The 57,420-nt window shown below is 64.8% G+C and carries 54 protein-coding genes and 1 riboswitch (2 of these 55 only partly in view); of the genes, 27 read left to right on the top strand and 27 right to left on the bottom strand.

What is annotated here, in order from left to right; translation table 11 throughout:
- A protein-coding gene (locus tag MTX35_RS11470) for an NAD+ synthase (protein WP_243595054.1) crosses the window boundary here: on the bottom strand, positions 1–1,383 show its 5' portion. 348 nt of this gene lie to the left of the window's left edge; 1,383 of the gene's 1,731 nt are visible here — the first part of the coding sequence; it begins with the start codon at positions 1,381–1,383; its stop codon lies beyond the left edge, outside the window.
- An 82-nt stretch (positions 1,384–1,465) separates the two neighbouring features.
- Between MTX35_RS11470 and MTX35_RS11465 the strand changes: the two genes are divergently transcribed.
- From MTX35_RS11465 to MTX35_RS11455, 3 genes are all read left to right on the top strand, one after another.
- Positions 1,466–3,025: an alpha/beta hydrolase gene (locus MTX35_RS11465; protein WP_243595053.1), complete on the top strand. Its 1,560-nt coding sequence runs from the start codon at positions 1,466–1,468 to the stop codon at positions 3,023–3,025.
- Positions 3,026–3,127: 102 nt separating this feature from the next.
- Positions 3,128–4,468: a type I glutamate--ammonia ligase gene (gene glnA, locus MTX35_RS11460; RefSeq protein WP_243595052.1), complete on the top strand. Its 1,341-nt coding sequence runs from the start codon at positions 3,128–3,130 to the stop codon at positions 4,466–4,468.
- A gap of 129 nt (positions 4,469–4,597) precedes the next feature.
- Positions 4,598–7,645: a bifunctional [glutamine synthetase] adenylyltransferase/[glutamine synthetase]-adenylyl-L-tyrosine phosphorylase gene (locus MTX35_RS11455; RefSeq protein ID WP_243595051.1), complete on the top strand. Its 3,048-nt coding sequence runs from the start codon at positions 4,598–4,600 to the stop codon at positions 7,643–7,645.
- Here MTX35_RS11455 and MTX35_RS11450 read toward each other — a convergent pair.
- From MTX35_RS11450 to glnA (MTX35_RS11425), 6 genes are all read right to left on the bottom strand, one after another.
- On the bottom strand, positions 7,642–8,580 hold the full coding sequence (locus tag MTX35_RS11450) for a glycine betaine ABC transporter substrate-binding protein (protein WP_243595050.1): 939 nt from the start codon (positions 8,578–8,580) through the stop codon (positions 7,642–7,644). The two genes, MTX35_RS11455 and MTX35_RS11450, sit on opposite strands and share 4 nt — an antisense overlap.
- 79 nt (positions 8,581–8,659) lie before the next feature.
- Positions 8,660–9,643 (bottom strand): glycine betaine ABC transporter substrate-binding protein, encoded by a 984-nt coding sequence (locus tag MTX35_RS11445; RefSeq protein WP_243595049.1) that lies wholly within the window; start codon positions 9,641–9,643, stop codon positions 8,660–8,662.
- Positions 9,643–10,452 (bottom strand): ABC transporter permease, encoded by an 810-nt coding sequence (locus MTX35_RS11440; RefSeq protein ID WP_374230279.1) that lies wholly within the window; start codon positions 10,450–10,452, stop codon positions 9,643–9,645. The genes MTX35_RS11445 and MTX35_RS11440 overlap by 1 nt, the downstream gene beginning before the upstream one ends.
- On the bottom strand, positions 10,449–11,672 hold the full coding sequence (locus MTX35_RS11435) for an ABC transporter ATP-binding protein (protein WP_243595048.1): 1,224 nt from the start codon (positions 11,670–11,672) through the stop codon (positions 10,449–10,451). Before MTX35_RS11435 ends, MTX35_RS11440 begins: the two co-directional genes overlap by 4 nt.
- Positions 11,665–12,315 carry an ABC transporter permease gene (locus MTX35_RS11430; RefSeq protein ID WP_243595047.1) on the bottom strand — a complete coding sequence of 217 codons (651 nt, stop codon included), beginning with the start codon at positions 12,313–12,315 and terminating at the stop codon, positions 11,665–11,667. The genes MTX35_RS11435 and MTX35_RS11430 overlap by 8 nt, the downstream gene beginning before the upstream one ends.
- A 188-nt stretch (positions 12,316–12,503) precedes the next feature.
- Positions 12,504–13,940 carry a type I glutamate--ammonia ligase gene (gene glnA / locus MTX35_RS11425; RefSeq protein WP_032368128.1) on the bottom strand — a complete coding sequence of 479 codons (1,437 nt, stop codon included), beginning with the start codon at positions 13,938–13,940 and terminating at the stop codon, positions 12,504–12,506.
- A gap of 167 nt (positions 13,941–14,107) precedes the next feature.
- On the opposite strand from glnA (MTX35_RS11425), the gene MTX35_RS11420 reads away from it, so the two are divergent.
- Positions 14,108–14,572: an RDD family protein gene (locus MTX35_RS11420; protein ID WP_243595046.1), complete on the top strand. Its 465-nt coding sequence runs from the start codon at positions 14,108–14,110 to the stop codon at positions 14,570–14,572.
- 40 nt (positions 14,573–14,612) lie between these two features.
- Here MTX35_RS11420 and MTX35_RS11415 read toward each other — a convergent pair whose 3' ends face one another.
- The 5 genes from MTX35_RS11415 to sucB all read right to left on the bottom strand — a co-directional run bounded on the left by MTX35_RS11415 (position 14,613) and on the right by sucB (position 20,074).
- Complete coding sequence (locus MTX35_RS11415; protein WP_243595045.1) at positions 14,613–15,368, bottom strand: DUF4191 domain-containing protein; 756 nt, start codon at positions 15,366–15,368, stop codon at positions 14,613–14,615.
- 62 nt (positions 15,369–15,430) lie between these two features.
- On the bottom strand, positions 15,431–16,444 hold the full coding sequence (gene lipA, locus MTX35_RS11410) for a lipoyl synthase (protein ID WP_176459221.1): 1,014 nt from the start codon (positions 16,442–16,444) through the stop codon (positions 15,431–15,433).
- A 10-nt stretch (positions 16,445–16,454) separates the two neighbouring features.
- Entirely contained in the window at positions 16,455–17,234 is a 780-nt protein-coding gene (gene lipB, locus MTX35_RS11405; protein WP_243595044.1) for a lipoyl(octanoyl) transferase LipB, read from the bottom strand.
- A gap of 21 nt (positions 17,235–17,255) precedes the next feature.
- Positions 17,256–18,146 carry a TIGR01777 family oxidoreductase gene (locus tag MTX35_RS11400; protein WP_243595043.1) on the bottom strand — a complete coding sequence of 297 codons (891 nt, stop codon included), beginning with the start codon at positions 18,144–18,146 and terminating at the stop codon, positions 17,256–17,258.
- A gap of 149 nt (positions 18,147–18,295) precedes the next feature.
- Entirely contained in the window at positions 18,296–20,074 is a 1,779-nt protein-coding gene (gene sucB / locus MTX35_RS11395) for a 2-oxoglutarate dehydrogenase, E2 component, dihydrolipoamide succinyltransferase (RefSeq protein ID WP_243595042.1), read from the bottom strand.
- 378 nt (positions 20,075–20,452) lie between these two features.
- Here sucB and MTX35_RS11390 point away from each other — a divergent pair, with 378 nt between their 5' ends.
- Positions 20,453–20,794 (top strand): oxidoreductase, encoded by a 342-nt coding sequence (locus MTX35_RS11390; RefSeq protein ID WP_243595041.1) that lies wholly within the window; start codon positions 20,453–20,455, stop codon positions 20,792–20,794.
- 49 nt (positions 20,795–20,843) lie between these two features.
- On the opposite strand, the gene MTX35_RS11385 is transcribed toward MTX35_RS11390, so the two are convergent.
- The gene (locus MTX35_RS11385; protein ID WP_243595040.1) at positions 20,844–22,367 is read right to left on the bottom strand and encodes a leucyl aminopeptidase; all 1,524 of its coding nucleotides are present in this window, start codon (positions 22,365–22,367) and stop codon (positions 20,844–20,846) included.
- Positions 22,368–22,484: 117 nt separating this feature from the next.
- On the opposite strand from MTX35_RS11385, the gene gcvT reads away from it, so the two are divergent.
- Both gcvT and MTX35_RS11375 read left to right on the top strand, forming a co-directional pair.
- Entirely contained in the window at positions 22,485–23,585 is a 1,101-nt protein-coding gene (gene gcvT / locus MTX35_RS11380) for a glycine cleavage system aminomethyltransferase GcvT (RefSeq protein ID WP_243595039.1), read from the top strand.
- Between the two features lie 41 nt (positions 23,586–23,626).
- Positions 23,627–24,730 (top strand): branched-chain amino acid aminotransferase, encoded by a 1,104-nt coding sequence (locus MTX35_RS11375; RefSeq protein WP_243595038.1) that lies wholly within the window; start codon positions 23,627–23,629, stop codon positions 24,728–24,730.
- On the opposite strand, the gene MTX35_RS11370 is transcribed toward MTX35_RS11375, so the two are convergent.
- Genes MTX35_RS11370 through MTX35_RS11355 form a run of 4 tightly spaced genes read right to left on the bottom strand, consistent with a single transcriptional unit; the run spans position 24,727 to position 27,822 of the window.
- Positions 24,727–25,488, bottom strand: a complete 762-nt coding sequence (locus tag MTX35_RS11370) for an adenosylcobinamide-GDP ribazoletransferase (RefSeq protein ID WP_243595037.1) — start codon at positions 25,486–25,488, stop codon at positions 24,727–24,729. The genes MTX35_RS11375 and MTX35_RS11370 overlap by 4 nt on opposite strands.
- A gap of 2 nt (positions 25,489–25,490) precedes the next feature.
- On the bottom strand, positions 25,491–26,591 hold the full coding sequence (cobT, locus tag MTX35_RS11365) for a nicotinate-nucleotide--dimethylbenzimidazole phosphoribosyltransferase (protein WP_341441108.1): 1,101 nt from the start codon (positions 26,589–26,591) through the stop codon (positions 25,491–25,493).
- Positions 26,588–27,157, bottom strand: coding sequence for a bifunctional adenosylcobinamide kinase/adenosylcobinamide-phosphate guanylyltransferase (cobU, locus tag MTX35_RS11360; RefSeq protein WP_243595036.1), 570 nt, complete (start codon positions 27,155–27,157; stop codon positions 26,588–26,590). Before cobU ends, cobT begins: the two co-directional genes overlap by 4 nt.
- A gap of 5 nt (positions 27,158–27,162) precedes the next feature.
- A complete protein-coding gene (locus MTX35_RS11355) occupies positions 27,163–27,822 on the bottom strand; it encodes a DUF3043 domain-containing protein (RefSeq protein WP_243595035.1) in 660 nt (219 codons plus the stop codon).
- A 101-nt stretch (positions 27,823–27,923) separates the two neighbouring features.
- Between MTX35_RS11355 and MTX35_RS11350 the strand changes: the two genes are divergently transcribed.
- From MTX35_RS11350 to MTX35_RS11340, 3 genes are all read left to right on the top strand, one after another.
- The gene (locus tag MTX35_RS11350) at positions 27,924–29,003 is read left to right on the top strand and encodes a glycerate kinase (RefSeq protein ID WP_243595034.1); all 1,080 of its coding nucleotides are present in this window, start codon (positions 27,924–27,926) and stop codon (positions 29,001–29,003) included.
- A 57-nt stretch (positions 29,004–29,060) separates the two neighbouring features.
- Positions 29,061–29,426 carry an iron-sulfur cluster assembly accessory protein gene (locus MTX35_RS11345; RefSeq protein ID WP_068052114.1) on the top strand — a complete coding sequence of 122 codons (366 nt, stop codon included), beginning with the start codon at positions 29,061–29,063 and terminating at the stop codon, positions 29,424–29,426.
- Between the two features lie 104 nt (positions 29,427–29,530).
- Positions 29,531–30,505, top strand: a complete 975-nt coding sequence (locus tag MTX35_RS11340) for a carbohydrate kinase family protein (protein WP_243595033.1) — start codon at positions 29,531–29,533, stop codon at positions 30,503–30,505.
- Between the two features lie 63 nt (positions 30,506–30,568).
- Here the strand turns inward: MTX35_RS11340 and asnB are convergent, their stop codons facing one another.
- Positions 30,569–32,497 (bottom strand): asparagine synthase (glutamine-hydrolyzing), encoded by a 1,929-nt coding sequence (gene asnB / locus MTX35_RS11335; protein WP_243595032.1) that lies wholly within the window; start codon positions 32,495–32,497, stop codon positions 30,569–30,571.
- Positions 32,498–32,718: 221 nt separating this feature from the next.
- On the opposite strand from asnB, the gene MTX35_RS11330 reads away from it, so the two are divergent.
- Together MTX35_RS11330 and MTX35_RS11325 are read left to right on the top strand one after the other, a co-directional pair.
- Positions 32,719–33,801 carry a cytochrome c oxidase subunit II gene (locus MTX35_RS11330; protein ID WP_243595109.1) on the top strand — a complete coding sequence of 361 codons (1,083 nt, stop codon included), beginning with the start codon at positions 32,719–32,721 and terminating at the stop codon, positions 33,799–33,801.
- An 18-nt stretch (positions 33,802–33,819) separates the two neighbouring features.
- Positions 33,820–34,236, top strand: coding sequence for a cytochrome c oxidase subunit 4 (locus MTX35_RS11325; RefSeq protein ID WP_243595031.1), 417 nt, complete (start codon positions 33,820–33,822; stop codon positions 34,234–34,236).
- 120 nt (positions 34,237–34,356) lie between these two features.
- On the opposite strand, the gene MTX35_RS11320 is transcribed toward MTX35_RS11325, so the two are convergent.
- From MTX35_RS11320 to MTX35_RS11300, 5 genes are all read right to left on the bottom strand, one after another.
- Positions 34,357–34,632, bottom strand: a complete 276-nt coding sequence (locus MTX35_RS11320) for a helix-turn-helix domain-containing protein (RefSeq protein ID WP_243595030.1) — start codon at positions 34,630–34,632, stop codon at positions 34,357–34,359.
- 212 nt (positions 34,633–34,844) lie between these two features.
- On the bottom strand, positions 34,845–36,617 hold the full coding sequence (locus MTX35_RS11315) for a cytochrome bc complex cytochrome b subunit (RefSeq protein ID WP_243595029.1): 1,773 nt from the start codon (positions 36,615–36,617) through the stop codon (positions 34,845–34,847).
- Complete coding sequence (locus MTX35_RS11310; RefSeq protein WP_279393344.1) at positions 36,614–37,825, bottom strand: ubiquinol-cytochrome c reductase iron-sulfur subunit; 1,212 nt, start codon at positions 37,823–37,825, stop codon at positions 36,614–36,616. The genes MTX35_RS11315 and MTX35_RS11310 overlap by 4 nt, the downstream gene beginning before the upstream one ends.
- Positions 37,822–38,670 carry a c-type cytochrome gene (locus tag MTX35_RS11305; RefSeq protein WP_243595028.1) on the bottom strand — a complete coding sequence of 283 codons (849 nt, stop codon included), beginning with the start codon at positions 38,668–38,670 and terminating at the stop codon, positions 37,822–37,824. The genes MTX35_RS11310 and MTX35_RS11305 overlap by 4 nt, the downstream gene beginning before the upstream one ends.
- Before the next feature lie 83 nt (positions 38,671–38,753).
- Positions 38,754–39,365 carry a heme-copper oxidase subunit III gene (locus MTX35_RS11300; RefSeq protein WP_243595027.1) on the bottom strand — a complete coding sequence of 204 codons (612 nt, stop codon included), beginning with the start codon at positions 39,363–39,365 and terminating at the stop codon, positions 38,754–38,756.
- A gap of 151 nt (positions 39,366–39,516) precedes the next feature.
- Here MTX35_RS11300 and MTX35_RS11295 point away from each other — a divergent pair, with 151 nt between their 5' ends.
- On the top strand, positions 39,517–39,993 hold the full coding sequence (locus MTX35_RS11295; protein ID WP_243595026.1) for a hypothetical protein: 477 nt from the start codon (positions 39,517–39,519) through the stop codon (positions 39,991–39,993).
- A gap of 49 nt (positions 39,994–40,042) precedes the next feature.
- Positions 40,043–41,104, top strand: coding sequence for an anthranilate phosphoribosyltransferase (gene trpD, locus MTX35_RS11290; RefSeq protein WP_243595025.1), 1,062 nt, complete (start codon positions 40,043–40,045; stop codon positions 41,102–41,104).
- 13 nt (positions 41,105–41,117) lie between these two features.
- Here trpD and MTX35_RS11285 read toward each other — a convergent pair whose 3' ends face one another.
- Together MTX35_RS11285 and MTX35_RS11280 are read right to left on the bottom strand one after the other, a co-directional pair.
- Entirely contained in the window at positions 41,118–41,393 is a 276-nt protein-coding gene (locus tag MTX35_RS11285) for an Lrp/AsnC family transcriptional regulator (protein WP_027497377.1), read from the bottom strand.
- A gap of 101 nt (positions 41,394–41,494) precedes the next feature.
- Positions 41,495–43,246 (bottom strand): DEDD exonuclease domain-containing protein, encoded by a 1,752-nt coding sequence (locus MTX35_RS11280; protein ID WP_243595024.1) that lies wholly within the window; start codon positions 43,244–43,246, stop codon positions 41,495–41,497.
- A 203-nt stretch (positions 43,247–43,449) separates the two neighbouring features.
- Here MTX35_RS11280 and MTX35_RS11275 point away from each other — a divergent pair, with 203 nt between their 5' ends.
- From MTX35_RS11275 to MTX35_RS11255, 5 genes are all read left to right on the top strand, one after another.
- Entirely contained in the window at positions 43,450–43,674 is a 225-nt protein-coding gene (locus MTX35_RS11275) for a hypothetical protein (RefSeq protein WP_374230278.1), read from the top strand.
- A 115-nt stretch (positions 43,675–43,789) separates the two neighbouring features.
- A riboswitch (cyclic di-AMP (ydaO/yuaA leader) is annotated at positions 43,790–43,951 on the top strand.
- Between the two features lie 18 nt (positions 43,952–43,969).
- Complete coding sequence (locus tag MTX35_RS11270) at positions 43,970–44,524, top strand: C40 family peptidase (protein WP_243595022.1); 555 nt, start codon at positions 43,970–43,972, stop codon at positions 44,522–44,524.
- A gap of 308 nt (positions 44,525–44,832) precedes the next feature.
- Positions 44,833–45,894, top strand: a complete 1,062-nt coding sequence (locus MTX35_RS11265; RefSeq protein ID WP_341441120.1) for an NlpC/P60 family protein — start codon at positions 44,833–44,835, stop codon at positions 45,892–45,894.
- Between the two features lie 31 nt (positions 45,895–45,925).
- Positions 45,926–47,296, top strand: a complete 1,371-nt coding sequence (locus tag MTX35_RS11260) for a hypothetical protein (RefSeq protein WP_243595021.1) — start codon at positions 45,926–45,928, stop codon at positions 47,294–47,296.
- A 23-nt stretch (positions 47,297–47,319) separates the two neighbouring features.
- The gene (locus MTX35_RS11255; protein WP_243595020.1) at positions 47,320–48,444 is read left to right on the top strand and encodes a glycosyltransferase family 4 protein; all 1,125 of its coding nucleotides are present in this window, start codon (positions 47,320–47,322) and stop codon (positions 48,442–48,444) included.
- A gap of 25 nt (positions 48,445–48,469) precedes the next feature.
- On the opposite strand, the gene MTX35_RS11250 is transcribed toward MTX35_RS11255, so the two are convergent.
- Positions 48,470–50,275 carry a long-chain fatty acid--CoA ligase gene (locus MTX35_RS11250; RefSeq protein WP_243595019.1) on the bottom strand — a complete coding sequence of 602 codons (1,806 nt, stop codon included), beginning with the start codon at positions 50,273–50,275 and terminating at the stop codon, positions 48,470–48,472.
- A gap of 135 nt (positions 50,276–50,410) precedes the next feature.
- On the opposite strand from MTX35_RS11250, the gene MTX35_RS11245 reads away from it, so the two are divergent.
- From MTX35_RS11245 to MTX35_RS11220, 6 genes are all read left to right on the top strand, one after another.
- A complete protein-coding gene (locus tag MTX35_RS11245) occupies positions 50,411–50,803 on the top strand; it encodes a polyketide cyclase / dehydrase and lipid transport (protein ID WP_243595018.1) in 393 nt (130 codons plus the stop codon).
- A 135-nt stretch (positions 50,804–50,938) separates the two neighbouring features.
- Complete coding sequence (locus MTX35_RS11240) at positions 50,939–51,373, top strand: SRPBCC family protein (protein ID WP_243595017.1); 435 nt, start codon at positions 50,939–50,941, stop codon at positions 51,371–51,373.
- Between the two features lie 29 nt (positions 51,374–51,402).
- Positions 51,403–52,629 carry an ArsA family ATPase gene (locus MTX35_RS11235; protein WP_243595016.1) on the top strand — a complete coding sequence of 409 codons (1,227 nt, stop codon included), beginning with the start codon at positions 51,403–51,405 and terminating at the stop codon, positions 52,627–52,629.
- A gap of 31 nt (positions 52,630–52,660) precedes the next feature.
- Complete coding sequence (locus tag MTX35_RS11230) at positions 52,661–53,125, top strand: hypothetical protein (protein ID WP_243595015.1); 465 nt, start codon at positions 52,661–52,663, stop codon at positions 53,123–53,125.
- A gap of 58 nt (positions 53,126–53,183) precedes the next feature.
- The gene (locus MTX35_RS11225; protein WP_243595014.1) at positions 53,184–54,158 is read left to right on the top strand and encodes an ROK family protein; all 975 of its coding nucleotides are present in this window, start codon (positions 53,184–53,186) and stop codon (positions 54,156–54,158) included.
- Between the two features lie 178 nt (positions 54,159–54,336).
- Positions 54,337–55,065, top strand: coding sequence for a 1-acyl-sn-glycerol-3-phosphate acyltransferase (locus MTX35_RS11220; protein WP_243595013.1), 729 nt, complete (start codon positions 54,337–54,339; stop codon positions 55,063–55,065).
- Positions 55,066–55,084: 19 nt separating this feature from the next.
- Here MTX35_RS11220 and MTX35_RS11215 read toward each other — a convergent pair whose 3' ends face one another.
- Positions 55,085–56,377, bottom strand: a complete 1,293-nt coding sequence (locus tag MTX35_RS11215) for a glycosyltransferase 87 family protein (RefSeq protein ID WP_374230277.1) — start codon at positions 56,375–56,377, stop codon at positions 55,085–55,087.
- An 80-nt stretch (positions 56,378–56,457) separates the two neighbouring features.
- On the opposite strand from MTX35_RS11215, the gene MTX35_RS11210 reads away from it, so the two are divergent.
- Both MTX35_RS11210 and MTX35_RS11205 read left to right on the top strand, forming a co-directional pair.
- The gene (locus MTX35_RS11210) at positions 56,458–56,949 is read left to right on the top strand and encodes a polyadenylate-specific 3'-exoribonuclease AS (protein WP_027497365.1); all 492 of its coding nucleotides are present in this window, start codon (positions 56,458–56,460) and stop codon (positions 56,947–56,949) included.
- A 45-nt stretch (positions 56,950–56,994) separates the two neighbouring features.
- Positions 56,995–57,420: the beginning of a class II 3-deoxy-7-phosphoheptulonate synthase gene (locus MTX35_RS11205; RefSeq protein WP_094679112.1), read on the top strand. Its footprint extends 960 nt past the window's final position; 426 of the gene's 1,386 nt are visible here — the first part of the coding sequence; its start codon is at positions 56,995–56,997; the stop codon falls past the right edge of the window.

Here is a 57,420-nt window from a genome sequence, read left to right as displayed (position 1 = left end):
GGACTTGTTCCGCCAGCGCGCCAGATCCCATACGAGCGACTTCGGTACATCCTTGATCGGTGCGAAGCCGCCGACGGCATCACCGTAGATCGTCGAATAGCCAACGGCCAGTTCGGATTTGTTTCCGGTCGCCAGCACCAGATGGCCGGAGGTGTTCGACAGTGCCATCAACACCATGCCCCGGCACCGTGCCTGAATGTTCTCCTCGGCCAGGCCGGTCAGGTGCAGCTGGTCGACGTAGCAGGCGACCATGTCTGCAATCGGCTCGACGCTGAAATGGATGCCGGTGCGCGACGCGAATTCCTCTGCGTCGGTGCGGGAGTGATCCGACGAGTAGGTAGAGGGCATCGATACTGCGTGTACCGCATCGCTACCGAGTGCGTCGACGGCGATGGCCGCGACCACCGCCGAGTCGATGCCGCCGGACAATCCGAGGGCGACCGACCGAAAGCCGTTCTTGTGCAAGTAGTCTCGTAGACCGGTGACCAGCGCACCCCATACCTGTTCCTCGGTGCTCGCGATCTCTGCGAGATACGGTTCGGCTCGCTGCCAGCCGGTGACGGCCGCGTCGGGGAGCGTCACCCGGTCGATGGTCCAGCCGGGTACCTCGGCCGCGTCGGGATGTGGTGCAGCCGGGGCGTCGACGTCGACGATCAGGAGATGCTCGACGAATTGGGGGGAGCGGCCCCAGGTGGAACCGTCCGGCCCGACGACGAAGCTCGCCCCGTCGAACACCAGCTCGTCCTGTCCGCCGACGACGTTGACGTAGGCGATCGGCGCTCCGGTCTCTGTTGCTCGGCGCCGGGCGATGGAGCGCCGCACCTCGTCCTTGCCCTGTTCGAAGTGGCTGGCATTGAGGCAGAGCAGCATGTCCACCCCGGCCGCGGCATAGGCAGGCACGGAGCCGCCCGGTTGCCAGATGTCTTCGCAGACAACGACACCCAGTCTCACTCCGTTGACCGCGACGATGCTCAAGCACGATCCGGGAGCGAAGTAGCGGGCCTCGTCGAACACTCGGTAGGTGGGGAGCGAATGCTTGTCGTATCGAGTCGTCACCCGCCCGTCGACGATCACCGCCGCGCTGTTCCGCGAGCCCTCGGCGTCGCGATCGAGGTAGCCGACCACCACGATGCGGTCGCCGCATCCGGCCTTGTCCAGGGCTGTCGCCAACTCGGTGAGGGCACGAACCGATGCGGCGGCGAACGACGGTCGCAGGGCCAGATCCTCGACGGGGTATCCCGTGAGCGCCATTTCGGGAAACACCACCACGTTGGCTCCGTCGTGGGCCGCGCGGACCGTCCACTCGACGATCGCCGCGGAGTTCGCGGCGAGATCACCGACGACGGAATTGATCTGGGCGAGGGCGAGTCGGAGTGCCTGCACGGCGTCCACGCTAGTGCTCCGACGGCGTCCTCGCCGGGCAGCGAGAACGAGGCGCGCTCGCAGGACCTGGCACGATCGTGGCATGAGAACGCGCACCAGGAGCACGGTCGTGGCGCTGTCCGCGGTCGCCGTGGTCCTCGCGGGCTGCTCCGGCCCCGAGCCCACAGCCACACCGGAGAACTCCGAGGCGTCGTCGCCGGCATCCGTCGCCGGTCCCATCCCTGCGGGGCTCGAGAATTTCTACACCCAGACCCTGCAGTGGGAATCCTGCGACCGGTACAACACCGACGGCAGCGAACTGGGCGGCTCCGTCGAGTGCGCGATGGTGACCGTGCCGCTCGACTACGCCGATCCCACCGGCACGACCATCGAGGTCGCCATCTCGCGGACGAAGGCGACCGGCGAGAAGATCGGCTCGATATTGATGAATCCAGGCGGGCCCGGCTCCTCGGGGCTCTACCTGGCCGAGCAGGCCGCGGGCACCACCGTGACCGATCGCTTCGACCGGATCGGCTTCGACCCACGCGGAATCGGCGCATCCGAGCCGGAAGTGCGGTGCCTGACGTCCGAGGAGGTCGACCAGGAACGTCGCGAACCGGATGTGGACGTCAGCCCCGAAGGCATCGCAGCGACCGAGGCCGAACACCGTGACTACGCCGAGAACTGCGTCGAGCGGACGGGGACGGATGTGCTCGAGCACGTCGGTACCCGGGAAGTGGTGCGCGACATGGACGTCATTCGAGCGGTTCTGGGCGACGAGAAGCTGACCTACATCGGCTACTCCTACGGGACCCGGATCGGGACCGCGTACGCGGAGGAGTTCCCGTCGAACGTGCGCGCGATGGTGCTCGACGGCGCGCTCGATCCCGACCAGTCACCCGTCGACGAGGCCGTCGCCCAGGGTGCGGCGTTCCAGACCGCGTTCGACGAGTTCGCCACGGACTGCGCACAGACCGAGACCTGCCCGCTCGGCACCGACCCGGCGCAGGCCGTCGAGCAGTTCCGATCGCTGGTCGACCCCCTGATCGACCGGCCGGCCGAGACGACCGACCCCCGCGGGCTCAGCTACGACGATGCGATCACCGGTGCTCAGCAGGCGCTGTACTCGCAGCAGCTGTGGCGTCTGCTGCGGGCCGGCTTGAACGAATTGGGCGACGGTCGGGGCGACACCCTGCTCCGACTCGCCGACACCTACTCCGGACGGCTGGAGGACGGCAGCTACACCAACATCGACGACGCGTTCAACGCCGTTCGATGCGTCGACGGCCCGCCGACCACCGATCGCGCAGAGGCCGACGAGGCGGACGCCAGGTTCCGTGCGGCCGCGCCGTATCTCGACGACGGCCGGGCGACGGGCAACGCGCCGCTCGACCTGTGTGCCTTCTGGCCGGTGCCGAACACGAGTAATCCGCATATCGTCGACGTGGAGGGACTGCCGACGCTGGTGGTCGTCTCGACGACCAACGATCCGGCCACGCCCTATCAGGCGGGGGTGGAGTTGGCTGCGCAGCTGCGCGCAGATCTGGTGACCTACGAGGGCACCCAGCACACGGTCGCCTTCTCGGGCGTCGAGTGCGTCGACGATCCGTTGGTGAACTATCTCGTCGATCTGGTTCCGCCGGAGGACGGATTACGGTGCTGACGTGCTACCTCACGCCCTGAAAAGTAGGCAGAGAGTTTCACGAAGTGAGACCGAATTCACGATGTAACACAGATTTAACTCCGTTTGCTTACTCTCGCGTTCATGGATCGTCAAAAGGAATTCGTGCTCCGGACCCTCGAAGAGCGCGACATTCGTTTCGTCCGCCTCTGGTTCACCGACGTTCTCGGGTACCTCAAGTCGGTGGCCATCGCCCCCGCCGAGCTCGAAGGGGCATTCGACGAGGGAATCGGTTTCGACGGTAGCGCCATCGAAGGATTCGCCCGTGTCTCCGAGGCCGACACCGTGGCCAAGCCCGATCCGTCGACGTTCCAGATTCTGCCCTGGTCCACCAGCAAGGGTCACCAGCACTCCGCGCGGATGTTCTGCGACATCGCCATGCCCGACGGCTCGCCGTCCTGGGCCGACTCGCGCCACGTGCTGCGGCGCCAGTTGAGTAAGGCCGCAGACCTCGGGTTCAGCTGCTACGTGCACCCCGAGATCGAATTCTTCCTGCTCAAGGACGTCCCGCAGGACGGCTCACCGCCGACCCCCGCAGACAACGGCGGCTACTTCGATCAGGCCGTGCACGACTCGGCCCCGAACTTCCGCAGGCACGCCATCGACGCGCTGGAGTCGATGGGAATCTCGGTCGAGTTCAGCCACCACGAGGCCGCACCGGGCCAGCAGGAGATCGATCTCCGCTACGCCGATGCACTGTCGATGGCCGACAACATCATGACCTTCCGCTACGTGGTCAAGGAAGTTGCCATCGAGGAGGGTGTGCGCGCGACGTTCATGCCCAAGCCGTTCAGCGACCAGGCCGGCTCGGCGATGCACACCCACATGAGCTTGTTCGAGGGCGACGCCAACGCCTTCCACAACCCGGACGATCCGATGCAGCTGTCCGAGACCGGCAAGTCCTTCATCGCCGGCATCCTCGAGCACGCCAACGAGATCAGCGCCGTGACCAACCAGTGGGTCAACTCCTACAAGCGGCTGGTGCGTGGCGGCGAGGCACCGACCGCCGCGTCGTGGGGACCGGCGAATCGCTCGGCCCTGATCCGCGTGCCGATGTACACCCCGAACAAGGCATCCTCGCGTCGCGTCGAGATCCGGAGCCCCGACTCCGCCTGCAACCCGTACCTGGCGTTCGCGGTGCTGCTCGCGGCCGGCCTTCGCGGAATCGAGAAGGGCTACACCCTTCCGCCCGAGGCCGAGGAAGACGTCTGGGCGTTGACCTCCGCCGAGCGTCGCGCCATGGGCTACAAGGAGCTGCCGGGCAACCTCGATCAGGCACTGAACGCGATGGAAGGCTCCGAACTGGTCGCCGAAGCATTGGGCGAGCACGTCTTCGACTTCTTCCTCCGCAACAAGCGTCGCGAGTGGGAGGAATACCGCAGCCACGTCACGCCGTACGAGCTGAAGGCCTACCTGGGTCTTTAACGGCACGGCGTCGTCATGGGCTACGTTCTAGTCGATCCTTCAATGGTAGTTCCGATGCCGACGCGAGCGCCTTCGCGTTGCTGTGCACTGACGACGAGGTAAACCTGTGGCACCCCGAGGTGGATTCTGATGGTGCGTCCTCCGACCTCCAGATCCGTCGTTCCCGGACCGGGCCGTCTCGGCCTCGTCGAAGAAACTGCGCCGTCCGACCTGCGCACCCTCGGCTGGACGGGGGAAGAAAGCCTCGAGCTGCTGTGGTCGCTCTCGCGCGCGCCGAACGCGGACCTCGCTCTACGCACCCTGGTGCGGATGTACGAGTTGCTCGGTGCCGCGTGGACGGAATTCGATACTGCACTGCGCACCGACAAGGGATTCCGTGGCCGCATCCTCGGTCTCGTCGGCGCTTCGAGTGCGCTCGCCGATCATCTCGTGGCCGACGACAGCACCTGGCGTCTGCTGTTGACCAAGGAAGGTCAGAGCAGCGGGGTGTCGGCGAAGATCGAGCTCCCCACCAAGGCCACCCTGGTCGCGGAACTGCTCGAGGCAGTGGGGGCCGAGCCCGAGACCGGGCCCAATGCCGCACCGGACCTGTACCGCGCGTCGCTCACCGGACCGCCCGCCGTGATCGCGCTGCGCAAGAAGTACCGCGACCAGATCATGGTGTTGGCCGCCTACGACCTCGCCGCGACGGTAGAGAACGAGCCCGTCCTGCCGTACACGGTGGTCGGGTCGCAGCTGTCCGATATGGCCGACGCCGCGCTCACCGCAGCACTGGCAGTCGCCGTGGCCACCGTGTGCCCGGACGCCCCGTGTCCGACGCGTCTGGCCGTTGTCGCGATGGGCAAATGCGGTGCGCGCGAACTCAATTACGTCTCCGACGTCGATGTCGTGTTCGTCGCCGAGCCCGCCGACGCGCAGGCCAGCCGCATCGCCGGTGAGATGATGCGCATCGGATCCTCGGCATTCTTCGAAGTGGACGCGGCACTGCGTCCCGAGGGCAAGCGCGGCGAACTGGTCCGCACCCTGGATTCGCACGTCGCGTACTACAAGCGCTGGGCCAAGACCTGGGAGTTCCAGGCATTGCTGAAGGCCCGTCCCATGACGGGCGACATCGCGCTGGGCGACGACTACGTCGCTGCGGTCAACCCGATGGTGTGGTTGGCCAGCCAGCGCGAGGACTTCGTGCCCGAAGTGCGAGCGATGCGGCGTCGCGTCGAGGAGATGGTGCCGCCCGAACTCCGCGAGCGCGAGATCAAACTCGGACGCGGCAGCCTGCGGGACGTGGAATTCGCCGTTCAGCTCCTGCAATTGGTGCACGGTCGAACCGACGAGTCGCTGCGCGTTCTCGGCACCGTCGACGCGTTGTCGGCACTGACCGACGGTGGTTACATCGGCCGCGACGACGCTGCGAATCTGACGGCGTCCTACGAGTTTCTTCGGCTGATCGAGCACCGGCTGCAGATGCAGCGGATGCGTCGCACACACACCCTGCCTCCGCAGGACGACGAGGAAGCGCTGCGGTGGCTGGCTCGTTCGGCGCACATGCGACCGGACGGCAACCGCGATGCGCTCGGTGTGCTGAACGCCGAGATCAAGCGGAATGCGCAACGCATCAGACGGTTGCACGCGAAGCTCTTCTACCGGCCTCTGCTGGACTCGGTGGTCAAGTTCGACTCGGAGACAGTGCGATTGACCCCGGATGCCGCGACGCGTCAGCTCGCCGCACTCGGCTACGCGACCCCGCAGAACGCGTTGGGCCACCTTCGTGCGCTCGTCGGCTCGGGCACCCGTCGCGGTCAGATTCAAGCCGTGTTGCTTCCGACGCTGCTGGAATGGCTCGCCGACACACCCGATCCCGACGCCGGGCTGCTCAACTACCGCCGATTGTCGGAATCGGCGGGGGAGCAGACGTGGTTTCTGCGAGTGCTGCGCGACGAAGGAGCTGTGGCCCAGCGACTGATGATCGTGCTCGGCTCCTCGGCCTACGTACCGGACCTACTGATCAAGGCCCCCGAGGTCATTCGGTTGTTCGCCGACGGCCCCACCGGCCCGCGTCTGCTCGACGTCGAGCCGGAAGAGACCTACCGCGCCATCCTGTCGTCCTCGGCCCGCTACGAGGATCCGGTACGAGCGATCAATGCTGCCAGGGCGCTGCGGCGTCACGAACTGGCACGGGTGGCCTCGGCAGACATCCTGGGCATGCTGGACGTACCTCAGGTGTGCCGTGCGTTGTCCTCGGTATGGGCAGCGGTCATCAACGCCGCGCTTGCGGCTGCCGTCCGCGCCAGCGAGAAGGAGCGCGGTGAACCTGCTCCCGCAACTCTCGCCGTCATCGGCATGGGTCGCCTCGGCGGCGGGGAGCTCGGCTACGGCAGCGACGCGGACGTGCTGTTCGTCTGCGAACCGGTGGACGGCGTCGACGAGACCGTTGCGGTCAAGTGGGCCAACACCATTGCCGACCGCATCCGGAAGTTGCTCGGCGCGCCCAGCACCGACCCACCCCTCGAGGTCGACACCGGCCTTCGGCCCGAAGGCCGCAACGGGCCGGTGGTGCGCACCCTCGCGTCGTACGCCGCGTACTACGCGCAGTGGGCGCAGGCCTGGGAAGTCCAGGCTCTACTGCGGGCACACCAGGTGGCCGGCGATCAGGATCTCGGCATTCGGTTCCTGCTGATGGCCGACAAGGTGCGATACCCCGAGGGCGGAGTGTCCGCCGACGCGGTCCGCGAAATCAGACGCATCAAGGCGCGCATCGATTCCGAACGGCTGCCCAAGGGAGCCGACCCTGCCACCCACACCAAGCTGGGACGCGGGGGACTGGCCGATATCGAGTGGACCGTCCAGCTCATTCAGCTCAGGTACGCACACAAGGTTCTGACGCTGCACAACACGTCGACCCTGCAGTCACTCGACGCCATCGGCGCAGCCGAGCTCATGAGCGAAACCGACGTCGAATTGCTCAGGGAAGCATGGATTCTCGCGACGAAGGCACGCAACGCGCTGGTGCTGGTGCGCGGCAAGCCCACCGATCAGCTGCCGCGGCCGGGAGCTGTGCTCTCCGCAGTCGCGCAGGTGGCGGGCTGGGAGAACGGCGACGCCGGAGCGTTCCTCGACAACTACCTGCGTGTGACGCGTCGGGCAAAGGCAGTGGTGGAGAGGACCTTCGGCGGGAACTAGTCGGTCCCGACGGTGACGAATCCCTGCTGGACCATCCAGTCTCGTGCGACGTCTGCCGGCTCGCGGCCATCGATGTCCACCTGCCGGTTGAGCTCGGTGATCTCGGCGTTGGTCAACGCCGCGGAGATCGGAGCGGTGACCTCGGCGATCTCCGGGTACTGCTCGGCAATGGGCGTGCGCAGCACGACCGTGGCGTTGTAGCGGGGAAAGAAGCTCTTGTCGTCTTCGATCACTACCAGATCGAGACCTTTGATCCGGCCGTCGGTGGTGAACACCTCACCGAATGTGCACTGCGAGCCGTCGGCGGTCGCTTGATAGATGATGCCGCCCTGCAACACCTGCCGCGGAACGACATCGGGGTCGAAGCCGTAGGCAGCGGCCATGCCCGGAAACCCGTCCTGTCGTGAATTGAACTCCGTCTCCACGCAGGTCTGTGCCGCGGCGGGATCGGTCTCGGCGAGCGCGGCGTAATCCGAGAGCGTCTCGATGCCCGTCGCGTCCGCTGTTGCCCGATTCATGGCGAGCGCGTACGTGTTGTCCATAGGTGCAGGGTTGACCCACGTGAGGCCGTTGCCTGCGTCCTGGTCGCGCAAGGCCTCGAACTGCCCGGTGGCATCCGGGATAGCGGTCTCGTTCCCCAAGAAGTTGATCCACGCTGTACCCGTGTATTCGTAGGTGACGTCCACCTGCCCGGAGACCATGGCTTGGCGGGTGCTGTTGGACCCCGAAATGTTGGTGAGGTCTCGGACGTCGGCTCCGGCCGCCACCAGCCCGAATTCGAGTATGTAACCCAGGATCACCTGCTCGGTGAATTCCTTCGAGCCGACTATCAATTTTGCGCCGTCGAGCCCCGGCACGGGTTGGATACTGCCGGGTTCGACGGGCAGCGGCACTGCACTACCCGACTGCAGACCGCAACTCGTCAGTACCGTCATCACAACGCTGCACAGGGCTATCGAACCGCGTGTCGATTGCCGCGTCAGAGGATTCCTCACGGGTCGGTGCACGTAACGGCTAGTCCGCGCCGGCGGTGACGAAACCTTTGTCGACCATCCAATCCCGCGCGACATCGGCCGGTTCACGGCCGTCGACGTCTACCTGCTTGTTCAGCTCGGTTATCTCGGCATTGGTCAGTGCGGCGGAGATCGGAGCGGTGATCTCGGCGATCTGCGGGTACTGCTCGGCGATCGACGAACGAATGACGACGGTGGCGTTGTACCGCGGGAAAAAGCTCTTGTCGTCTTCGAGGACAACAAGATTCAAGCCCTTGATGCGGCCGTCGGTGGTGAACACTTCACCGAACTTGCACTGCGAACCGTCGGCAGTTGCCTGGTAGATGATTCCGGTCTGCAGAATCTGACGGGGTACGGCATCGGGATCGAAACCGTACGTTGCGGCCAGGCCGGGAAATCCGTCCTGTCGGGAGTTGAACTCCGTCTCCACACACAACGACGACGCGGCCGGATCACTCGCGACGAGTGCTGCGTAATCCGAGAGTGTCTTCACCCCGGTCTGTTCGGCAGTCGTCTGGTTCATCGCGAGCGCGTACGTGTTGTCCATCGGCGCAGGATTGACCCACGTCAATCCGTTGGCGACGTCCGCGTCGCGTACCGCGTCGAACTGCTCGGCTGCGTCCGTGATGGGACTTTCGTTGCCCAGATAGTTGATCCAGCCGGTTCCGGTGTACTCGTAGGTGACGTCGACCTGCCCGGCGACCATGGCTTGGCGGGTGCTGTTCGAACCCGAGATATTCGTCAGGTCGCGAACGTCGGCACCGGCAGCGGAGAGCGCGAACTCGAGGATGTAGCCCAACACGATCTGCTCGGTGAAGTCTTTGGATCCGACGGTCAGTTCGGCACCCTCGAGACCCGGCATTACTTCGATGCTCCCGGGTTCGACGGACAGTGGCACGGCACCACCCGACTGCAGACCGCAGCCCGTCAATGCGATCGTGGTGATCGCGCAGAGTGCCACGAGTTGTCTTGTCGAGCGCCGCATCAGCGGAGTCCTTTCGGTCCGAGATAGGCCTCGGCGAGTGCTCCGAGCCAGTCGACGAACAACGCGAGAGCGACGGCGAGAACGCCTCCCACGACGAGAATCAGTGGCTGATAGAGCTTGTAGCCGGTGTCGATCAGAACCCCGAGGCCGCCCGCTCCCACGAGGAAGCTCAGTGTGGCCGTACCGACCGCGAGCACGAGCGACGTGCGCAGACCGGCCAACATGTACGGCACCGCCAGCGGAAACTCGATGCGCCACAGGATGCCGCTGCTGGACATGCCCTGTCCGCGTGCAGCATCGATGTAACTCGGATCGACCTGTTGGAAGCCGAGCATCGTGTTTCGGAGAACGGGAAGGAGTGAGTAGAACGCGATGGGCAGTACGCCGATCCAGAAACCGGTTTTGCCCGTTGCGAGGAAGAGCAACACCAACAGGCCGACCGCCGGGGCAGCTTGACCGATGTTGGCGATACCGATGAATACCGGTGCCAATCTTCGGTAGCCGTTACGGGTCAACAGTATTCCGAGAGGAACAGCGATCGCGAGCACGAGCGCGGTGACGACGATCGTGATGACGACGTGCTCGGACAGCCGCTGGAACAGAGTGCTCGCGTTCAGCGTCTCCTTCTGCGTGGCACTCAAGTCGCGGGTGAACGTGTAGGCAAGAAGAACGACAACGACCACCACGATGATCGCGGGTTGCACCAGCAAGCGAATACGCTCCGCGCGCTTGGCCGCCTGCTGTGCCGTCCGCGCCGTACCGTCGTCCGCTGAGGCGTCGACGGCGGAGGTCTCCGCGGCGGAAGTCACGACGCGCTTCCCGTGGCCACGTCGTCGCGAACAACGTTCGAGTCATGACCTTCAGCACTGTCGTCGTCATGGTCGTGAGCATGCTGCGAACGAATGGTTTTGATGGTGTCGATCAGTTGCTCGATGGTGATGGTTCCGGCGTACTCGCCACGTTTACCGGTGACCGTGGCGGTCGCGTTGCCCTCCGCGAGCAGCGCTTCCAGAGCATCTTGCAGAGTCGACTGAGTGGAGACCATTTCGCCCATCGGCACGCCGACGTCGCGCAAGCTCTTCGCGTCGGTGAGGTGGCGACGATCGGTCCACCGAATCGGTCGCCGACGAGCGTCGAGAATGATTCCCCACGCTTCTGGGTCTCTTCCGAGCGCCGTGTTCATCGACTCGACCGACTCGTCCTCGCCCATGACCGGTACATCCGACAATTCGATGTCTCGTACACGCATCAGCGTCAACTGCTTCAACGCTGCACCTGAGCCGACGAATCCGGCGACGGTCTCGTCGGCCGGATTTGCCAGAACTGCTTCGGGTGTATCGAACTGCAGAATCCGAGATTGGTTGCCCAGCACGGCAATCCGATCACCGAGCTTGACGGCTTCGTCGAAGTCGTGCGTGACGAATACGATCGTCTTGCCCAATTCGGCTTGTAGGCGCATCAATTCGTCCTGGAGCAAACCGCGGGTGATCGGATCGACGGCACCGAAAGGCTCGTCCATGAGCAGTACCGGGGGGTCGGCAGCGAGCGCGCGTGCGACACCGACGCGTTGCTGCTGGCCACCGGACAGCTGGCGCGGATAGCGCTCGCGGTACAACGATGGATCGAGACCAACGAGGTCCAGCATTTCGTCGATGCGATCCGATATCCTCGGCTTCTTCCAGCCGATCAGACCCGGAACCATGCCGACGTTCTCGGCAATCGTCATGTGTGGGAACAGACCTGCCTGCTGGATCGAGTAGCCGATAGTGCGGCGCAGCTCGTTCGGGTTGATCGACAGTGCATCCTCACCGCCGATGGTGATGCGGCCCGACGTCGGCTCTATCAGCCGGTTGATCATGCGCATGGTTGTCGTTTTGCCGCAACCTGAAGGCCCGACCAGCACGACGACTTCGCCCGCGGGGATGGTCATGGACACGTTGTCCACGGCGGCGTCCTTTTGGCCCGGGTAGCTCTTGGTCACGTTCTCCAAGACGATTTCTACGCCGGATACGGTGGTTTTCTCACTCACGGATACCCCTCGAGGTGGTCAGTTTGCCGATCACGACGTAGATCCCATCGAGGATCAACGCCAGCAGGACGATGAGGATGGTGCCGGTCAGTGCCTGTGGGACGGCGGTCGGGCTGCCCACTCGGGCCAGCCCGGAGAACAGCAGGTTGCCCAGGCCAGGGCCTTTGGCGTACGCAGCGATGGCCAGGATGCCCATGGCCAACTGCGTGCTGACGCGCATCCCGGTCAGAATCGAGGGCCATGCGAGAGGAATCTCGATGCGCCGCAACACAAGAATGCGGCTCATCCCGATTCCGCGGGCGGCATCGGTGACCGCCGGATTCACGGCATCGAGGCCGACCACCGTGTTTCGGATGATCGGGAGCAGTGAGTACAGGACCAGGGCGGTCACCGTCGGTCGAACGCCCAGTCCCAGTATGGGAATGAGCAGACCCAACAGAGCGAACGACGGAATCGTCAGCACGGTACTCGCCAGGGCTGTCGCGACGGCAGATCCGGCGGGACTGCGGTAGACGAGGATTCCGATGGCGACGCCGATAACGGTCGCGATGATCACGCATTGCACGACGGCCGAGACATGTAGATAAGAGTCGATCGCCAACTGCCTTCGTCGTCCGACGATGAATTCCCACAGTGCGTCCATGAAGTTCGTTGTCCTCTGTTCGCCCTCAGCAGATACAGGTCTTTACCCCACGTACCGACTATCAAACGCCGACCGGGTCGAATTCTGTTGCAATTTGCCGGAATCGGCACGGAACAGAAACAATCCAGAACACGAAAACGCCCGGCCGAAAGAATCGGCCGGGCGTTCTCAGTGCGAAGTCAGGTCGATCACACGTCGTAGTACAGGGAGAACTCGTACGGGTGCGGACGCAGGTTGACGGGAGCGATTTCCTGCTCACGCTTGAGCGAGATCCAGGTCTCGATCAGGTCGGTCGTGAACACGCCACCCTCGGTGAGGTAGTCGTGGTCGGCCTCGAGCCGGTCGATGACCGCGTTCAGCGAGGTCGGTGCCTGAGGAATGTTCTTGGCCTCCTCGGGCGGCAACTCGTAGAGATCCTTGTCGACCGGAGCCATCGGCTCGATCTTGTTCTTGATTCCGTCCAGGCCGGCCATCATCTGAGCAGCGAAGTTCAGGTACGGGTTGCCCGAGGAGTCCGGCGCACGGAACTCGAGGCGCTTTGCCTTCGGGTTGTTGCCGGTGATCGGGATACGGACCGCAGCGGAGCGGTTGCGCTGGCTGTAGACCAAGTTGATGGGGGCTTCGTAGCCCGGCACCAGACGGTGGTACGAGTTGATCGTGGGGTTGGTGAATGCCAACAGCGACGGCGCATGGTGCAGGATGCCGCCGATGTAGTGACGGGCGAGATCCGACAGCCCGGCGTATCCGGCCTCGTCGTGGAAGAGGGGCTTGCCGTCCTTCCACAGCGACTGGTGCACGTGCATGCCCGAGCCGTTGTCTCCGAACAGCGGCTTCGGCATGAATGTCGCCGACTTGCCGTTCTGCCATGCGGTGTTCTTGACGATGTACTTGAACAGCTGCAGATCGTCTGCCGCGCGGAGCAGCGTGTTGAACTTGTAGTTGATCTCCTGCTGTCCACCGGTGCCGACCTCGTGGTGCGCACGCTCGAGTTCGAAGCCTGCGTTCTGCAGGTTCGTCGAGATCTGATCGCGCAGGTCCACGTAGTGGTCGTACGGAGCGACGGGGAAGTAGCCACCCTTGAAGCGAACCTTGTAACCGAGGTTCGGGCTGCCGTCGGCCTCGGTCTCGGCCCCGGTGTTCCACCAACCCGAGGACGAATCGACCTCGTAGAAAGCGCCGTTCGCCTGCGAATCGAAGCGCACGGAATCGAAGATGTAGAACTCGGCCTCGGCACCGAAGTACGCGGTGTCGGCGATGCCGGTGCTGGCCAAGTACTCCTCGGCCTTGCGTGCGACGTTGCGCGGGTCGCGGCTGTAGGCCTCACGCGTGAACGGATCGTGGACGAAGAAGTCGATGTTCAGCGTCTTCGCGTTGCGGAAGGGATCGACCTGAGCGGTGGCGTAGTCCGGAAGCAGAATCATGTCGGACTCGTGGATGGACTGGAATCCGCGGACGGACGAACCGTCGAACGCGAGGCCGTCTTCCAGGGTGTCCGCCGTGAACGCCTTCGCGGCGATAGAGAAGTGCTGCTGTGCGCCCGGCAGATCCGTGAACCGGATGTCGACGTATTCGATTCCTTCATCCGCGATGAACTTGATGACCTCTTGGGCCGTGGAAAACGCCACGCTTTTGCTCCTTTGTTGAGTCCGTCAACCTGACGTTATGGACATGGTGTTGCCCGCCCGTCAAGCTCGTGTTTCGCCCGTGTTACGCGTCCTGGTTCACGAGTGGCACGAACAACAGTACGTCCGTGTGTTTTCCCGTGTACCCGACCGCGCCTATCCTGGAAATCATGGCACGAATGACAGGGTCCTGGTTGTCCGGACCGGCGGCTGCGAACCCGCGAGAACCCCAGAACTTCCGTGGTGAGGAGTTGGGCCTACCGAAGCAGGGGGTCGGCTCTCTGGCCGGTACCGGGCGCCGAGTTCTCGCGCTGGTGCTCGACTGGACGATGGCGACCGGCGTTGCGTCGTTGATTCTCGGTGGCTACACCACGAGCGGACTGATCTCGACGATCGTGTTGGCCGTGTGGTTCGGCGTCGGTCTGGTGACCGTCTCGCTGTTCTCGTTCACCCCGGGGCAGTTCATCGTCGGTATTCAGGTGGGCCGCATCGACGCACACGCACGAGTCGGCTTCGTCCGTGCACTGGTTCGGCAGTTGATCCTGCTGTTCGTCGTTCCGGCCGTGATCACCGACATGGATGGCCGCGGCATGCACGACCGGGCAACGGGAACAGCCCTGCTGCGGACCCGCTGAGGGGTCTTCGCACCAGGGCTGTCGGAGTGGTCGTGAGTGGCTAGCGGCGCTTCATGGTTCGCTGGACGCCCTTCATCTTGGCTCCGCCGGGAACGGGGCCCTTCGGCATGGCCGGGCCACCCTTGGTGCCCAGAGCGGAGAGCCGCGATTCGATGGTGTCCATGCGCTTGCCGTCGATGTTCTTCGGCAACTTCGCAAGATATTTCTGCAGACCCGAGAGCGGGATCTGGTTCTCTTCGTTTCCGACGATGATGTCGTAGATCGGGGTGTCGCCCACCAGGCGGGCGGTCTTCTTCTTCTCCTGGGCCAGCAGTGACTTCACGCGGTGAGGTGCACCCTCGGCCACGAGAATGACACCCGGCTTACCGATGACGCGATGCACGGCGTCGAGATGGGTGGTTCCGGCGATCGCATTGGTCACCCGCCACGAGCCCTGCAGATTGTCGAGCGCCCAGGCGGCTGCGCCGGCCTGGCCGTCGGCCTTCTTGTACACAGATTTCTGTACCCGGCGGCCGAAGATGATGAAGGCGACGAGCACACCGAGAAGCAAGCCGATGGGGAGCAGGAACCACTGGAATCCGAACGCGAGACCGATCAGAAATCCGACGAGTCCCAGCCCGACGACCGCTCCGATCATCAGCGGAAGGAGAACCTTGTCGTCCTTGCGCTGCATCTGAAACGCCTGCCAGAGCTGCTTGCGTCGTTCCCTCGATGCCTGCTTGCGCGCCGCCTTGGCAGCTGCTTTTACTTCCTTGCTGGGCTTCGCTGCTTTGCCAGCCTTACTGCCGTTCGCCATGCTTCACAGGATACGTCCTGTGCCGGCGCTCACGTGCACCGCGCCGGGTTGGCCGACGACGATCAGCGAGCCGCCAGACGTGCCATCAGCGAACTGGCCTCCTGAGAAGCTTCGCCACCATCGGTGAGGTGACTCATGCTCTCGGGCAGTTCTCGTCCGTGATGGGCCATGGCCTGTGCGTACAGGCGACCCGCGCGGTACGAGGAGCGGACCAACGGTCCGGCCAGCACACCGGCGAACCCGATCTCGGTGGCGTAATCGGAGTGCTCGACGAACTCCTCCGGCTTGACCCAACGCTCCACCGGGTGGTGGCGCGGTGACGGACGCAGGTACTGGGTGATGGTCAGAATGTCGCACCCGGCCTCGTGCAGGTCGCGAATGGCTTCCTGAACTTCTTCGGGGGTTTCACCCATGCCGAGGATCAGATTGGACTTGGTGACCAGGCCGTCGTCGCGGGCCGCGGTGATGACGTCCATCGACCGCTGGTACCGGAAGGCCGGACGGATGCGCTTGAAGATGCGCGGCACCGTCTCGACATTGTGAGCCAGCACCTCGGGGCGCGACGAGAAGACCTCGGCCAATTGATCGGGCTTGGCGTTGAAGTCGGGGATGAGCAGCTCGACGCCGGTGTTCGGATTCAGCTTCTTGATGTACCGAACCGTCTCGGCATACAGCCACGCGCCGCCGTCCTCCAGATCGTCCCGAGCGACGCCGGTGATCGTGGAGTAGCGCAGACCCATGGCCTGCACGGACTCCGCCACCCGGCGCGGCTCGTCTCGATCGAGATCCTCCGGCTTGCCGGTGTCGATCTGGCAGAAATCGCAACGGCGGGTGCATTGCTCACCGCCGATGAGGAAGGTCGCTTCGCGATCTTCCCAGCATTCGTAGATATTGGGGCAGCCGGCTTCCTCGCACACCGTGTGCAGACCTTCGCGCTTCACAAGACCTTTGAGCTCGGTGTACTCCGGGCCCATCTTGGCTTTGGTCTTGATCCAGTTGGGTTTGCGTTCGATGGGGGTCTCCGCGTTTCGGATCTCGAGGCGGAGCAGCTTGCGTCCTTCTGGGGCCACAGTCACAGGATCGATGCTACGCGCCGAAGCGGACCGTCGTGAACTGCGGGTTGATCGACGCCTCCGTGACCGGCGGATGCTCGATCTCGTGGTCCTGCACGGGCATCGACCCGTCCAAGGCGGCCAGCACAGCGCGGGTGACCGCCGGGGTGACGTCGCCGATCGAGACGTCTCGGCCCAGCTCCAGCGACAGCGACGTCACACCGGCATCGGCGATGCCACACGGCACGATGGCGTCGAACCCCGTCATGGCCGCATTGCAGTTCAGAGAGAAACCGTGCAGCGTCACTCCGCGCTGAACACGGACCCCGATCGCAGCGATCTTGCGTTCGGGCAGCCACACGCCGTCTCGCATCTGCGCCGCGAGCCACACCCCGGATCTACCGTCGACGCGCCCGCAGCCGATGCCGTAGGCGGACACGACCGAGATCAGCGCTTCTTCGATACGGCGCACGTACCTGACGACGTCGATGGGGTGCGCGAGTTCGACGATGGGGTAGCCCACCAATTGGCCCGGACCGTGCCAAGTGATCTTGCCGCCACGATCGACCTCGACGACTGGGGTACCGTCCCGCGGCATGTCCTCCTCGGAGGTACGCCGCCCCGCGGTGTAGACGGACGGATGCTCGAGCAGCAGCAGCGTGTCGGAGCCGACGCCGTCCGCCCGGGCACCGGCCAGCTCGCGCTGTAGTGCCCAGGCCTCGGTGTACTCGACGGTGCCCAACTCTCGCACCACGACCGGCTCGGAGCTCGCTCGTGCCGACACTGCGACCGACGGAGAGTTCGCATCACTCATGAGTCGGAACGGTACGCCGCGTCATGAGCCGACGGCCACCCGCAGTGCTTCCCCGATCGTGTTGTGCTCGAAGGTGTAGCCCGCGTCTTCGAGAGCCTTCGGAATTGCCCGGGGCCCGGTCAGGATGGCCTCCTCGGCGAACTCGCCGATCACGGCTTTCAATGCGAAGCCGGGCACCACCCACGGCGCAGGCCGATGTACTGCCCGTGACATCGCACTGTTGAACTGCGCATTGGTCACGGGAGTCGGGCCCACCATGTTCACCGGCCCTCGCAGTGAGTCGTTCTCGATGCCGTGCACGATGGCACCGATCTCGTCCTCCAGAGAGATCCACGGGAAGTACTGACGGCCGCTGCCCAACCGTCCGCCGAGTGCGAACAGGTACAGCGGACGGAGCTTGCCCAGCATGCCGCCGCGTTGCGACAGCACCACACCGCTGCGCAGAAGTATCGTTCGGACACCGGCTTCCGACGCCCTCGAGGTGGCGTTCTCCCAGTCTCGACAGACCTCGGCGAGAAATCCCTCACCGACGGGGGCGCTTTCGTCGACCACTCGGTCGCCGGTGTCGCCATAGAAGTTGACGCCGCTGGCATTGATCAAGGTGGGTACTCCAGCGTCGGCGGCAGCCGCCGCGAGCACCTCGGTCGGCGCGATGCGACTGTCTCGTACCAACTGCTTGTAGGCCCCGGACCATCTCTTGTCGCCGATACCGACGCCGCAGAGGTTGACGATGGCGTCGGCACCGTCGAGCGTGGCGGTGTCGATGCTCCCGCGCGACGGATCCCACTGGGATTCGTCCGGACCCGCCGGCGCGCGCCGAACGAGACGGGTGACGTCGTGGCTCCGGCCCCGCAGAGCTGCGACCAGAGCTGTGCCGATCAAACCTGATGAACCTGCAATGACTACGCGCATGTGAACGAAAGCCTCCTTGACGCAAACGGGGCATCATTCGCGAACGAATGATGCCCCGGATGCACGGTTCGTGCCCCTCTTTTCGAGACTCCGATGCGAATGTTTCGCGCTCTCACGAGAATACGTGAGAGACGCGATTCGCCGGTTGCCTACAGGCCGAGATCGGCCTCGAACGACGCTACTTCGAGACGCTGCTTGATCGTCGTGAGGAAGCGTCCCGCGTCGGCTCCGTCCACCAGGCGGTGGTCGTAGGTGAGCGGCAGGTAGCACATCGAGCGAACACCGATCGACTCGTTGCCCGAGTCGTCCTTGACGACGACCGGACGCTTGACGATCGCACCCGTGCCCAGCATGGCCGCCTGCGGCGGAACCAGGATCGGGGTGTCGAACAGCGCGCCCTGGCTGCCGATGTTGGTGATCGTGAACGTGCCACCGGACAGCTCGTCGGGCTTGAGTCCGCCCGAGCGTGCACGGGTGGCGATGTCGTTGATCGCCCGAGCGATTCCGGCGAGCGACAGATCGCCTGCATTGTGGATGACGGGGGAGAGCAGACCCTGCTCGGTGTCCACGGCGATACCGAGGTGGACATCGGCGTGGTATGTGATCTCCTTGGCGTCCTCGTTGATGCTCGCGTTGACGTTGGGGTGCGCCTTGAGAGCCTCGACGACGGCCTTCGCGAAGAACGGCAGGTACGTCAGGTTGACGCCCTCGCTCTCGGCGAACTTCGCCTTCGCCTTGGTGCGCAGGCCCGCGATCTTGGTGACGTCGACCTCGAAGGTCTGCGTGAGCTGTGCAGAGGTCTGCAGCGACTCACGCGTCTTCTTCGCGGTGATCTGTCGAATCCGGTTGATCTTCTGCGTGGTTCCGCGAAGGTGCGCGAGCTCCGGGCGAACACCAGCGGTGGCCGGGGCAGCGGGCTTCGATGCGGCGGCAGGCGCAGCATCGGCAGCCGGAGCGGCCGGAGCCTTCTTGGCCTCGGCTGCGGCGAGCACATCCTGCTTGCGGATGCGTCCACCGACGCCGGTGCCCTTCACCGTCGACAGGTCGACGTCGTTGTCCGACGCCAGCTTGCGCACCAGGGGAGTGACGTACGGGCTGGAATCACCCGACGGTGCCGATTCCTTGGCGGGAGCGGCCTTGGGAGCCTCCTGCTTGGGCTCGGGCTTCGGCTCGGCCTTGGGGGCTTCCTGCTTCGGAGCCTCCTTCTTCGGCTCTTCCTTCTTCGGCTCTTCGGCCTTCGGGGCCTCGGGCTCCGGCGTGGCCTCGGGGGCCTTCTCGGCCGGCGATCCCGATCCGATGACGGCGAGCTGGCCTCCGACGGCGACCGTGTCGTCTTCCTCGGCGGAGATCTCTAGCAGAGTTCCGGCGACCGGAGACGGGATCTCGGTGTCGACCTTGTCGGTGGACACTTCGAGCAGCGGCTCGTCGACAGCGACCTCGTCGCCGACGGCCTTGAGCCACCGGGTCACTGTGCCTTCGGTGACGGACTCACCCAGCTCGGGCATCGTGACCGGCGTGCCGGATCCGGACGAGCTGGACGAGTCGGACGATGCACTCGCTGCGGGTGCCTCCTCCTCGGCCTGCGGCTCGGGCTCGGCCGCGGGAGTGGGCTCCTCGGCAGCCTCCTCGGGTGCCGACTCCTCGGCGGGCGCGGCGTCCTCGGACGGTGCGTCGGACGAGGATTCCTCGCCCGCGTCACCGATCTGGGCGAGCTCACCACCGATCTCGACGGTGTCGTCTTCCTGAGCGACGATCTTGGTGAGAACACCGGCAGCAGGCGACGGGATCTCGGTATCGACCTTGTCCGTGGAGACTTCGAGCAATGGCTCGTCGACTTCGACGGTGTCGCCTTCTTGTTTGAGCCACCTCGTGACAGTTCCCTCGGTGACGCTCTCACCAAGAGCTGGCATCTGGACGGAGAAGGCCATGTCTGTTGACTCCTCGACAGTTGTATGCGGGTGATGTAGTTCTTACGACTTGTGGTCGCAGACCATTGTGCTGGCGGAACAGGGTTCATGGACGAGAGTTGCGTGATTCGATTCGACGGAGGCACCGGTGCACACGGCACCGATCGAGCAGGTTCCGCTCGATACAGCGCCCACGTCGACACTCCCTCTCGGCAATTCACTAACTCACTTCACGAGCCTTGGTTCACTATCAAGAGAGCTGAACCCTCTAATGTCATCCTTCCATTGTTATCGCCTCGCCGTTCCCCTAGGGCGTGCAACACGCCTGGCAAACTGGCGGGTAACAACATTCCGGCACCAGAACCGGTGATCCATCGGCCGTACGAAAAGGATGTTCTCGTGGGATTGTTCGATCGACTCAAGCGAAGCGGCGGGGGCGCGAAACGAGCCCCGGAGGGGTCGGTCGCCCAGTACCTGGCCGATTGGAGCGCCGCGCGAATCGGTGTCGAGGCCTACGTCGAGCCGAAGACGACGGTCACCCCGCTGACCGTCGTGCTGATCGCGAACGACGGCGAATGGACTCGTCGGCCGTTGGATGAAAAATATGCACGAAAGATCGGACCCGACCTGAAGATCCCGGTGTATGACGTCCGCAAGACCGGCTACCCGCAGCGCATGCGCGATCACGACGCGCGCCAGAAGATAATCAAGAAGCGCGAACAGCAGCAGCGCGACGTGTGATCGAAGTCCGTGCGCGAGGACGTTGCTCCTCGCGCACGGACGGTCCTGATCAGCCGTTCTCGACGATGTCTTCGAGAACCGCGAACATGGTCCGCACGGGAACTCCGGTGCCGCCCTTGCCGGTGTAGCCGAACGGGCCGCCGGTGTTGTAGGCCGGGCCCGCGACATCGATGTGGGCCCATTCGACGCCATCGGCGACGAACTCCTTCAGGAACAGAGCTGCGGCCAGCATTCCGCCCGCCCGGCCGTTGGTGACGTTCGCCAGATCGGCCACCTTGGAGTCGAGTTCGCGTCGAATCTCCTTCGGCAGCGGCATGGCCCACCCGTTCTCGCCGATGGCCTGGGAGATCTCGGCGACCCGGTCGCGGAAGCTGTCGGTACCCATCACGCCCGGCGTTCTGTTGCCGAGCGCGACGACCTGAGCTCCGGTGAGCGTCGCGGTGTCGATGAGGTAATCCGGATCGTCCTCGCAGGCACGCACGATCGCGTCGGCGAGCACCAAGCGGCCCTCGGCATCGGTGTTGATGACCTCGACGGTGATGCCGCTGTACTGGGTCAGCACATCGCCCGGACGCTGCGCGGTGCCCGACGGCATGTTCTCGGCCATCGGCACCGTCGCGACGACATCGAGTGGCAGACCGACCTTCGCGGCCAGGATCACCGTCGCGATGACGGCAGCCGCACCGCCCATGTCCGAGGTCATGTTCTCCATGCCCGCAGCGGGTTTGATGGAGATGCCGCCGGTGTCGAACGTAATTCCCTTGCCGACCAGGGCGACCTTCTTCGCGCCCCGCTTACCGCCCGAGTGCGTCAGTCGAACCAGTCGCGGCAACCGCGAAGAACCCTTGCCGACGCCGTGGATGCCGCCGTAGCCGTCCTTCTCCAGAGTCTTGTCGTCGAGGATCTCGACCTTCAAGCCGGCCGCGGTACACAGAGCCTTGGCCTGCGCGGCGAACTCCTCCGGGTAGAGGTGGCTCGGCGGGGTGTTGACGAAATCGCGTGCCACAGCCACGGATTCGGCGATGGCGACCGATCGTGCCAGCTCGTTCTTGGCTTCCTTGGAGCGAGTGTCGGGAACGAGCAACTCGACGCGGCCGAGGGGAAGACCGTCGGCCTTCGGTGCCGACAGCGCGGACTTGAACTCGGTGAACTGATACGCGCCGAGGAAGAACCCCTCCGCGGCCGCGCCGAGGTCGAGTGCCGACAACGTCGTCGCGGCCGTATCCACGCCCTTCAGTGCGCGAGCCGCAGTTCCGGCCGACTGGCGGATGCGCTCGCTGTCGATGTCGGCTGCGCTGCCGAGTCCGACGGCCAACACGCTGTCCACGGACAGGCCCGACGGTGCGGGAATGCGTACCAGCTCGTCGGCCTTGCCGGTGGCTCCGACGGACTCGAAAGCGTCGAGTAGCGCTGCTGCGATGGCGTCGTCGGAAATGTCGTCGGTGATGGCGAGTTCGAGGCCGTCGTCACTCGTACTCAGCGCGACGACGAGAACGTCGACTTTCTTACCGAGCTTGCCCGCCAGGACCAGGTCGGGTCCGAGAGTGCGGGAAGGCGTCGAAGGGGAAGGCACGTGGCTGCTCCTGTAGGGGTTGACGTGTACGTACCTCGATCCTAGTGACGGACGATCGGCGAACGCAGTCGGTCTGCCGGGCCCGTGACCGCCACGAAGTGAGCTAGCGTGACCGCCATGACGGACACCGAGCTGATCGAGGGACCACTTCACGCCGCGCACACCGAATTGGGCGCGACATTCGCACCTTTCGGCGGCTGGACCATGCCGGTGTCCTATGCCGGGGTCGTTCTCGAGCACGCGGCGGTACGAGAGACCGTGGGACTCTTCGACGTCGGACACCTCGGTAAAGCGTCGGTCACCGGTCCCGGAGCGGCCGCGTTCGTGAACTCCGTACTGACCAACGATCTGAACCGAATCGAACCCGGCAAGGCGCAGTACACCCTGTGCTGCACGGACACCGGCGGTGTCGTCGACGACCTGATCGCGTACTACGTCTCCGACGACGATGTCTTTCTGGTGCCGAACGCAGCCAATACCGCCGCCGTCGTCGCGGCGATGGCCGAGCAGGCACCCGAGGGCGTGTCGGTGGTGAACCAGCATCGCGAGTTCGGAGTGCTGGCGGTGCAGGGGCCGCAATCGGCAGGGGTGCTGCAGGAACTGGGCCTGCCGACCGACATGGACTACATGGCGTTCGAGGACGCCACGTGGAATTCGAGAGCGGTGCGCGTGTGCCGAACCGGATACACCGGCGAACACGGGTACGAGCTCGTTCCCGCGGCAGCAGATGTGGAACCGCTCTTCCGTGCCCTCCTGGCTGCGGTGAGAGCGCGCGGAGGGCAGGTGTGCGGGCTCGGCGCGCGTGACACGCTGCGCACCGAAATGGGGTACCCGCTGCACGGACACGAACTGGCACTGGACATCTCGCCCCTCGAGGCCCGTTGCGGCTGGGCGATAGGGTGGAAGAAGGACGCGTTCTGGGGCAAGGAGGCCCTGACCGCCGAGAAGGCGAGCGGACCGGCGCGAGTGCTGCGCGGACTGAAGGCACTCGATCGTGGTGTCCTTCGTCCCGGCCTCGCCGTCAGGTCTTCGGGACAGCAGATCGGCACGACGACGTCCGGCACCTTCTCGCCGTCGCTCAAGATCGGAATCGCTCTCGCTTTGCTCGACGCGGGAGCCGCACCGGAGGTGGGCACCGAGGTCGAGGTCGATGTCCGTGGGCGTGCGTTGCGCTGCGAAGTTGTCGCGCCGCCGTTCGTCGCAGCGAAGACCAGGTGACCGCGCGAGAGCGCAACGGCCTTGACGATAGGATCTCCGGCATGACAGGTGTTTCCGAGTTCGCGTACGTGCAGCATCCCTCTCCCGCCACTCCAGTGGAGCGCGACGCTGTACTCGCTGCACCCGGTTTCGGAAAGCACTTCACCGATCACATGGTGTACATCGACTACACCCGTGACGGCGGATGGCACGATGCGACGATCGCGCCCTACGGGCCGATCGAACTCGACCCGGCCGCGATGGTGCTGCACTACGGCCAGGCCATCTTCGAAGGCCTCAAGATCTACCGTCAGCCGAACGGCGACCTCTCGACCTTTCGGGTGCACTCCAATGCCGAGCGTTTCCGCTCCTCGGCCCGCCGTCTGGCGATGCCGGAGTTGCCGGACGAGCTGTTCATCGGATCGATCGAGAAGCTTCTCGAACTCGACCACAACTGGGTCCCCGCAGCAGGCGGCGAAGACGCTCTGTATGTCCGGCCGTACATGTTCTCCACCGAGGCCGGGCTCGGCGTGCGCCCCGCCGACTCGTACCGCTACATGCTGATCGCCTCGCCCGCGGGCGCGTACTTCCCCCGAGGCGTCAAGCCGGTGAGCGTCTGGCTGTCCACCGAATACGTCCGGGCGGCACCGGGCGGCACGGGTGCCGCGAAGTTCGCGGGTAACTACGCTGCATCGCTGCTGGCGCAGGCGCAGGCCAGCGACGAGGGATGCGACCAGGTGGTGTGGCTCGACGCCACCGAGCGCCGCTACGTCGAGGAAATGGGCGGGATGAACCTGTTCTTCGTCTTCGGCTCGGGCTCCGATGCCCGCCTGGTGACGCCGTCGCTGTCCGGATCACTTCTCCCCGGCATCACCCGCGATTCGCTGCTGGCCCTGGCGACGGACGCGGGCATCCCCGTCGAAGAGCGGCGGATCTCCACCGAGGAATGGCGCAAGGGTGCGGACTCCGGCGAAATCACCGAGGTGTTCGCCTGTGGCACAGCAGCCGTCATCACTCCGGTGGGCAGCGTCAAGTCCACCGAGGGAACGTTCGAGATCGCGGGCGGCGAGCCGGGTGAGATCACGCTCGCACTGCGTGACACGCTCACCGGCATTCAGCGCGGCACGTTCGCCGACACCCACGGTTGGATGACCACGCTCCGCTAACTCCCGAGAAGCAGGCCGATCGCGGCCAGGGCAGTGGTGGTCTCGATTCCTGCTCCGAGCACGTCTCCGGAGAGTCCACCGAAGCGTCGGACACAGTGCCGAGTGGCCACTGTTCCGAGCGCCAGGACGGCAATGACCACCAGCGGTCCCTGCCACGGGTGATCGCCCCGTGCGAACACGGAGATCGCCACTGCGACAACCACCCACAGCACCGGAGCCACGTTCGACTGCGTGCCTGCGACGAGCGCACCGAAACCGTTCGGCGACGACGCGTCGGTTCCGCGGCGGCACGCGAGCACCACCGACACTCGGCCGATCACCGGCAGGGCAGCGATGGCCCACCACAGTTGCTGCTCCGCGAGCTGGGCGACACTCGCGGCTTGAATCGCCAGGATCAGGGCGATGGTCGCAACTCCGAACGGCCCCGCACTGCCGGACTTCATGACTTCTCGCGCACGTTCGGGTGGGCCGTAACAGCCCAATCCGTCTGCGGTGTCGGCCAAGCCGTCGAGATGCATGCCCCGAGTCAGCAGTGCCGCGGCAGCAACGGTGAGCAGGCCGCCGAGCAGTGGCGACAGTCCCGCCGTGACCGACACCCACAGGACTGCCGCCCAGATGCCGCCGAGGGCAAGACCGACGAGCGGAGCCAACGCTATCGCCCGGCCGGCGGAGTGCCTGTCGACCTCGTCGGGGCCGCGCACGGGCAACACCGTCAACCAGGAGAACGCGAGCACCAGTGCATCGGCTCGCCTGCGCACCGTCAGTGGTCTTCGATACTGCTGTGGGCCTCGCTGTCGCCGGAACTGACACCGGAGTCGGCAAAGGTGGCCATCGAATTCAACGTACCGACGCCCGCACGAACCAGAGGCAGTGCTGCCAGTGCACCCGAGCCTTCTCCGAGACGCATCTCCAACTCCACGATCGGTTCGAGACGCAAGTGCCGCAACGCAAGCGAATGGGCAGGCTCCGCCGATCGATGCCCGGCAACCCACCAGTCCCGTGCTCCGGCTGCGGCGTCCTCGGCCACCACTGCGGCCGCTGTCACCACGAGGCCGTCGAGGATCACCGGTGTTCGCCGATGCGCGGCCTGGGCGAGAAAGCCGGCAAGTGCGGCGATGTCGGCACCGCCGGCAACTCGCAACAGGTCGGTGGGGTTCTTGGCGACCGGCCGTGCTCTACGCATGGCATCCCGGATGGCTGCGGTCTTCCTGATCCACCCGGCATCGTCGATTCCAGTGCCGCGACCGACGGCGGCAACCGGTTCGGTGTCGGTCAGGGTGGCGATCAATACCGTTGCAGGAGTGGTGTTTCCGATGCCCATGTCGCCGGCGATGAGAAGATCCGCGCCGGCGTCCACTTCTTCGTCGGCGATGGCGGCTCCGGCAGCGATCGCGGCCCGAACCTCGTCCTCGGTGAGTGCATCCTCGCGGTCGATGGACCCGCTGGACCGTCGAATCTTGAACGCGGACACCGACGTATCGGTATCGGCGTCGACCGCGACATCGACGACCCGCACCGTGGCATCGGCGATGTGCGCGAGCACGTTGACCGCTGCGCCGCCGGCCCGGATGTTCTCGACCATCTGGGCCGTCACCTCGGGAGGATAGGCCGAGACCCCGTGCGCAGCGACGCCGTGATCGCCCGCGAAGACGACCACCCGCACTCGCTCGAAGGACCGCGGCGGGCAGGCGTCCTGGCAGGACGCGATCCACTCACCGAGCGCCTCGAGGCGGCCGAGGCTTCCGGCCGGTTTGGTCAATTCCCGTTGCCGGTCCGCGGCGGCCGATCGAGCCGAGTGGGACGGAGCGGACACCGGTCGAAACGGCGACGACGCCGATTCTTCTTCCGAAGGAGTTGTCACACTGTGCCTTTCGCGGTGATGAAGTCCGCCGGTGGTTCCTTGAGGGGCAGCGCGAGCCCTGCGACGACCAGCAGAACCCTGTCACACACTGCCGCGAGCCGAGAATTGAGCAGTCCCAGCTCGTCGCGGAAGAGGCGACCGGAACGGGATTCGGGCACCACTGACAGTCCTACTTCGGGGCTGACGAGTACAAGGGCGGAGGTGGACTCGGCGACAGCATCGACCAGAGCGTCGACGGCCGGTGTGATGGTGCCACGGGGTAGCCCCCATGCTGCCGCGTCGTCCAGCATTCCCGTCAGCCACGCTCCGAGATCGTCGACGAGGGTGGTGCCGTTCCACGGCTGCGAGACGACATCCGACAGGGATGCGACGGTTTCGACGGTGGACCACTGTTGCGGTCTCGACGCGCGATGCCGCTCGATACGGCACTGCCAATCCTCGTCGGTGGCGTCGCGCCTGCCGGTGGCGACATAGCGAACCGGCTCGAGCACGGCAAGCGATTCCGCGTGCCCGGACTTGCCGGATCTGGCTCCACCGAGCACGAGGGTTCGAGTCGGTACGTCCACAGACGTCAGACGGCCTCGCCGGCGCTGACTCGCGGCTTGGGAGCGCGCATCTTGCGGATCTGGGACGCGCGAACGAAGGCGTACCACCCGATCTTGAAACCGCCGTCGGTGGTCTCGGGGAACCGCACCCGGATCTTGTTGTTGATCATCTTGCCGAGGTAGATGCCTTCACCGACCATGAAGAGCATCATCACGAACATGCCGAGCGTGACGTATTGCTGCACCTGAGGCTGCAGGAACAACGCGAAGATCAGGATCAAGGCGAGCGGCATGAACAGGCCCACGAGATTGCGTCGCGCGTCGACGATGTCGCGCACGTATGCGCGAACCGGACCCTTGTCGCGGGGGAGTAGGTACTTGTCGTCGCCCGCGAGCATGCGTGAGCGTCGCTCGGCTGCGGCGGCGCGTCGCTCGTTGGAGGCGGCCTTGCGCTCTTCCTTGCTGCCCTTGTTCGCCTTGCGACGCTCGCGTGCCTCTTTGCTCGTCAGGGGAGCAGGCGCAACCGGCCCACGACGCCGCGACTCGGCGTCACGGCGCTTGGGGGTCGGCCGGCCCTTGCCGAGAGACACCGAAGGGGTCGCGTCGCTCCCGGCCGTCGTCGACTCGGATTCGTTCGAGTCGTTTCCGTCCGAATTGTCAGAGTTTCCACGGCGTAGCAGCTTCACGCACTTAGAGTATGGGATGGCTCCTCGGTATCGAACACCGGCCAGGTCAGCGGCGAAACAGCGGATGGAAGTCCCGGCGCTGCAGCCCTAGACTTCCGACGATGCGAGTGATGATTGCGCCGGATTCGTTCGGAGACACCCTGACTGCCGCAGGCGCGGCCGAGGCCATCGCCAAGGGATGGGCCTCGGTTCGTGAGACCGACGAACTCGAGCTCGCGCCCCAATCCGACGGCGGCCCGGGCTTCGTCGAGGTCTTGGCCTCGCGTATCGGGACCGTTCGGTTCGCGGACGTGGACGGGCCCCTCGGCAACCCGGTCCGAGCCCGCTGGCTGCTCGACGGTACGGCGGCATACATCGAATCGGCTCAGGCGTGTGGACTGCATTTGCTCGACGGCCCGCCCACCGCGCTCTCTGCGCTGAAGGCGAGCAGCTACGGCGTCGGTCAGCTACTCGACGCCGCCCTGGACGCCGGGGCTCGAACGGTGTTCGTCGGACTCGGCGGAAGCAGCTGCACCGACGGCGGGCGCGCGATGATCCGTGCGCTGGGCGGTCTCGGATCGGCAGTCGCGAGGTTGTCGGACATCGACCTCGTTGCCGCCTCGGACGTGGAGAACCCGCTGCTGGGCGACGCCGGTGCAGCACGAGTGTTCGGCCCCCAGAAAGGTGCCGACGCAGACACCGTCGCTCGGCTGGAGGAGTTGAACACCGATTGGGCCGCAGTGCTCGCTGCCGCCGGCCACGAAGTGGCAGAACTGTCCGGTGCCGGAGCGGCGGGTGGTCTCGGTGCGGCTCTGTTCGCTCTCGGTGGCAGGCAACTCCCCGGTGCCGTCGTGGTGGCCGAACGAACCGGGCAGCAGGAACTGCTGAACTCCGTCGACCTGGTGCTGACCGGCGAGGGAAAATTCGACTCGCAGTCGCTGCGGGGGAAGCTGGTGACCAGAATTGCTGCCGCGGGAGGGGCAACGGGCATCGAGACGATCGTTCTGGCAGGCCAGGTCACGTTGTCCGCTGACGAGTTGGACTCGGCGGGTATCTCGGCAGCGCACTCCATCACCGAGTTCGCGGGATCGGTGGAGCTGGCGATGTCCGACGCGGCGAATCAGCTCGAACAGCTGGCCGCGCGCGTCGCGGCCGACGTTGCCGAAACTGCGGTCGACCGAGGCGGCGAGCGTGAGGAATAGAGCTACCGGGAGTACGGTTGAGTAATTCACGGGTTGTACGACTGATAGGGAGAACCCATGACCGTTTCGAATGAGACCGCAACGACCGAAACCACGGCGCACAAGGTCACCATGACGGAGACCGCATCGACCAAGGCCAAGGCGTTGCTGGATCAAGAAGGCCGCGACGACCTCGCTCTGCGTATCGCCGTCCAGCCGGGTGGTTGCGCAGGACTGCGCTACCAGCTCTTCTTCGACGACCGAAGCCTCGACGGCGACCTCGCGGTCGACTTCAACGGCGTCACCCTCGCAGTGGACCGGATGAGCGCTCCGTACGTGGAGGGTGCATCCATCGACTTCGTGGACACGATCGAGAAGCAGGGCTTCACGATCGACAACCCGAACGCCACGGGATCGTGCGCGTGCGGCGACTCGTTCAACTGAGCTGACTCGTATTCGACTGTGACCGATACACGCAAGCGTGTATCGGTCACAGTTGTGTCTGCCTGTCACTTCCCCAGCATTTACCAACCGAAAGGCCCTCCTTCGTGACTCTCGCGGTATCCGGCTCGATAGCGACCGACCATTTGATGCGATTCTCCGGACGGTTCGCCGAGCAGATCGTCGCCGATCAGCTCTCGAACATATCGCTGAGCTTTCTGGTGGACGATCTGGTCATCCGCAAGGGCGGCGTCGGCGGAAACATTGCATACGCACTGGGAGTTCTCGGCGGTGCGCCACTGCTCGTCGGAGCTGTGGGACCGGACTTCGCCGAATACCGAACCTGGCTCGAAGAGCACGGAGTGGACTGCAGTGGCGTGAGCGTCTCCGCCACCGCGCACACCGCCCGCTTCGTCTGCACCACGGACGAGGACATGGCGCAGATCGCGTCGTTCTACCCCGGGGCGATGAGCGAGGCCCGTGATATTTCCATCGAGGCACTGGCGGCGGAGCACAAGATGGACCTGGTTCTCATCGGTGCCAACGACCCCGACGCCATGACCGCGCACACGGCACAGTGTCGCGCTGCCGGCATCCCGTTCGCGGCCGACCCGTCACAGCAGCTCGCCCGGCTCGACGCCGCGCAGGCAACCGACTTGATCGACGGTGCCGCGTACCTGTTCACCAACGAGTACGAGTGGGCGCTCCTCAAGCAGAAGACGGGCATGTCCGACGCAGACATCGCCGCCAAGGTGGATCTGCGTGTCACGACGCTGGGTAAGCGCGGCGTCGACATCGTCGCCAAAGGCGGCGAACACACTCACATCGGTGTCGTACCCGAGACGAGCAAGGTCGACCCGACCGGTGTCGGCGACGGCTTCCGGGCCGGTTTTCTCACTGCGCACATGGGCGGAGCCAGCATCGAACGTGCAGCGCAACTCGGTTCGCTGGTGGCCGTGCTGGTGCTCGAGACCACCGGCACTCAGGAATGGGAACTCAACCGCGACGACGCGATCAAGCGTCTGACCGCCGCGTACGGTGCCGAGGCGGGCGAGGAGATCGGCGCACTGCTGCCGGCCTGACGCTGTTCTCGCCGCCCCGACGAAACAGGGGCGGCGAGGCCGCGATCATCGGATCTGCGGCAATCAGATGTTGACCGGGTACTCCGGTTCGGCGATCTGCGGCACGATGCGCTTCTCGACGAAGATGCCGTGCCACACCATGAAGATGAGCAGTGTCCACAGCCGACGGCTGTGATCGGACTTGCCGGCGCGGTGATCGTCGAGCATCGCGACGATGGCGGCCTTGTTCAGCAGATGATCGGTCTGCGATTCGGCGATCTGCTGATGCGCCCAGTCGAAGAGTTCCGGTCCGCGCAGCCAATGGCGCAGCGGCACCGGGAATCCCAACTTGGCGCGGTGCAGCACATGACCGGGAACGATTCCCTCGAGCGCCTGCCGCAGTGCGTACTTGGTGGTGGTCTTGGTGATCTTCTGCTCGAGCGGCAGCTTCTCGGCGACCTTGTAGACCTCGGAATCGAGGAACGGAACTCGGAGCTCGAGCGAGTTCGCCATGGTGATCTTGTCGGCCTTGACCAGAATGTCGCCGCGTAGCCACGTGAACAGATCCAGATGTTGCATGCGAGCCACCGGATCCCAGCCCTGCGATTGCGCGTAGATCGGAGCGGTCACGTCCTGGTGCGTCCACTCGGATCTGAATTCGCGCAACACCGATCGCAACTGCGCATCGTTGAAACTACGAGCGTTGCCGTAGTACCGCTCTTCGAGGGTCATGGAGCCTCGGTTGAGCAGGCTCTTTCCGCGAGTGCCTTCCGGGATCCGCTCGCTCAGCGAGCCCGCTGCGCGTCGCAGGAAGGCAGGAAGCGACTCGAACGGCTTCAACGACAGTGGTTCGCGGTAGATGGTGTAGCCGCCGAACAACTCGTCTGCACCTTCACCGGAGAGCACGACCTTCACATGCTTGCGGGCTTCCTTGGCGACGAAGTACAACGGTACGAGCGCTGGGTCGGCGACCGGGTCGTCGAGGTACCAGACGATTTCGGGAATGGACGCCGCGAACTCCTCCGGTCCGACGACCTTCACGATGTGGCGGGCACCGATGGCGGCCGCCGACTCCGCTGCGACATCGACCTCGGAGTAGCCATCGCGCTCGAATCCTGTGGTGAACGTGATCAGGTCGGGATTGTGGCGGATTGCCAGGGCCGCAATCGCCGTCGAGTCGATGCCGCCCGAGAGGAACGAGCCGACGGTGACGTCGGCGCGCATGTGCTTGGCCACCGAGTCCTCCAGGGCCTCGGCGATTTCCTGGTACCGAGCCTTCTCGCTGCCGGGTGCGAAGGGCTGAACCGGAAACTTCGGCGTGAAGTAGCGAGTGACCTTCGGCGGCGTACCGGGGGAGAGGGTGGCGTAGCAGCCCGATTCGAGCCGCCGAACGCCGGCGTGCAGGGTCTCGGGCTCGGGGACGTACTGCAGCACGGTGTAGTGCTCGATGGCGCGCGGATCGAGATCGGTGCCGACGCCGACCGTGTCCAACAGTTCGAGCACGCTCTTCTTCTCGCTGCCGAAGGCCGTGCCTCCCGGCCCGGTGGCGAGAAACAGCGGTTTGATGCCGAACGGATCCCGGGCGATGAACATCTCGCGGGTCTCGGTGTCCCAGACGGCGAACGCGAACATGCCCCTCAGCCGCTGCACTGCGGCGGCACCCCAGTAGTGGAACGCTGCGACGATCGATTCGCTGTCACCCTCGGTGACGAATTCCGCACCGTGGTCGCGGGCCAGTTCGGCCCGCAGTTCCAGGTAGTTGTAGATCTCTCCGTTGAACACGAGCGCGTACCGGTTCGGTGACTCGGGCGGACCCCATCGCATCGGCTGATGGGAGTGCTCGATGTCGATGAAGGACAACCTGTTGAACCCGTAGACGACATCGTCGTCGTGCCAGGTGCCACCGGGCTCGTCCGGCCCGCGGTGTCGCATGCAATGGGTCGCCGAACTCACCAGTTCGACACCGGCGGCGGTCGTTCCGTGAGATGTCAGTACTCCGAGCAGTCCACACACAGCGTCTGCTACCTCTTCTCGCAGTTGGGGACAATGCAGGGATGGGTCTCCGCGAGGTCGTCAGCGGGACCGTGGATCAGGATCCGAGTATGCCGCAGACACGCTGGGTCGTCGGTAACGACCCGAGAGTGGTTCGCCGCCGGCTTTGGTCTACGCTGCGTAGTACTCGGGCATCTCCATGTGGAAGCCCTTATTCTTCAGTGGTGGGCAATCAGGAAGGCGTGAACGTGGCGCAGAGTCGGATCCTTCGTCGAGCGGGGCTGACAGCATTTCTCGGTGTAGCCGCGTTGATGCTGTCGGGCTGTTCCATCAGCAGCGACAACGTACTCAATTTCGGCTTCGCCTCGGGCGTCACCCCTCAGGGGCGACGCATCGGCGATCTGTGGACGTGGTCGGTCATTGCTGCCCTGGTCATGGGCATCATCGTGTGGGTTCTGATCTTCTGGGTGGTGTTGTTCCACCGTAAGAAGAAGAGCTCACCGGAGTTCCCCCGCCAGACGGCATACAACGTTCCACTGGAGCTGTTCTACACAGCGGTCCCGTTCGTGATCATCGCCGTTCTCTTCTACTTCACCGTGGTGGTTCAGAACTACGTGGACGAGAAGCAGGCCGATCCGGACGTTCAGGTCGATGTCACGGCGTACCAGTGGAACTGGAAGTTCGGATACCGGACCATCGACCTCAAGGACGGTGCCGCCAAGTACGAGGGCACCGACGAGGAAGAGCAGGCTGCCGCCGAGGCTGCCGCGACGCCGGGCGAAGGTGCCGAGGGCAGCGAGGACGGCGAGTTCGTTCCAGGGCCGATCAACGGAGCATCCACGCAGGATCTGTCGTACCTGCACTACAACAAGATCGAAACGGTCGGGTCCAGCGACGAGATCCCGGTGCTGGTTCTGCCGACCGGCAAGCGCATCGAATTCGTGCTCGCGTCCTCGGACGTCATTCACGGGTTCTGGGTTCCGGAGTTCCTGTTCAAGCGTGACGTTCTCCCGAACCCCGAGGAGAACCACTCCGACAACGTCTTCCAGATCAGCGAGATCGAACGTGAGGGCTCTTTCGTCGGGCGGTGCACCGAAATGTGCGGCACCTTCCACTCGATGATGAACTTCGAGGTTCGCGCTGTCTCTCCGGAGCGGTTCGAGCAGTACATCGAACTGCGCAAGCCCACGTCCGAGGGCGGAGAAGCGCTGACCAACGCACAGGCGCTCGAGGCCATCGGCGAAAGCCCCATCGCAACGAGCACCTCGCCGTTCGAGACCGACCGCACCGTCCGTACCGCCGCCACTGTCGCCGAAGGCAACTGACCAAGGAAGCATGCTGATATGAAAATCGAAGCCAAGATCTTCGAGATCCTCACGGTCTTCTTTCTGCTGGTCGGCATCGTGTACGCGTTGTTCACGGGCCTCAGCCGTACCGGTGTGGAGTGGGCCGGAGTCACCGCGATCTTCCTGTCGGTGGGTCTCACGCTCATCGTCGGTACCTACTTCCGCTTCGTCGCGCGCCGCCTCGATACCCGTCCCGAGGACTTCGACGATGCAGAGGTGAGCGACGGTGCAGGCGATCTGGGCTTCTTCAGCCCCGGGAGCTTCTGGCCGATCGTGCTCGCAGGTGCTGCATCCATCACTGCTCTCGGTTTCGCGTTCTTCCAACCGTGGTTGATCGCCCTCGGCGTCGTCTGCGTCATCGCGTCTGCTGCAGGCCTGGTCTTCGAGTACCACGTGGGTGCCGAGAAGCACTGACATCACCAGCTTCACCCGAAAAGGGCCCTGGTCGTTCTCACGAACGACCAGGGCCCTTTTCGGATCTTCTTGTATGGGCACGAGGATAGAGCCGAAATACGGCACCCTCAGGGGGATGTGTCAGGAGGCGTCGGCCTCGGTACGTGGGCGGACGGGAGTGCAGGTCGAGTCGGCAAGCGAGTCGAGCGAGACGTTCAACGCACCGCACAGAGCAGCAACGGTGAAGAACGCCGGAGTCGGGATGCGGCCGGTCTCGATCTTCCGCAGGGTCTCCACCGAGATGCCGGCTGCACCGGCTACGTCGGTCATGGTTCGGCCGCCACGGGCCTGACGGAGGGCGGTGCCGAGCCTGGCGCCGCGGGCGAGTTCGCCGGGGCTGAGGGGAATGCGGACCATGCACCGATAGTAATACCGGTGGAGTGAACGCCGGAGCGGCCGGGGACGTGACAGGTCGGTGACGTCCGGGTGCGGGTCCGGGTGCGGGGGAGGGGAGTGGCCCGATCGTATCGACCGAATGTACGTCCGGTTCGAGCGCGGGTGAGCGTTCTCGGACAAAGCAAAGAGGGCGACACCGTTGCCGGTGCCGCCCTCTTCAGCTTTCTCGTGTGTCAGCGCTCGCTGTCGGTGTCCTGTCGACCCGAAGTGATTGCAGTGTCCTCGGCCGAGTGGAGTCCGTGGCCGTTGCCGTTCGAGTGGCCGTTGCCGTTCGAGTGACCGTTGCCGTTGGCGTGGCCGTTCGAGTTCCCGTTGCCGTTCGAGTGACCGTTGCCGTGAATGCCCGCCTGGTAGTTGCGGAGCATCGTGAGCTGATCGTGTTCACCCTTGTGCAGGGCGTCTTCGAGAGCCTTGCTCTGGGACACCGGATCCGGAGTGAACAGCGATCCCGATCCTGGCTTTCCTGCCGAACCCAGCTTGTTCATTTTCTTGGGTACGGCTGCGCCCTGGTAATCGAGGGGAATCGGGTGTCCGTGATCGTCGACCGGCCCCAGCGGCTGGTGGATTTCCACGTACTGACCGTGCGGGAGCCTCTTGATGATTCCCGTCTCGATACCGTGCTCGAGCACTGTCCGGTCACTGCGCTGCAGGCCGATGCAGAAGCGGTAGGCAATGAAGTATGCCAGCGGAGGCATGGTGAGAATTCCGATGCGACCGATCCACGTCATCGCGTTGAGCGAGATATCGAACTTGTATGCGATGAGGTCGTTGATGCACGAGAGCGTGAGGATCACGTAGAACGTGAGGGCCATCGCGCCGATCGCGGTACGCACCGGAACGTCGCGGGGACGCTGCAACAGGTTGTGATGCGCAGTGTCTCCGGTGAGACGCTTCTCGATCCATGGGTAAGCAATCATCACGGAGAAGACGAGACCCATGATCACTGCCACCCAGAACACCGCTGGGATGGTGTATCGGCCCGCGATGTAGATCTCCCACGCAGGCCACAATCTGGCCATACCGTCGGTCCACATCAAGTAGAAGTCGGGCTGAACGCCTGCGGACACTTGCGATGGGTTGTACGGCCCGAGGTTCCAGATCGGGTTGATCTGAAGCAGACCACCCATTGCTGCCAGCACACCGAACGTCACGGCGAAGAACGCACCGGACTTGACTGCGAAGACCGGAAGGATACGAACACCGACGACGTTCTGCTCGGTGCGGCCGGGTCCGGGGAACTGGGTGTGCTTCTGGTACCACACAAGAGCCAGGTGGGCTGCGATCAGCGCCAGGATGATGGCCGGTAGCAACAGAACGTGGGCGACGTACAGGCGCGGAATGATGATCGTGCCGGGGAAGTCGCCGTCGAAGACGAGCCAGTGCATCCACGTACCGATGATCGGGATGCTCATGGTGATGCCACCGAGCGCGGCGCGAAGGCCGGTGCCGGAGAGCAGATCGTCGGGGAGCGAGTAGCCGAAGAAGCCCTCGAACATCGCGAGGATCAGCAGCAGGCAGCCGATGACCCAGTTGGCCTCACGCGGGCGACGGAACGCGCCGGTGAAGAAGATGCGCATCATGTGCACGATGATCGAGGCGGCGAACATCAGTGCCGCCCAGTGGTGGATCTGCCGCATGAACAGACCACCACGGACCTCGAACGTGATGTCGAGCGCGGTCGCGTATGCCCTGGACATCGTCACACCGTTGAGCGGGGTGTACGCACCTTCGTACACGACCTCGCTGAGCGACGGATCGAAGAACAGGGTGAGGAACACGCCCGAGATCAGCAGAATGACGAAGCTGTAGAGGGCGATCTCACCGAGCAGGAAGGACCAGTGAGTGGGGAATACCTTGTTGATCTGGCGACGCAATCCCGGCGCCAGATGATAACGACTGTCGACGCCGTCGGCCTGCTTGGCGGCGAGGGTTTGCAATGTACTCATGAGTCACGCTCCGGACGACGTTCCCAGAAGGCGGGCCCGAGTGCTTCGGTGAAGTCTCCCGAAGCGACGAGGAATCCCTCTTCGTTGACAGTGATGGGAAGTTGGGGCAGCGCACGCGCAGCCGGTCCGAAGATCGGCTTGCCGTACTCGAGCGCGTTGAACTGCGACTGGTGGCAAGGGCACAGAATTCGGTTGGTCTGCTGCTCGTACAACGATGTCGGGCAACCCAGGTGCGTGCAGATCTTGGAGTAGGCGAAGTAATCGCCGTAGTTGAAGCTTTCCTGACCCTTGCGCTTGACGACGGTGCTGGCGTCGTCGGGGCGCAGGCGGATGAGCATGACCGAGTTGCGAATTCCGCGCAACGACACGAGCAGGTCGTGTTCGCTCTCGCGGTCCGCTTCGCGGAACGGGAAGACGGTTTCCATGGCACCAGCGTCCAAGTCCTCGGGCCGAACGAGAACGACATCTTCCGGTCGCCCGGTGTCTCGTCGGAGGTAGATGGTCTCTCCATCGTAGCGAGGAGTCCAGCCGGATACCCACAACGGAGAATCTTCGCCCTTGGCCCAGGGATTCTTGATCAGTCCACCGAGGGGCAGCAGCGCCATGACACCGAGCGCACCGCCGCCGAAGAGCAGCGACCTCTTGATCACCTTGCGCCGACCGATGGTGGACGTGTCGAGGGAGTCGCCCAGTTCGGCTACCAGCGTCTTCCGGTCGATCTCCGACGAACCGCCGTCGTGACGGTCCTGGATGGAGACCTCTTCGGGGATGAACTTCTTCGTGAACTGCACCGCGCCGACGCCGACCGCGAGGATCGCCAGGCCCATCGTGGCGCCGATCAGCGGGGTGTACAGCGAATACGCGATGTAGTTCTCGTCGCCGATCCCGGCATACTGCCACGGCCAGAACAGGTAGATGCCGATGAACGCCACTGCGGCCAGGCCGGCGATCGCGAACCAGATCGCGACACTGCGCTCCGCTCGCTTCTCCGCGCGGGTACCTTCCACAGCCCAACGGTTGCGGCGGAAGGCGACATCGACACCGTCGAGGTTGGTGCCCAGCGCGACCAGGTCGTCGCGGCTCATCGCGGCGAGTTCCTCGTCGGTGTACTTCTTGTCCGCGTTCACGCCCTCGGCACCGGGTGCATCCTTGCGTCCGGATTCGTCGTCGTTGTTCGCGTCCTTACGGCCGGAATCGCCGTCGGTCATGATCTAGCTCCGATCCACAAAGTTGCTCCGACGACGGCGATGATGCCGACCGTCCAGATAGCGATCATCTCGGTACCGGGACCGAAACTTCCGATGCTCCAACCGCCTGCGGGAAGCGTTTCCTGAGCCGACTTGACGTACGCGATGATGTCGGACTTCTCCTCGATCGTCAGCTGACGATCGGAGAACTTCGGCATGTTCTGCGGGCCGGTGACCATGGCGGTGTAGATCTCCTGCTCGTTGGCAGGGCCGAGAGACGGTGCGAACTTGCCCGAGGACAACGCGCCGCCCTCACCGGTGAAGTTGTGGCAGGACGCGCAGTTGAGCCGGAACAGCTCGCTGCCGCGTCCGATGTCGTTGCCACGCAGAGACTCCTGGGCGATCTCGCCGTTGTCGTCGAGGATGACCGTCGGTCCTCCGCCGTTCGCCTGAACATAGGCACCGAGGGCGTCGATCTGCTTGTCGTTGAACTTCGGCGGCTTGCGCAACGCCTGTGCTTCGTTGCGAACGGCGGGCATACGTCCACTCGACACCTGGAAGTAGACAGCTGCTTCGCCGACGCCGATGAGGCTCGGTCCACGATCTTGAACGCCCTGCAGATTGACACCGTGGCAGGTGACACAAGACGTGTCGTAGAGCTGCTTGCCCTCACGGATCAGCGCTGCCGAATCGGTATCGGCGGTCGCGACCTGCGGGGCGGGTGTGAGGGCCGAAGCGAGGAATCCCGCGCTCAGAAGGCCCATCATCAGAACGAGAGCACCGGTGATGCGTCGACGCGTCTTACGCTGCCGTCTCGTCTTGGAGGCGGCTTTGTCGACGGATGCTGCTGGGGGAGATGTACTCATCTTCTATCCCTTGTCGTGTCGGGACGGACCGAACGTCGGGGGCTGAATCCGTTCGCTCGCTATCTGGGGCCTGCTGAATATCACTAGCGGATGAAGTAGATCGTTGCGAAGAGGGCAATCCAGACGATGTCGACGAAGTGCCAGTAGTACGAAACGACGATGGCGGCGGTGGCCTGAGCGGGCGTGAACTTACTGACCAACGTTCTGGTGATCAAGAAGACGAAGGCGATGAGCCCGCCGATCACATGCAGTCCGTGGAAGCCGGTCGTGATGTAGAAGACCGAGCCGTACACACTGCTCGAGAGCGTCGTGCCCTCGTGGATCATGTGGTAGTACTCGTACGCCTGGCCGGCGACGAAGAACGCACCCATCACCAGCGTGATGATGTACCAGCGGCGGAGTCCGAACACGTCACCGCGCTCGGCGGCGAATACACCGAGCTGGCAAGTGAACGACGATGCGATCAGCACCGCGGTCACCGGCACGGCGAGAGCGAGGTTCAGCTCCGTCGGTTCGGGCGGCCAGATTCCATTCGCCTGAGCGCGTGCGACGAAATACATCGCAAACAGCCCGGCGAAGAACATGAGTTCACTCGACAGCCACACGATCGTGCCGACGCTGACCATATTGGGACGGTTCAGCGAGTGCACGCGTTGGGTGATTGCCGATCCTTGAGTCCCTACAGCGCTCGTCACAAAGAGAAGTATGACCCGTCGTAGTACGGAAGGCATATCCGGGTCCACTCTTGGCGCGTCGCGCGTCAACGAATCCAATCGGGTCCTTGTTCCCGTGCAGGTCAAGGACCCTGTACGGGCCGGTAGGGTCCAGTCGTGCAAGGCTGGCCTCATGGCAAAGAGCACCGGTGGTGGATGGCTTCGGAGACTGTTCTCGCGATCGACGGCAGAACGTCTGGACCCCACTCGAGACGATCTGGTGATAGTGGCGAGTTGCTTCGACGACGCACAGGCGTGTTCGGCCGTACTCGACGACGCGGCGCGAACTCGGCCGGAGTGGACGGACTCGGCGGACGTGGTGCTTCGGCATCACCTACTGCTGCCGTCCCATCACGTCGAGGACGCCGCAGCGGTCGCAGCTCAGGACGGCTACGAAGTGGGGCCCAGCGCCGACTTACCGGATACCGCCGGTTATCGCCCACAGGTCGACGACGGTGTCGCTCTGGTTCTGCAACGTGTGCAGGTGCTCGACGCCTTGCACTGCTCGCAGGAACGCTCCCGGATGGCGGGCCTCGCTCAGCGGCGCGGGGGAGTGGTGCTCGGCTGGGACGCGCTGCAGCCCGCGCAGTCCGACGCAGCGACTGGCTAAGCTTCCACGGCACCACGTCCGCCGCCATGGATCGACGAACGGAACAGTCTTGAACGCACCGACCACTGACGACCAGCCGCGAACGTGGCGTCGAATCCTCGGCGCGTTGACGACGCACATCGACCTGTCCAGTGCCGACACCGCCTGGGCTATGGACGAGATCATGGCCGACAACGCCACGGCCGCGCAGATCGCTGCGTTCGGAGTTGCCCTGAGGATGAAGGGGCCCACTCCGGCGGAAGTGAGCGGACTCGCCGAATCGATGCTGGCACACGCCGTGCTCGTCGATACGGATCCCGATGCCGTCGACGTCGTGGGCACCGGAGGTGACGGGGCCGATACTGTCAACATCTCGACCATGGCCGCGATCGTCGTTGCCGCCAGCGGCACAAGAGTGGTCAAGCACGGCAACCGCGCAGCGTCGTCCAAGAGCGGCACCACCGACGTGCTCGAGGCGCTGGGGGTCCGCGTGACACTGGGAGCCGACGCGGTCGCGTCCAGTGTCGAGCAGGTCGGCATCGGGTTCTGCTTCGCGCCGATACACCACCCGGCACTGCGCTTCGCTGCCGCACCGCGCAAGGAAATCGGAATCCCGACGGTCTTCAATGTTCTGGGGCCACTGACGAATCCGGGGCGTCCGCGCGCCGGCCTGATCGGCTGCGCCTTCGAGAATCTCGCTCCGGTGGTCGCCGACGTGTTCGCCGCCCGTGGCAGCTCGGTGCTCGTCGTACGCGGCGACGACGGACTGGACGAGATCACCCTGTCCACCACCACCACCGTGCACGTGGTGTCCGGTGGCTCGGTCACGGTCGAGTCGATCGATCCGCTCGCCTACGGCATAGCCCGGGCACCGATCGAAGCACTCAGGGGCGGTGACGCAGAATTCAACGCAGCCGTGGCTCGCCGAGTGCTCGCCGGTGAGCGCGGGCCGATCCGCGACGCCGTCCTGCTCAATGCGGCCGCAGCATTGGCGGCGCACCATGGAGTGTCCGGCGACCTCTCCGCCCGCATCGAGGCCGGATTGGCCGCAGCCGCAGCCACTGTCGATTCCGGCGCAGCAGCGCGGCTCCTCGCCGACTGGGCTCGGTGCACCACCGAGTTCGCGGACTGACGTCGATCGGCGACTACTCGCCGATCGAGAACCCCGCATCCACGTCGGCGCTCGAATACGACTGGAACGCAATGTGAGTGGTGGTACTGCGCACACCTCGCACGCGATTGATGTGCTTGGTGATGACCTCTGCGATCGAGGCATGATCGCGAACCTTGACGATGGCGATCAAATCGACATCCCCGGCACACGAGTAGACCTCCGACACACCGTCGACATCGGCAACGGCTTGCGCCGCCTCCGGAATCAAGTCGGCCTCGGCGTCGATCAAGACGATGGCATTGATCATCTGCGCTCCTCAAGAATCTCGAGCCCAACACGTCGCGAGCTTCGAGCAAACCCTAGTTGCTGACGGTCCTCACCGGTCGTTCCGCAGGCTCCACTCCTGCTTCACGGGTCGTTCCGCGGGCTCCACTCCTGCCTCACAAGTCGTTCCGCAGGCTCCACTCCTGCCTGCCTGGCTGCTTCTTTCGCCGTCCGACACCACGACTCCCACGAACCTGCCGACCTCGCGGGGCTGCAGTAGCCACTGCTCGTCCGCACGATCCGAACCCCGTCGGTGCGCAGCCAGGACGCGATCAGGGCCACTTCCTCCGGCGGTGCGCCTCTCAGGGGCGTCGTATCGGGAATCACCGTCTCGGCCGACGCAGTGATGGCATCGACCACCGGCATCGGGTGCACTCCGCGCGGCGCGACGGCAGCGCCGGCGAGGCGTCCGAATCGCACCACGATCAACTCCCACCCACCGTCGGGAGTGCGGCGCGCCGCAACGAGTTCGGCAATGGCGGCCACAGCTGCCGACCGATGCATCCTGCGTAGTGCGTCCACGGTGATCGCGATGCGGTCGCGCAGCCGAGCAGCCGTCTCGTACAGCTCCTTGTCCGCGAGTTCGTCGACGCGGCACCGCATGGAATACAGAACGGCGTCGTCCTGACCGCACACGAGCGCGAGAAACTGCGTCGGAGCCTCCGAGTACTCGTCGGCCGTCAGCGGTCCGGACAGCGCCGCAGGGCAGCCGCCCACGTCGGTTGCCGGGCAGTTGTCACCGTGACGGACCGAGCGAGACAGACGGCGAGTGCACGTTCGTAGACGACAGAACTCCGCGACGAGGGCGGCGGCCTCCGCGGCATCACCGCGAACCGAGAACGGTCCGAGACCGTTCGGTGCCGGTGCGCGAACGATCGACAGGCGAGGGAAGGCCTCGTCGGTCAGGGTGATCCACCACCCCTTCTTGGGAAACTTCGAACGACGGTTGTACGGCGGGATGTGCGCCGAGAGCAGACGCAGTTCCCGGACTCCTGCTTCGAGGGCGTGCGCGCACTCGACGTGGTCGACGCGAGTGGCCAGCGCGACCATCTCCTTCATCCGGCCTCTCGTCTCCGAGCCGGTGAAGTAGTTGCGCACGCGCCGCTTGAGGTTGTTCGACGTACCGACGTACAGCACCTCGTCGGACGGGCCGCGGAACAGATAGACACCGGGCGTGCCGGGAAGATGGGCGGCCAGCCCGCGTTTGGCTCGTTGGCCGGCCGACACCGCTGGTAAGTAGTCGACCAACTCGGCGTAGCTGTGGACCCCCTGATTGCCCACACGTTCGATGAGGCCGTGCAGAACGTCGACTGTCGCTCGGGCGTCGTCGAGCGCGCGGTGCGTCGGTCGGGTGCCGGATCTGAACAAAGTCGAAAGCGCAGACAGCTTCACCGACGGTGCCTCGTCGCGCGTGAGAACTCGACGAGCAAGTTTGACGGTGCAGAGCACCTGGAACCGTGGCCATGCGATGTCGAGGCGACTGGCGGCTGCTTTGAGGAATCCGGTGTCGAACCCGGCGTTGTGAGCAACGAGCACCGAACCCCGCGCGAATTCGAGGAAACCGGGCAGTACCCGCTCGATCCGAGGCGCACCGATGAGCATCGCCGACGTGATGCCGGTCAACTCCACGATGTACGGCGGAATCGACCTGCCAGGATCGATGAGGGTGGCGAACTCGCCGAGGATCTCGCCCCCGCGAACCTTCACAGCCCCGATTTCGGTGATGGCTTCGGTGTCCGCGCTGCCGCCGGTGGTCTCGAGGTCGACGACGACGAACGTGGTCTCGTGCAGCGGAGTGTCGAGTTCGTCGAACGTCAGCTGGATGGGCAGGCTCACCGGGACGAGATTAGGTCCGACCTCCGACAGGAATGACCACCGTGTCGTCGAACGCAGTCGTGTCACGAAACCTGTCGGTGGCCGGCGCTATCTTTCGTTCGATCGGCAGATTCGACCGCCGGAAACCGAAAAGAGACAAGGATCACATGATCATCGACTGCAGTGACTGCCTGGTCCGTGACATCGCGTGTGCGGATTGCGTCGTGACGGTCCTTCTCGGGGCACCCGGGATGCCGGCGAGATCGGATGGGCGGTGGGTCGGACCACCCTCTCGTATCACCCTCGAGCAGGAGGAATTGGGCGCTATGGGGGTGCTTGCCGATGTCGGTCTGGTGCCCACGCTCAAGCTCGTGGTGGACGACGACAACACTTCCGAGATTCCGTTGTTATCGACTCGTGACACACCGGGCGACCAACGCGCTGGATAGCTGGTTTCGGGCCGATTTCGCTCGCTTCGGCGAGTTGGGGTCGACACGGAGGTATGCCATTTCGTAACCTTCCTGAGACCTTGCGGAGTCTCGCCAGTCCAAACCGGAGTGGCGTCGCAAGTCACCGCCTAATCGTTCACTCGCGAGAGTGTTCGTACCGGGAACCCGATATCTACTGGGGTGAATCCCGCTGAGCCACTGCACAGTGGCCGGTGGGTAGGGCTGCTCTTCCCAGCCCGAACCCGTCAGCTAACTCGGTCGGCGGACGATAGGAAGAAACGGAGCACCATCTTTCGTGGCGTCACAACTTTCCAACCGATCATTGCGGCGAGTCCTCGTAGCCGGAGCGCTCACGGCAGGCGTGGTCATCCTTCCCGCCGCACCCGCAATGGCGGCCCCCCTCACCATTCCCGGCGTCGGAACCTTCGAGATTCCTGACATCCCGGGCCTTCCTCCTCTCAACGTTCCGGGTATGCCTGCACCGGGGGCTCCGTTGGCTCCCCAGGTCACTCCGGCAGCGAAGGCCGTTCAGGCCGCAGAGTCCAAGATCGGCGCACCGTACGTGTACGGCGCTTCGGGTCCGGACTCGTTCGACTGCTCGGGCCTCGTCCAGTGGGCGTACAAGCAGGCCGGCGTCAGCCTGCCCCGCACGAGCTACGACCAGGCAGCCGCAGGCACTCCGGTGTCGCGAGACAGCCTGGCCCCCGGCGACGTCGTCTCGTTCTACGACGGCTCGCACTCGGGCATCTACGTCGGCAACGGCAATGTGGTGCACGCATCCACGTCCGGCGTGCCGGTCAAGGTTGCTCCGCTTGCCTCGATGCCGTTCGACGGCGCTCGCCGTTACTGATTCGAGCGTGCGACGTTCGTTGTGAACGACCGACAGGGTCGAACCGACTACCGGTTCGGCCCTGTTGTCGTATCCCGGGCAGGACGCCCGCGACACGCCGGTCCGGTGGACAGCGGGACGTCCAGTTCGTAATCTGATCGAGACCTGGTCGACGTTTACTTTGTGACCTGTCACCTGAAACCCCCATCGATTTCGGACCGTGATCGCGTCCGCGCCCGTAAGAGCATGGGTAGGGTTCGTTTTCGGTCTATTTTTCCAACCGTTGTCTCGATCGAGACAGCATGTGTGAGGACGGAGAGTCGCTTTCCGTGGCGATATCGAGATCTACCCGAGTGGTGCGGCTGGTCCGTAACTCGGTGATTGCTGTCGCGTTGGCCGCGAGCATCACCGTGGTGCCGACGACAACGGCGATCGCACAGCCGGGATTCGACTCGGCGTCCGACGCACAGACCGAACTTGCCGAGCTGTCTCGCGAATCCGAGCAGACCACCGAATCCCTGCACAACGCTCAGATCGATCTCGATGCCAAGAATCAGCAGCAACTCGACGCGCAGGCCGTCGTCGAACAGAGCCGTGCTGCCGTCGACGCAGCGCAGGCACAATTGGCGCAGCTCAAGCCGGCCATGGACAAGGTTGCCAACGTCAACTACCAGGGTGCGCGGACCAATCGACTGTTCGCCGTCATGGTCAGCGACTCGCCACAGCAGTTGCTCGATCAGATGTCGGCACTCGATGTGATCTCGGCGGAGACCGCCGATCAGGTCGCGCGCTTCAAGCAGGCGAGTTCGGACGCCGTGACCGCCGAGCAGGCCGCGAATGCGGCTGCGGATCAGGCACGCGTTGCGGCCGAACAGGCCAAGGTCGTCAGCGACGACCTCCAGGCCAAGCAGAGCGAGTTGCAAGGTCAGATCGCCGAGGTGATGGCCGCCTACAGTGCTCTCACGTCCTCCGAGCAGCTGGCTCTCGCCGGATCGGCACTGCCCGACGGCTTCGATCCCGCAACGATTCTGCAGGGCCTGACGCCCGGATCCGGTGCGAGCGCGCTGCAGGCCGGGCTGACGCAGATCGGCAAGCCCTACGTCTGGGGCGGAACCGGCCCGGATGGCTTCGACTGTTCGGGGTTGGTCGTGTGGGCTTACAAGCAGGTGGGCAAGACGCTGCCGCGGTCGAGTCAGGCGCAGGCAGCAGGCGGAACCCCGGTGGATCAGAAAGATCTGCAGCCGGGAGATGTGGTGCTTTTCTATCCGGACATCTCACACGTGGGTATCTACGCCGGAAACGGCAACGTGCTCCATGCCTCCACCTTCGGTGTTCCCGTGAAGGTGCAGTCGATGGCATCGTTCCCGTACTACGGGGCGCGTCGATACTGACAGTGTGCCTCGACGATCGCCGAATGCCTGCATGAGTGGCTCCAGCGGGCACTCCGGAGTGCATTCTCTCGTGCGATCGGCACGGTTGCGCTGGTTGGCGGTCGTCCTCGTTGCGGCGGTGGCGGTCTCGGCCTTCCTGATTCATCGAGCCGGCACCTCCGACGGCATATCCGACACATCCTCGACAGTCACCGATCCCCAGGCCTCACCGACCTACGATCAACAGCGCCGCGCCGACGTGACCGTTCTCCTGGATCGGTGGGCTCGCGCGGTTCGTTCCGGCGATGTCGATGCGCTGCGGGAGCTGATGGATCCGCGGGCCGATCCGGGTTTCGTGGAAGCGGAGGTGCGTCGGGCAGCAGTGGTGTCGGCCGTCCCGTTCGCCGATTTCGGCTACGACCTGGGGGATGAGCCGGAGACCCCGGTTCCGCCGTCGATCGCAGAGGCGCTCGATGCCACCGACGTCTGGGCGCCCTCGGTGTATCTGCGATACGCGGTCACCGGACCGGACGCATCGCCGACGCGTCGGCCGGTCTCACTCGTCGTGGCCGAGCGAGACGGTCGGTGGCGGTTGGTCGACGACGCGGACCTGTCCGAGTACCGACGCCAGACCTGGCGCGGGCCATGGGATTTCGGACCACTGACCGTGCGTTCGGTGCCCACTGCAGCCGGGACCTCGGTGGTCGTGGGGCATTCGGATCGCGAGCAGTTCGTCGACAGCCTTGCCGCCGAACTCCCATCGGCAACGGCGGCGGTCACCGATTTCTGGGGAGACGACTGGGCGCGCGACGGGCTGGTTTTCGTTGCCTCCTCCGCGGAGGAGTTCGCCGAACTGACGGGGTCCGATCCGTCCACCGATGTGGCCGCGGTGACGGTGTCCGACGCGGTGGCGGGCGACGGCTCCCGTCCGACGGGTCAGCGGGTGGTGTTCGGCCCTGATGCCGCGTCGCGGTTGACGCCGTTCACCCTTCGCTCGGTTCTGCGACACGAATTGACCCACGTGGCGGCGCGGGCGCGGACGTCGGACGGTACGCCGCTGTGGGTGTCCGAGGGGTTCGCCGACTATTCCGGGTATCGCAATTCCGGTGCCGACTTCGCGCAATTGGCTCCCACTCTGGCTGCCATCGTGGGGGCGGGGGGGCCGCCGACGGTCTTGCCGAAGAACGAGGATTTCGGTGCCGGTGGCACCCGGTCGAGCGTGGCATACGAGTCGGCGTGGTCGGTGTTCGCGTTCGTAGCCGATCGGTTCGGCGAATCCACGTTGCGCAGACTGTACGAGGAGCTGGCGTCCGAACCCACGAACGAGGGCCCTGCCGATGCTCCTTTCGAGGCGGTACTGCGGTTGGACCGTGCCCAGTTCGTTGCTTCCTGGGGCGACTGGGTGGCTGCTCGGTCACGCTGAGCCGGGGCGCTACGGTTGTCGCCATGCGTCGTACTCTGCTCGTGACGAACGACTTTCCACCTCGCCCCGGTGGTATCCAGTCCTATCTGCACAGCTTTGCCACGCAGCTGCCTGCGGACGAGCTCGTGGTCTACGCACCCCGGTGGCGCGGCGACTCGCACGAGAAGTTCGATGCCCAGCAGCCGTTCGAGGTGATCAGACATCCGACGACGCTGATGTTGCCGACTCCGCTCGTCGCCCGGCGCGCGGCTCGAATTCTGAAGTCGCGAAGGTGCGATTCGGTGTGGTTCGGTGCGTCGGCTCCGTTGGCGGTGATGTCGTCGCATCTGCGCAAGGCCGGTGCGGATCGCATCGTGGCGAGTACTCACGGCCACGAGGTCGGCTGGTCGATGGTGCCCGGTGGCCGAGCGACGTTGCGCACGATCGGTGAGAACACCGACGTGGTGACCTATGTCAGCAAGTACACCAGGGGCCGCGTGAGCTCGGCCTTCGGCCGGACCGCCGCGCTCGAGCATCTACCGCCCGGTGTCGATACCGATCGTTTCGTGCCCGACGACGCCGCGCGCGCGGAACTGCGCTCGCGGTACGGCCTCGGAGATCGCCCCACCGTTCTGTGCCTGTCTCGGCTCGTTCCGCGTAAGGGGCAGGATTTCCTGATTCGAGCGCTCCCGGGAATCCGTCGGGCCGTCGACGGAGCGGTTCTGGTGATCGTCGGCGGCGGGCCCTACGAGAAGACGCTGCGCGAGCTCGTGCGATCCACCGGCATGGAGGAACACGTGGTGTTCACCGGTACCGTGCCGTCCGCGGAGCTTGCCGCCCACCACACCATCGCGGACGTGTTCGCGATGCCGAGCCGCACCCGGGGTGCCGGTCTCGATGTCGAAGGACTCGGAATCGTCTATCTCGAGGCGTCCTCCTGTGGCGTCCCCGTCGTCGCCGGCATGTCCGGAGGTGCACCGGAAGCAGTGCAGCACAACAAGACCGGGCTCGTCGTCGACGGTACGTCGGTCTCGGGCATCACCGACGCGATCGTGCGAATCCTGTCCGATCGCACGCTCGCCACGCAGATGGGCAACGCCGGCCGCGCATGGGTGGACGAGGAATGGCGCTGGGACGTTCTGACCGAGAAGCTCCGGTCACTGATCTGATACTCGTTGCCGCGAGTCGATGCGGCTACCGCGCGTAGATCGACTCGATGTCGTCGGCGTACGTCGACGTGATGACGTTGCGCTTGAGCTTCATCGTGGGCGTCAACTCGCCGTTCTCCTCCGAGAAGTCATGGGGGAGCAGTCGATACTTCTTGATGGATTCCGCATGCGAGACGGACCTGTTCGCGTCGGCTACGGCAGCGTCTATCTCCGCGATGAGATCGGGGTCGGTCCGTAGATCCGCGGCGGTGGCTTCGGAGTCCTTGCCGTGGGCGGACTTCCAGCGATCGAACGCCTCCGGGTCGAGGGTGATGAGTGCGCCGATGAAGGGCTTCTGATCGCCCACGACGACTGCTTGACTGATCAGTGCACCCGCCCGAAGCTGGTCTTCGAGGCCGGCCGGGGATACGTTCTTACCTCCTGCGGTGACGATCAGCTCCTTCTTGCGACCGGAGATCGTGATGTAGCCGTCGTCGTCGACGGAACCGAGATCGCCGGTGCGGAACCAACCGTCGTCGAGCGACTCTGCGGTCGCGGACTCGTTGCGCCAGTAGCCGTCGAACACCACCGGTCCGCGGAGTTGGATCTCACCGTCCTCGGCAATGCGCACGGTGTTGCCGGGCAGTGGACGTCCGACGCTGCCGACTCGTTGGAATCCGATGGTGTTGACCGCAAAAGCCGCGGTGGTTTCGGTCAGGCCGTAACCCTCGTAGATCGTCACGCCGATACCCCGATAGAAGTGGCCGAGACGGGCACCGAGCGGGGCTCCGCCGGAGATCGCCAGCTCGCACTTGCCACCGAGCGCTGCCCGAAGCTTGCCGTACACCAACTTGTCGAACACGGTGTGTTTGGCGCGCAACACGATTCCCGGTCCACCGGTGTCCTGGGCTTCACTCCATGCCACCGCACATTCGGTGGCGAGGTCGAAGATCTTTCCCTTGCCGTCGGCGTGCGCCTTCTGCTTGGCGGTGTTGAAGACCTTCTCGAACACTCGCGGCACCGAAAGGATGAAGTCCGGTTGGAACGTGCCGAACGTCGCGACGAGGTTCGGAATGTCGTTGGTGTGGCCGAGGGTGACTCCCGCATCGAACGACGCGATGGACACCGCGCGTGCCAGGACGTGTGCGAGGGGTAGGAACATCAGGGTGCTTCGACCCTGCGTCATCAGCGATTTCAGCGACGTTTCGCGAATGCCGAGTGATTCGGCGAGCAGATTGGCATGGGTCAGTTGAACGCCCTTGGGGCGACCGGTGGTGCCGGAGGTGTAGATCAACGTGGCCGGGTCCGACGAGCGGAGTGCCGAAACCCGCTGGTGCACGACCTCTTCGGAGATCGAGGCACCGCCGTCGGTCAAAGCCTGGACAGCGTCGGCACCGGCGGAGTTCTCGATCACGAACGTCTGTCGCACCGACGGCGCAGCTGCCACAACGGATGTGGTCTCCTGCACGTGTGCGTCGTTCTCGAGTACGAGCAGCACCGGCTCGGCGTCTTCGAGGATCCACTCCACCTGCCCGGCCGAGGACGTCTCGTAGATCGGGACCGTCACGCCGCCCGCCGCCCAGATCGCGTAGTCGATCACCGACCACTCGAATCGCGTCGAGGACATCAGTGCCACTCGATCGCCTTGCTCGATGCCTGCGGCGATCAGCCCCTGGGCCACTCCGACCACCAGTCGCTCGAACTCGTTGGCAGTGACGTCGACCCACTGCCGATCGACCGAGCGGCGGAACACGACCGCGTCCGGTGCGGTGCGGGCACGATCGAAGACGGTATCGACAGCCGAGTCGGTGTCCGCGATGGCGTACTTTGCGGCGGCGGTGAACTCGCGCACGGAAATTACCTCCGGATAGAACGGGGAGAACGAAAGTCGATAGCTCGGCTTCACAGATACTGTAGACCCGGGTTCGGGGCGCTCGAATACACCTCGACCCTCACAGCGTCGGACCCGATATGTGAAGCTCTGACGATGAGCAGTATTCAAGTTGCGGATCAGACATTCGTGGCCGCCCCAGGGGAGCAGGTGGCGCTGGCATTCGCCTCGCCCGAGCGGTGGCGTCGGTGGTGGCCGGATCTGAACCTGACCGTCACCGAGGACCGCGGCGCGAAAGGAATTCGCTGGGCGGTGCGCGGCGGCGTCGTCGGAACCATGGAGCTGTGGCTCGAGCCCGCACTCGACGGTGTGATCGTGCATTACTTCCTGCATGCCGAGTCGACGGGAGACATCGAGTCGGCGGTGCTGCAGCACCGCCGTCGGGTTGCCGGCCGTGCGATGACGTTCGAGCTCAAGGGAGAGCTGGAGGCCGGCCGGTCTGCAGGTGAGGCCCCCCAACACACAGTGTCGAGTTCAGCTGGCGATTGAACCGCGCGGTACGGTCGGCGGGTTCGCATTGTGCGTCGGCGGATCGATCGTGTGAGATGGATCTGCCGCGAGTTCCAACGGCACCGAAGCGAACGAAGCGGATCGAAATACCCGAGAGGAAGCGGACGAGTAGTCATGGCGGAGAAAACCCAGAGGTCGATCGTCGTCGAAGCCCCACCGAGCCGGGTCATGGACGTCATCGCCGACTTCGACGCGTACCCCACGTGGGTGTCGGCCGCGAAATCCGTCGAGGTCCTCGAAGTGGGCAAGGACGGCCGCGGCAAGCGTGTCAAGTTCGTGCTGGACGCGGGCATGGTGAAGGACACCTACGAACTCGAATACGACTGGGCAGCCGACGGCACTGCGGTCTCGTGGAACCTCGTGTCGGGTGAAATGCAGAAGTCCCAGAACGGCTCGTACACGTTGCGCGAGACCGGCAGCGGCACCGACGTCACGTACGAGCTCACCGTCGACCTGAACATTCCGATGATCGGTCTGTTCAAGCGCAAAGCAGAGAAGGTCATCACCGATACTGCACTCAAGGAATTGAAGAAGCGGGTCGAAGGCTGAGCGACGCTCGCACCGAGCCCCGCACCACGGTGTTGCTGTTTCTCGGCAAAGGTGGTGCGGGCAAGACGACGTTGGCGGCAGCGTCGGGGCTTCGCCTCGCGCAGGCCGGTGAACGGGTGCTGATCGCCTCCATCGATCAGGCGCACTCGCTGGTCGACGTCTTCGCGGGGGACGCGGGTACCGAAGATCCGTCCGGGATTCGTTCGATCGCACCCGGCCTCGACATTGTCGAGATCGACACACTGGCTCTGCTCGAGGCGCGATACCGCGGACTTGGTGCGTTGATGGCCGTGGCGTCCACGGGTCACGAGCACGGGGTGAGCTTCGGGGCGATCGAGCCGGAGGAGCTGCTCGGCCTGGCCGGAGTCGAAGAGTTGTTGGGGATGCACGAGATTCTCCGTCTGGCCGACGAGAATCGCTGGGACACAGTGATAGTCGATCTTCCTGCATCGGCGGATGCCCTACGCACGCTGCACTTGCCCGACACCGTTGCCGCGTACGTCGAGCGAATCTGGCCGCTGCACGCTCGGATGGTCGCGGGCACCGGTTCCGATGTGCGCCTCACTCTCGTGGTGGCGATGATCGAGCGGATCCTCGCTCAGGTCGACTCCGTCCGGTCCCTGATCACCGACTCCGATCGCACCGGGGCGACCGTGGTCGTCACCGCCGAACAGCTCTCGGTCGCCGATGCGGAAAGAACGCTGTCTGCCGCCGCTCTGCTCGGAATCGGAGTCGACCGCGTGCTGATCAACAAAGTGCTGCCGAGGCTCAACTCGACGTCGATCGGTCTGGTGGGCGCGCATCCGGCTGTGTTCTGGTTCGAGCGGTGGCGAGCCGCCCAGCTGGACGCGGTCGCCGAACTGCGCCGACGCATCGGCACGGTGCCCATAGTGGAGGTGGAGCACGCCGCCGGTGAACCGGTAGGGTTGCAGTCCTTGCAGGATGTGGCCGATCGCCTCGAACCGGACTCCCTCGAACGGCACGCGCCGGGCCGGGGTGAGCAGCCTTCGGTGGTGCTCGAGTCGGGTCGTGGACTCGAATCCGTCTATGCGATGAGAATGCTGCTGCCGGTTGCGGATTCGACGACCTTGGGCTTGGGGCGAGTGGAGGACGACTTGATAGTGAGTGCCGACGGGAGGCGACGGCGCATCAAATTGGCGTCGGTGCTGCGTCGGTGCGTCGCGGACTCCGCCGAACTCGACGGACCGTGCCTGGTGGTGCGTTTTCGTCCGAACCCCGACGTGTGGCCGCTGTGACCCGTCCTGCCCTGACAGTCGGGGGGTATCGATGACCTCGGACCATTCCGAGCTGGGGGCGGACCTGCTGGCCCTGGCCGACACCGTACTGACCCGGCTCGAACCCATCCTCCGTCGCGTCGCCGAGACACAGCAGGATCGTGACCAACAGGGATGCAGTTGGTGCCCGGTCTGCGCACTCGCGGCGATGTTGCGTGGGGAGCGCCACGATCTCGTCGAGCTCGTGGCCTCGGAAGGGGCCGTGGTGATTGCGCTCCTTCGTCAACTGCTCGCCGATCACACCACCTCCGGGACGACGAACTCGGGAGCACACACTCCTCCCACCCCGCCGTCGACGGACCCCGAGCCCGGCGCTCCCGGTACCACCGCCACCGATCCGGCCGAGGTCGCAGACGTGTCGATCGACACGAAATTGCAGGATGACCGCCAGACCTCGTTCGTTCCGATTACCGTTCGAGTGAACAATTCGCGCTCGGACGAACAGGACCGTCCGTGATCGGCGCGGCGACTCGGGTGCAGGCCGCGTGAGGGACGGCCGAGGAAGGCATGAACGAATGAAGCGGCACCACCAGCGGCTGACGGTCGGTATCGACGTGGGCGGGACGAGCCTGCGCGCGTCCGTCGTCGACGAGGACGGCCAAGTGCTCGACTCGACGGCCGCACCCACGCCGCACACGGCTCGCGCGCTCGAACGCGGTCTCGACCGGGCCGTGCAGGAGCTGGCCGGGCGACACGACATCACGGCCGTCGGGCTCGCCGTCGCGGGGTTCATCGACTCCGACCGCACGACGGTTCTCTTCGCCCCGCATCTGCCTTGGGTGAACACCCCGGTGGCGACCGAGATGAGTATGCGCATCGGTCTACCGGTGTTGCTCGAGCACGACGCCAATTCTGCTGCCTGGGCCGAGTATCGCTTCGGTGCCGCATCCGGTGGCCGCAACGTGGTGATGGTGGCCATCGGCACCGGAATCGGTGCGGCGCTGTTGATCGACGGCAGGATCTATCGGGGTAGCCATGGCGTGGCACCGGAACTCGGTCACATCCAGGTCGTGCCGGACGGCCGGGCATGCCCCTGCGGCAAGCGCGGTTGTTGGGAGCGTTATTGCAGCGGCACCGCGCTGGTGGACACCGCAGTCGAGCTGCTCGCAGCGGACCCGTCGTCCTCGACGACCCTGGCACGTGAGGTGTTCCTCGATCCGGGTTCTCTGACCGGCCGCCGGATTGCCAGTGCAGCGCACGACGGTGACGAGATCGCCCGCCGCACCATGGAGGACTTCGCGCAGTGGCTCGGTGTCGGGCTCTCGATGGTCAGCGACGTGTACGACCCCGATCTGATCGTGTTGGCCGGTGGAGTGGCGACGTCGTCGAGCCAGTTCCTGGCCCGAGCGACCGACAAGTACGCGGAGTTGGTGACCGGTGCGGGGCATCGACCGCTGGCTCGTATTCGCAGCACTCAACTCGGCGAGGCGGCGGGCATGATCGGGGCCGCGGAGTTGGCCCGAGCGCAGTTCGTCACCGGGGTTCGCTGACTGCTCGGACGTGCTACCTGTGACGTCTGTCCCGGAGTCGGCGATGATGTGGCTGGTGTCATAAACCGTGGGTACAGTTCACTACGCGGCACGATTCGAGGATGCACGGCCGCAGTCGATTCGCTGAGGAGCGAGGCGGCACCAAACGATTTCCCGACCATCATCAGGGAGCATGTCAATGTGGTACTGGCTGGTTAAGTACATTTTCGTCGGCCCCCTTCTCATCGCCCTGGGTCGGCCGACGATCGAGGGCGCGGAGAACATCCCGACGGAGGGTCCGGTCATTCTGGCCAGCAACCACAAGGCCGTTCTCGATTCGTTCTACCTCCCGCTCAAGACGCCTCGCCGCATCACTTTCCTCGCCAAGAGCGAGTACTTCACCGGACCGGGACTCAAGGGTGCGTTCCAGAAATGGTTCTTCACCGCCGTCGGGCAGGTGCCGATCGATCGCACCGGAGCCGACGCTGCGCAGGATGCGCTCAACGCAGGCGTGCGGGTGATCGAAGCGGGCAAGGTTCTCGGTATCTACCCCGAGGGCACGCGATCACCCGATGCGCGGCTGTACAAGGGCAAGACCGGGATGGCGCGTCTGGCACTGCAGACCGGCGTCCAGGTGATTCCGGTAGCGATGATCGGTACCGAGAAGATGAACCCGATCGGTTCGCGAGTCTGGCGTCCGGCAAAGGTCACCATCCGGATCGGGAAGCCCATCGATTTCTCGCGCTTCGAGGGCATGGCCGGAAACCGTTTCGTCGAGCGTGCCGTCACCGACGAGGTGATGTACGACCTGATGTTGCTTTCCGGTCAGGAGTACGTGGACGTGTATGCCGCATCGCTGAAGAAGGCTGTACCCGAAGAGGAGTCCGCTCCGGCCGCGAGGCGTATCCCGGATTCCAAGGCCAGCTAGCCCTACCGGGTAAGCGCGATCAGCGGGTGGCGTTCTCGCCGACGATCGCAGTCGCTCGATCGGACCAGCTGAACGAGGCGAGTGCGACGATCGAGGCCAGGGCCCACCACACGTAGCCCGATGCGGCGAACTGGTCGAGCAGAGGCCAACCGAGCCCGCTCCATCGGCCCTCGCCGAGCTTCCAGTGCGGCGGGTAGAGCATCAACGCCAGCCCGACGGCCACGAGAGTGCCCAGCAGCGCACTGCGGCGGCGGTAGCCGAGGACGGCGAGCACCACGGTGAACGGAATGGCCCACACCCAGTGGTGTGACCAGGAGACCGGCGACACCAGCAGGCCGAACATGGCGTTGATCGTCAGCGCGAGCGGAGTCTCGCCTGCGGCGAACGCCTTGCGCATCGCCACCGCCGCGATGGCGAGCACCACCACCGACAACGCTATCCACAGGATCGAACGGGGCACTTCGTCCAACCCGAGCCGCGCGAGCACTCCGGTGATCGACTGGTTGGGCGGGTAGGCCGGGCCGCCGATCCGGTCGGAATCGACGATCGTCTCGGTCCAGTACTTCACCGAGTCCGACCACGTCAGTGCGAAACCTATCGCGGTGAACACTGCAAAACTCACCACCGACACCACCGCAGCTCGAAAGTCCTTGCGCAGCAGGAAGTACAGCACGAACACCGCGGGCGTGAGCTTGACGGCGGCCACGAGACCGATCAGCACGCCTCGGGGCCACGGCGTCTTCTTCGGCAGGCAGTCGAGTGCGACGAACGCCATCAACACGATGTTGATCTGCCCGTAGTTCAGCGTCGAGGTGACCGGTTCGAGGAGCAGCACGGCCCCGGCGAACACCGCTCCGGCGGACCACCACACGAGCGTGCGGGGACGAACCCCGAGCGAGGTGAGGGTCACCACGACGGTCATCAGCAGCAAGAGCATGGACAGCGTGGTCACCACGATCGAGGCGGCGTACAGCGACACCGACGACAGCGGGCTGAAGATCGCCGCGGAGATCGGGGGATAGGTGAAGGGCAGCGTCGTACCGGTCGCGATCGGTGGCAGTTGACCGTAGAGATCTCCACCCTCGGCGAACACCTGACCGCCGAGTCGATACACGTCCAGATCGAGTCGGTAGTGCTCACCGATCGTGCGCAGCCCCGGAAAGCCGTTGATATGGAACGCAACGCCGACGGCAGCGGCGATCAGGACGAGGAGCCTGCTCGACGCGACCGCCCAACTCGGCCACCTGCGCCGCGTCGGCCCAGCCGGTTCCGAGGCCTCGGCGACCGGACGGTTGGTGTCGGGCGAAGTCACTGGCTTTCCCTTTCAGGGCTGTTCGGATCGGGGCTACCGGTACGTGGGGGACGTGTCGGGAACGCGCTAGGGTGAGCCGCGTGCGCTACTTCTACGACACAGAGTTCATCGAGGATGGTCGCACAATCGAGTTGGTCTCGATCGGTGTGGTGTCGGAGGACGGTCGCGAGTTCTATGCGGTGTCCTCCGAGTTCGACCCCGAGCGAGCGGGCCGATGGGTTCGACGCAACGTGCTACCCAAGCTGCCACCGTACTCGTCGCCGCTGTGGATGAGCCGGTCCAGAATCCGAGACGAGCTGCTCGAATTCCTCGTTCCGCATTACGGTGCCGAGGTCGAACTGTGGGCGTGGGTGGCGGCGTACGACCACGTGGCGCTCTGCCAGCTGTGGGGCTCGATGACCGAGTTGCCGCGCTCGTTGCCGCGGTTCACCCGTGAGCTGCGCCAGCACTGGGAGGATCGCGGCAGTCCCGAGCTGCCGTCGGTGCCCGACGACGCTCACGACGCCCTGGCCGATGCGCGGCACAATCTGGCGAAGTTCCAGGCGATCGAGGAGTACTCGTACCGCGGGTGAACACCCGTTGTCCTGCGGCTTCGGCGGTACGAATATCCTGTAGCGGTGAACTGGACTGTCGACGTACCCATCGATCGCTTGCCCGACCTGCCGCCGTTGTCACCGACGCTGCGCACTCGATTGGACGATGCGTTGGCCAAGCCGGCTGCGCAGCAACCTCAGTGGGATCCGGAGCACGCTGCCGACATGCGCAAGGTGCTCGAGAGTGTTCCTCCGATCACCGTCGCCGGTGAGGTGGAGGCGTTGTCGGACAAGCTCGCTGCTGTCGCGCGCGGCGAGGCGTTCCTGCTCCAGGGCGGCGACTGCGCAGAGACGTTCGTCGACAACACCGAACCGCACATCAAGGGCAACATCCGCACGCTGCTGCAGATGGCCGTGGTGCTCACCTACGGCGCGAGCATGCCGGTGGTCAAGGTCGCCCGTATCGCCGGGCAGTACGCCAAGCCGCGTTCGTCGAACATCGACGCCCTC

Source organism: Rhodococcus sp. ARC_M12, from assembly GCF_022810385.1.
Taxonomy (GTDB): domain Bacteria; phylum Actinomycetota; class Actinomycetes; order Mycobacteriales; family Mycobacteriaceae; genus Rhodococcoides; species Rhodococcoides navarretei.
The sequence above is the reverse complement of the archived record's forward strand: the minus strand, read 5'-3'. Positions and strand labels throughout refer to the sequence as shown.

What these genes read in the sequence shown, in the direction of transcription:
- MTX35_RS11465 (WP_243595053.1), top strand. Translation starts at nt 1,466, where the DNA reads ATGAGAACGCGCACCAGGAGCACGGTCGTGGCGCTGTCCGCGGTCGCC.
- glnA (WP_243595052.1), top strand. Translation starts at nt 3,128, where the DNA reads ATGGATCGTCAAAAGGAATTCGTGCTCCGGACCCTCGAAGAGCGCGAC.
- MTX35_RS11455 (WP_243595051.1), top strand. Translation starts at nt 4,598, where the DNA reads ATGGTGCGTCCTCCGACCTCCAGATCCGTCGTTCCCGGACCGGGCCGT.
- MTX35_RS11450 (WP_243595050.1), bottom strand. Translation starts at nt 8,580, where the DNA reads ATGACGGTACTGACGAGTTGCGGTCTGCAGTCGGGTAGTGCAGTGCCG.
- MTX35_RS11445 (WP_243595049.1), bottom strand. Translation starts at nt 9,643, where the DNA reads ATGCGGCGCTCGACAAGACAACTCGTGGCACTCTGCGCGATCACCACG.
- MTX35_RS11430 (WP_243595047.1), bottom strand. Translation starts at nt 12,315, where the DNA reads ATGGACGCACTGTGGGAATTCATCGTCGGACGACGAAGGCAGTTGGCG.
- MTX35_RS11420 (WP_243595046.1), top strand. Translation starts at nt 14,108, where the DNA reads ATGGCACGAATGACAGGGTCCTGGTTGTCCGGACCGGCGGCTGCGAAC.
- MTX35_RS11415 (WP_243595045.1), bottom strand. Translation starts at nt 15,368, where the DNA reads ATGGCGAACGGCAGTAAGGCTGGCAAAGCAGCGAAGCCCAGCAAGGAA.
- lipB (WP_243595044.1), bottom strand. Translation starts at nt 17,234, where the DNA reads ATGAGTGATGCGAACTCTCCGTCGGTCGCAGTGTCGGCACGAGCGAGC.
- MTX35_RS11400 (WP_243595043.1), bottom strand. Translation starts at nt 18,146, where the DNA reads ATGCGCGTAGTCATTGCAGGTTCATCAGGTTTGATCGGCACAGCTCTG.
- sucB (WP_243595042.1), bottom strand. Translation starts at nt 20,074, where the DNA reads ATGGCCTTCTCCGTCCAGATGCCAGCTCTTGGTGAGAGCGTCACCGAG.
- gcvT (WP_243595039.1), top strand. Translation starts at nt 22,485, where the DNA reads ATGACGGACACCGAGCTGATCGAGGGACCACTTCACGCCGCGCACACC.
- MTX35_RS11375 (WP_243595038.1), top strand. Translation starts at nt 23,627, where the DNA reads ATGACAGGTGTTTCCGAGTTCGCGTACGTGCAGCATCCCTCTCCCGCC.
- MTX35_RS11350 (WP_243595034.1), top strand. Translation starts at nt 27,924, where the DNA reads ATGCGAGTGATGATTGCGCCGGATTCGTTCGGAGACACCCTGACTGCC.
- MTX35_RS11345 (WP_068052114.1), top strand. Translation starts at nt 29,061, where the DNA reads ATGACCGTTTCGAATGAGACCGCAACGACCGAAACCACGGCGCACAAG.
- MTX35_RS11325 (WP_243595031.1), top strand. Translation starts at nt 33,820, where the DNA reads ATGAAAATCGAAGCCAAGATCTTCGAGATCCTCACGGTCTTCTTTCTG.
- MTX35_RS11320 (WP_243595030.1), bottom strand. Translation starts at nt 34,632, where the DNA reads ATGGTCCGCATTCCCCTCAGCCCCGGCGAACTCGCCCGCGGCGCCAGG.
- MTX35_RS11315 (WP_243595029.1), bottom strand. Translation starts at nt 36,617, where the DNA reads ATGAGTACATTGCAAACCCTCGCCGCCAAGCAGGCCGACGGCGTCGAC.
- MTX35_RS11310 (WP_279393344.1), bottom strand. Translation starts at nt 37,825, where the DNA reads ATGACCGACGGCGATTCCGGCCGTAAGGACGCGAACAACGACGACGAA.
- MTX35_RS11305 (WP_243595028.1), bottom strand. Translation starts at nt 38,670, where the DNA reads ATGAGTACATCTCCCCCAGCAGCATCCGTCGACAAAGCCGCCTCCAAG.
- MTX35_RS11295 (WP_243595026.1), top strand. Translation starts at nt 39,517, where the DNA reads ATGGCAAAGAGCACCGGTGGTGGATGGCTTCGGAGACTGTTCTCGCGA.
- MTX35_RS11285 (WP_027497377.1), bottom strand. Translation starts at nt 41,393, where the DNA reads ATGATCAATGCCATCGTCTTGATCGACGCCGAGGCCGACTTGATTCCG.
- MTX35_RS11260 (WP_243595021.1), top strand. Translation starts at nt 45,926, where the DNA reads ATGAGTGGCTCCAGCGGGCACTCCGGAGTGCATTCTCTCGTGCGATCG.
- MTX35_RS11255 (WP_243595020.1), top strand. Translation starts at nt 47,320, where the DNA reads ATGCGTCGTACTCTGCTCGTGACGAACGACTTTCCACCTCGCCCCGGT.
- MTX35_RS11245 (WP_243595018.1), top strand. Translation starts at nt 50,411, where the DNA reads ATGAGCAGTATTCAAGTTGCGGATCAGACATTCGTGGCCGCCCCAGGG.
- MTX35_RS11240 (WP_243595017.1), top strand. Translation starts at nt 50,939, where the DNA reads ATGGCGGAGAAAACCCAGAGGTCGATCGTCGTCGAAGCCCCACCGAGC.
- MTX35_RS11230 (WP_243595015.1), top strand. Translation starts at nt 52,661, where the DNA reads ATGACCTCGGACCATTCCGAGCTGGGGGCGGACCTGCTGGCCCTGGCC.
- MTX35_RS11225 (WP_243595014.1), top strand. Translation starts at nt 53,184, where the DNA reads ATGAAGCGGCACCACCAGCGGCTGACGGTCGGTATCGACGTGGGCGGG.
- MTX35_RS11220 (WP_243595013.1), top strand. Translation starts at nt 54,337, where the DNA reads ATGTGGTACTGGCTGGTTAAGTACATTTTCGTCGGCCCCCTTCTCATC.